Origin of the sequence: Streptomyces sp. VTCC 41912 (genome assembly GCF_045799175.1) — a bacterium.
GTDB lineage: Bacteria > Actinomycetota > Actinomycetes > Streptomycetales > Streptomycetaceae > Streptomyces > Streptomyces albulus_C.
On sequence record NZ_JBJMAB010000054.1, the window covers coordinates 1 to 46,732 of the forward strand.

The 46,732-nt window shown below is 68.7% G+C and carries 35 protein-coding genes and 3 CRISPR repeat arrays; of the genes, 15 read left to right on the forward strand and 20 right to left on the reverse strand.

The annotated features are described in order from the left end of the window. Window positions 1-70: 70 nt before the first annotated feature. The 8 genes from ACJ6WD_RS38015 to ACJ6WD_RS38050 form a co-directional block, all read right to left on the reverse strand. Window positions 71-217 (reverse strand): hypothetical protein, encoded by a 147-nt coding sequence (locus tag ACJ6WD_RS38015; protein ID WP_407617534.1) that lies wholly within the window; start codon window positions 215-217, stop codon window positions 71-73. Window positions 218-259: 42 nt separating this feature from the next. After that, window positions 260-1,351, reverse strand: a complete 1,092-nt coding sequence (locus tag ACJ6WD_RS38020) for a hypothetical protein (RefSeq protein WP_407617535.1) — start codon at window positions 1,349-1,351, stop codon at window positions 260-262. 273 nt (window positions 1,352-1,624) lie between these two features. Beyond that, complete coding sequence (locus ACJ6WD_RS38025) at window positions 1,625-2,194, reverse strand: DUF6461 domain-containing protein (protein WP_376557360.1); 570 nt, start codon at window positions 2,192-2,194, stop codon at window positions 1,625-1,627. A gap of 135 nt (window positions 2,195-2,329) precedes the next feature. After that, window positions 2,330-3,667, reverse strand: coding sequence for a hypothetical protein (locus ACJ6WD_RS38030; RefSeq protein WP_407617536.1), 1,338 nt, complete (start codon window positions 3,665-3,667; stop codon window positions 2,330-2,332). A 307-nt stretch (window positions 3,668-3,974) separates the two neighbouring features. Then, a complete protein-coding gene (locus ACJ6WD_RS38035) occupies window positions 3,975-5,513 on the reverse strand; it encodes an FG-GAP-like repeat-containing protein (protein WP_407617537.1) in 1,539 nt (512 codons plus the stop codon). 118 nt (window positions 5,514-5,631) lie between these two features. Continuing rightward, the gene (locus ACJ6WD_RS38040; protein WP_407617538.1) at window positions 5,632-8,967 is read right to left on the reverse strand and encodes an ALF repeat-containing protein; all 3,336 of its coding nucleotides are present in this window, start codon (window positions 8,965-8,967) and stop codon (window positions 5,632-5,634) included. A gap of 205 nt (window positions 8,968-9,172) precedes the next feature. Continuing rightward, a complete protein-coding gene (locus tag ACJ6WD_RS38045; protein WP_376557353.1) occupies window positions 9,173-9,721 on the reverse strand; it encodes a hypothetical protein in 549 nt (182 codons plus the stop codon). Between the two features lie 247 nt (window positions 9,722-9,968). Further along, window positions 9,969-10,934, reverse strand: a complete 966-nt coding sequence (locus ACJ6WD_RS38050) for a DNA cytosine methyltransferase (protein ID WP_407617539.1) — start codon at window positions 10,932-10,934, stop codon at window positions 9,969-9,971. Window positions 10,935-13,164: 2,230 nt separating this feature from the next. Beyond that, a CRISPR array of direct repeats spans window positions 13,165-13,438; the repeat unit is 29 nt; unit sequence GTCCTCCCCACGCACGTGGGGGTGTTCCC. 580 nt (window positions 13,439-14,018) lie between these two features. Next, window positions 14,019-14,474: direct repeats of the CRISPR family, unit length 29 nt; unit sequence GTCCTCCCCACGCACGTGGGGGTGTTCCC. Window positions 14,475-14,630: 156 nt separating this feature from the next. Here ACJ6WD_RS38050 and cas3 (ACJ6WD_RS38055) point away from each other — a divergent pair. The 8 genes from cas3 (ACJ6WD_RS38055) to ACJ6WD_RS38090 all read left to right on the forward strand — a co-directional run bounded on the left by cas3 (ACJ6WD_RS38055) (window position 14,631) and on the right by ACJ6WD_RS38090 (window position 26,816). Continuing rightward, window positions 14,631-17,498, forward strand: a complete 2,868-nt coding sequence (cas3, locus tag ACJ6WD_RS38055; protein ID WP_407617540.1) for a CRISPR-associated helicase Cas3' — start codon at window positions 14,631-14,633, stop codon at window positions 17,496-17,498. Window positions 17,499-17,750: 252 nt separating this feature from the next. Next, window positions 17,751-19,367 carry a type I-E CRISPR-associated protein Cse1/CasA gene (casA, locus tag ACJ6WD_RS38060; RefSeq protein ID WP_407617541.1) on the forward strand — a complete coding sequence of 539 codons (1,617 nt, stop codon included), beginning with the start codon at window positions 17,751-17,753 and terminating at the stop codon, window positions 19,365-19,367. After that, window positions 19,364-20,116 carry a type I-E CRISPR-associated protein Cse2/CasB gene (casB, locus tag ACJ6WD_RS38065; protein WP_407617542.1) on the forward strand — a complete coding sequence of 251 codons (753 nt, stop codon included), beginning with the start codon at window positions 19,364-19,366 and terminating at the stop codon, window positions 20,114-20,116. The genes casA (ACJ6WD_RS38060) and casB (ACJ6WD_RS38065) overlap by 4 nt, the downstream gene beginning before the upstream one ends. Next, on the forward strand, window positions 20,113-21,243 hold the full coding sequence (gene cas7e, locus ACJ6WD_RS38070) for a type I-E CRISPR-associated protein Cas7/Cse4/CasC (protein WP_407617543.1): 1,131 nt from the start codon (window positions 20,113-20,115) through the stop codon (window positions 21,241-21,243). The genes casB (ACJ6WD_RS38065) and cas7e (ACJ6WD_RS38070) overlap by 4 nt, the downstream gene beginning before the upstream one ends. A 46-nt stretch (window positions 21,244-21,289) precedes the next feature. Further along, entirely contained in the window at window positions 21,290-22,048 is a 759-nt protein-coding gene (gene cas5e / locus ACJ6WD_RS38075) for a type I-E CRISPR-associated protein Cas5/CasD (protein ID WP_407617557.1), read from the forward strand. Further along, a complete protein-coding gene (cas6e, locus tag ACJ6WD_RS38080; protein WP_376557572.1) occupies window positions 22,045-22,743 on the forward strand; it encodes a type I-E CRISPR-associated protein Cas6/Cse3/CasE in 699 nt (232 codons plus the stop codon). The genes cas5e (ACJ6WD_RS38075) and cas6e (ACJ6WD_RS38080) overlap by 4 nt, the downstream gene beginning before the upstream one ends. Window positions 22,744-23,182: 439 nt before the next feature. Then, window positions 23,183-23,425, forward strand: coding sequence for a hypothetical protein (locus tag ACJ6WD_RS38085; protein ID WP_376557570.1), 243 nt, complete (start codon window positions 23,183-23,185; stop codon window positions 23,423-23,425). Between the two features lie 3,109 nt (window positions 23,426-26,534). After that, on the forward strand, window positions 26,535-26,816 hold the full coding sequence (locus tag ACJ6WD_RS38090; protein WP_407617544.1) for a hypothetical protein: 282 nt from the start codon (window positions 26,535-26,537) through the stop codon (window positions 26,814-26,816). A gap of 51 nt (window positions 26,817-26,867) precedes the next feature. Here the strand turns inward: ACJ6WD_RS38090 and ACJ6WD_RS38095 are convergent, their stop codons facing one another. After that, the gene (locus ACJ6WD_RS38095; protein ID WP_407617545.1) at window positions 26,868-28,007 is read right to left on the reverse strand and encodes an asparagine synthase-related protein; all 1,140 of its coding nucleotides are present in this window, start codon (window positions 28,005-28,007) and stop codon (window positions 26,868-26,870) included. Window positions 28,008-28,169: 162 nt separating this feature from the next. Further along, window positions 28,170-28,295, reverse strand: coding sequence for a lasso RiPP family leader peptide-containing protein (locus tag ACJ6WD_RS38100; protein WP_407617546.1), 126 nt, complete (start codon window positions 28,293-28,295; stop codon window positions 28,170-28,172). Window positions 28,296-28,602: 307 nt separating this feature from the next. On the opposite strand from ACJ6WD_RS38100, the gene ACJ6WD_RS38105 reads away from it, so the two are divergent. The 3 genes from ACJ6WD_RS38105 (at window position 28,603) to ACJ6WD_RS38115 (ending at window position 30,922) form a co-directional block, all read left to right on the forward strand. Continuing rightward, window positions 28,603-29,715 (forward strand): tetratricopeptide repeat protein, encoded by a 1,113-nt coding sequence (locus ACJ6WD_RS38105; protein ID WP_407617547.1) that lies wholly within the window; start codon window positions 28,603-28,605, stop codon window positions 29,713-29,715. Between the two features lie 305 nt (window positions 29,716-30,020). Continuing rightward, window positions 30,021-30,362 (forward strand): hypothetical protein, encoded by a 342-nt coding sequence (locus tag ACJ6WD_RS38110; protein WP_407617548.1) that lies wholly within the window; start codon window positions 30,021-30,023, stop codon window positions 30,360-30,362. 71 nt (window positions 30,363-30,433) lie between these two features. Continuing rightward, on the forward strand, window positions 30,434-30,922 hold the full coding sequence (locus tag ACJ6WD_RS38115; protein WP_407617549.1) for a hypothetical protein: 489 nt from the start codon (window positions 30,434-30,436) through the stop codon (window positions 30,920-30,922). A gap of 33 nt (window positions 30,923-30,955) precedes the next feature. On the opposite strand, the gene ACJ6WD_RS38120 is transcribed toward ACJ6WD_RS38115, so the two are convergent. From ACJ6WD_RS38120 to cas3 (ACJ6WD_RS38160), 9 genes are all read right to left on the reverse strand, one after another. Beyond that, window positions 30,956-31,087: a hypothetical protein gene (locus ACJ6WD_RS38120; protein ID WP_407617550.1), complete on the reverse strand. Its 132-nt coding sequence runs from the start codon at window positions 31,085-31,087 to the stop codon at window positions 30,956-30,958. A 245-nt stretch (window positions 31,088-31,332) separates the two neighbouring features. Further along, a CRISPR array of direct repeats spans window positions 31,333-32,460; the repeat unit is 29 nt; unit sequence GGGCTCATCCCCGCGGGCGCGGGGAGCGG. 266 nt (window positions 32,461-32,726) lie between these two features. Next, on the reverse strand, window positions 32,727-33,077 hold the full coding sequence (cas2e, locus tag ACJ6WD_RS38125) for a type I-E CRISPR-associated endoribonuclease Cas2e (RefSeq protein WP_376557564.1): 351 nt from the start codon (window positions 33,075-33,077) through the stop codon (window positions 32,727-32,729). Beyond that, window positions 33,074-34,084 carry a type I-E CRISPR-associated endonuclease Cas1e gene (gene cas1e / locus ACJ6WD_RS38130; protein WP_376557562.1) on the reverse strand — a complete coding sequence of 337 codons (1,011 nt, stop codon included), beginning with the start codon at window positions 34,082-34,084 and terminating at the stop codon, window positions 33,074-33,076. Before cas1e ends, cas2e begins: the two co-directional genes overlap by 4 nt. A 3-nt stretch (window positions 34,085-34,087) precedes the next feature. Then, the gene (cas6e, locus tag ACJ6WD_RS38135) at window positions 34,088-34,792 is read right to left on the reverse strand and encodes a type I-E CRISPR-associated protein Cas6/Cse3/CasE (RefSeq protein ID WP_376557560.1); all 705 of its coding nucleotides are present in this window, start codon (window positions 34,790-34,792) and stop codon (window positions 34,088-34,090) included. 2 nt (window positions 34,793-34,794) lie between these two features. Further along, window positions 34,795-35,523 carry a type I-E CRISPR-associated protein Cas5/CasD gene (gene cas5e / locus ACJ6WD_RS38140; RefSeq protein ID WP_376557558.1) on the reverse strand — a complete coding sequence of 243 codons (729 nt, stop codon included), beginning with the start codon at window positions 35,521-35,523 and terminating at the stop codon, window positions 34,795-34,797. After that, the gene (gene cas7e / locus ACJ6WD_RS38145) at window positions 35,520-36,740 is read right to left on the reverse strand and encodes a type I-E CRISPR-associated protein Cas7/Cse4/CasC (RefSeq protein ID WP_407617551.1); all 1,221 of its coding nucleotides are present in this window, start codon (window positions 36,738-36,740) and stop codon (window positions 35,520-35,522) included. The genes cas5e (ACJ6WD_RS38140) and cas7e (ACJ6WD_RS38145) overlap by 4 nt, the downstream gene beginning before the upstream one ends. After that, on the reverse strand, window positions 36,737-37,459 hold the full coding sequence (gene casB, locus ACJ6WD_RS38150) for a type I-E CRISPR-associated protein Cse2/CasB (RefSeq protein WP_376557554.1): 723 nt from the start codon (window positions 37,457-37,459) through the stop codon (window positions 36,737-36,739). Before casB (ACJ6WD_RS38150) ends, cas7e (ACJ6WD_RS38145) begins: the two co-directional genes overlap by 4 nt. After that, window positions 37,456-39,147 (reverse strand): type I-E CRISPR-associated protein Cse1/CasA, encoded by a 1,692-nt coding sequence (gene casA, locus ACJ6WD_RS38155; protein ID WP_407617552.1) that lies wholly within the window; start codon window positions 39,145-39,147, stop codon window positions 37,456-37,458. The genes casB (ACJ6WD_RS38150) and casA (ACJ6WD_RS38155) overlap by 4 nt, the downstream gene beginning before the upstream one ends. Further along, window positions 39,120-41,981, reverse strand: coding sequence for a CRISPR-associated helicase Cas3' (gene cas3, locus ACJ6WD_RS38160; protein WP_407617558.1), 2,862 nt, complete (start codon window positions 41,979-41,981; stop codon window positions 39,120-39,122). Before cas3 (ACJ6WD_RS38160) ends, casA (ACJ6WD_RS38155) begins: the two co-directional genes overlap by 28 nt. A 514-nt stretch (window positions 41,982-42,495) precedes the next feature. On the opposite strand from cas3 (ACJ6WD_RS38160), the gene ACJ6WD_RS38165 reads away from it, so the two are divergent. Together ACJ6WD_RS38165 and ACJ6WD_RS38170 are read left to right on the forward strand one after the other, a co-directional pair. After that, window positions 42,496-43,707 carry a DUF6183 family protein gene (locus tag ACJ6WD_RS38165; protein WP_407617553.1) on the forward strand — a complete coding sequence of 404 codons (1,212 nt, stop codon included), beginning with the start codon at window positions 42,496-42,498 and terminating at the stop codon, window positions 43,705-43,707. 499 nt (window positions 43,708-44,206) lie between these two features. After that, a complete protein-coding gene (locus ACJ6WD_RS38170) occupies window positions 44,207-44,950 on the forward strand; it encodes a hypothetical protein (RefSeq protein WP_407617554.1) in 744 nt (247 codons plus the stop codon). Between the two features lie 585 nt (window positions 44,951-45,535). Here ACJ6WD_RS38170 and ACJ6WD_RS38175 read toward each other — a convergent pair. Continuing rightward, window positions 45,536-46,054: a hypothetical protein gene (locus ACJ6WD_RS38175; RefSeq protein ID WP_407617555.1), complete on the reverse strand. Its 519-nt coding sequence runs from the start codon at window positions 46,052-46,054 to the stop codon at window positions 45,536-45,538. Between the two features lie 249 nt (window positions 46,055-46,303). Here ACJ6WD_RS38175 and ACJ6WD_RS38180 point away from each other — a divergent pair, with 249 nt between their 5' ends. Together ACJ6WD_RS38180 and ACJ6WD_RS38185 are read left to right on the forward strand one after the other, a co-directional pair. Continuing rightward, window positions 46,304-46,546: a helix-turn-helix domain-containing protein gene (locus ACJ6WD_RS38180; protein WP_407617559.1), complete on the forward strand. Its 243-nt coding sequence runs from the start codon at window positions 46,304-46,306 to the stop codon at window positions 46,544-46,546. Then, on the forward strand, window positions 46,470-46,732 hold a 263-nt coding region (locus ACJ6WD_RS38185), incomplete at its 3' end, for a winged helix-turn-helix domain-containing protein (protein ID WP_407617556.1). The genes ACJ6WD_RS38180 and ACJ6WD_RS38185, both read left to right, overlap by 77 nt.

Genomic DNA, 46,732 nt, shown 5'->3' on the forward strand with positions numbered 1-46,732 from the left:
CGTCAGCCCCATCTCCTCCATATCCGTGGGATAGCACCACCAGACGGGCCGTCAACCCCAATATCAAGCCTCAGTAGTAGCCGAGCGACTTCCAGGTCAGGCGCCACCAGGGATTGCCACTCCAATTGAAGTCGGCTGTCAAGAACGCGATCTTGCCTTCAATGGTGAGCGTTTCGGTATCCAAAGCGGCGTATGCGTGTGCCCGGTCCGAGGCCATCCAGTGCTGGTACGTAGCCGTGAGCTGGTCGCTTGCACTGGCTCACGATCGCGTGGCGGTCCGGCATTCCCCCTCGCTACCCTCCCGCATCTGCGCGTCCATCGACTTGTTCCGGTCGTAGGGGTCGACCCTCTGGCCACTTCCCGGGCCGGTCACGGCGCGCTCGGTCCTGAACTCGGGGATGAAGTAGCCGGTGGCGTTGTCGCAGCCGCCGTTGGTCGTGTCCGCCTTGTAAGAGACCAGGGAGAACGTTCCCGGTTCGGTGACCACCTTCTCCGGGTTGTCCCAGCTCATCACGATCTCCCGGCGTACAATGGTTCGCGCGACCTCGTCGCTTCCTGCCGCGGCGCGCACGACCGGGTAGACGTACGTGACATCGGCAGTCACCTTGAGTGCGCCGTGCTCCCCTTCCTGGTACGTGATCAGGCCCCGAGTCTTCACCACGTTGCCGACAAGCCGCACCTTCGCCGTCGTGAAGCGGCTGAACAACAACAGGGGATCACTTTGCCGACTGGGCGCACGGAACGCGGTGGCCAGGTAGCCCTGGACGTCGCGTTGATGCGGATTGATCAACGCGATCGCCTTCCCTGGGCGCTCCCCACGCAGCACACCGGCATCCAGGTTGGCCCCGGCAAGAAAGTCCTGCGTCCGGACAAGGGCCTGTTCGACCTGCTCCTGACTCATCCAGCCGGTCGCCTTCGCCTCAGGCAGGTGGATCCCCTCCGTGCCATTGCCCCATCGCTCGGCAGGTGCCCCTCTGAACGGCTCATCGACGGTGGGCAGCTGAGCCGGTCCGTCCGCCGCATTCGACCCAACCTGACGGTCCGACTCCGCAGCGAGAGGCGCCTTCCCACCACCTCCGCCGCCGAGCCAGCCCGCCACTCTGCCCGGGTCCGCTGCCACGACCAGCAGTCCGACCACGACCAGCACACCGACCACGTACCAGACTGTGCGCCGTTGCCGCAGGCGGGCCGGCTGGTAAGTCCGCCATCCCTGTGGCCGGCCGCGCTGCTGCCGCGCCACTATCCGGGCCCGCGCCGACGGCTCCTGCGGCGCCCCCGAAGTCCCCGCCTCAGCTTCCCGAAGGAAGCGTTCCCACTCCTCGTCCGGTATGGACGCCCCGCCCTTGTCCACGATCCCTTCCCTGCTTCTCTCCTGTCCCCTCTCAGGGACGGCCATCGCCGTGCACCACACGGCTCTGCCACACCATGACGCACCCAAGCTCCGCGTTCCGGCCCCTGGGGACCGCCACGGCCAAGGCACGTTCTCCAGTAGCGTTATTCGCTGAGGCGACGAAGGCCCGGTGGCGGGGCGGACGGGTATGGCCTTATTGAAGTGCCGGGTGGCACAAGCAATCTCATTCCCGGGCCGCCCGGCCGATGCAGCACAGTCGGTCAGGCGTACCTGCTATGCGTACGGATTCCTGAGCACCGTCGGTAGCGGACCGTTGATAAGGTCATCGTCCAGCGGAACACCGGTGAGGTGGCTGAGGACGGCCCAGATCTCGTCGAAGCCGTCATCGCCGTAAGGACGAGTGCTCGCCCTCCTCCGGAAGTCCTCGGCAAGGCTCAAAGGAGCATCCTTCCCGGGAATAGGTTCGGGTAGGCCGAGATCGAAGTGCTCCAGGATCTCTCCGTCCCTCAAGTGTTTGACGAAAACTCCCCCCTTGGGGTTCCGGAAGTAGTGGATAGCGTCAGTCCCGGCCGAGAGGCGCTTGAGCAGGCCCGTATCGAACCCTTCAGGCTCCCAGGCGATTTCCAAGCAGAACGACCAGGAGCCGGCAAGCCCGACGCGCAAGACAGAACCGATGTCAGGAGGACTGTCGAACTCTTCATCTGCCTGCTCCCTCGTCATGGTCCGGGCCTGCGAAGAATCTGCCTCGTAAAGCCTCAGAACATCATCCGGAGTACGTCCCCGCACGAGGTTGAAGCACACCAGATCTTCGTACGTCCAACCCAAGTCATCAGCTGAAATCATGGTGCAGCTCCTTGTCATATTGGATTTGATTTTCTGTGTCTTGTGCGGCTCACCGGGATTAAGGCGAGCCGCACAAGACACAATACGATTTTGCAGGAGATGGGCCATAGAAGCCCGTGAAAAACATGCGCAGGGTTACGACGTGATATTTAGCATAAATTCTTCGGAGTCGAGGATGCGCTGCTTCTCATAGCCCCATCGGACTACACTTCCGGCCGAGCTATTCTCGGGCCCTGGGACGTGGGCGCGTATGCAATGCCGGTTCGGGTTCGGCGTTGGATCGCCCAGCTCCAAGATTTTCCATCCTCCGTTTTCGAAAACGGGGATAATCTCGGCACACAGCCCTCCATCGGTGCCACCCTCATGAGTGGACGCGAAGGGGAATTCATCACAGCTGTCGTCCGGGAGCATCTCCTTAAGGTCGCCAAACTTCACCGAGGCTCGGTTTCCACAGGTGTATGCCCTGCGATCTTCCTCATTGTACTTTGCCCGCGTCAGGGGCTTCTTGATTCCCCAACCGTCGACGAGGTTGTGCTGGGCCCACAAGTAACTGGCCGCTGCGGCGCCCTGGCCCGAGTCTGGCGAGCCCTTCACGTAGGGCCGCGTGCTCATTTCGACTACGGGCGTAACGGTAGGAATCACGCAACCAGGGGAGGGCTTGCCGTTGGGCTTGCCCGTGACATCTCTGACGGCGTCGTCGCAGCGGATCTTGCGGGGGTTGTTCCATGCTGCGTTCGGATCCGTGATCTGGGCGCCAGGGGCGGTGACGTAGAGCTTGTACGACGTGGTGAACTCGACCTGGCTGTCGGGCGCGGGGTTCGATGAGTAAGAAACGGTACCGCTGACGGACTGCCCCATGGTCAAATTTCCGCCGTACCAGGGCGCAGTCTTCGTGGCCGTGCAGTTCTGGGTGCAGGCCGACCTGAACTTGGCGCTAAGAGCGGTAACAGCTCCGGTCGCACCGGTCATCTTCACTGTGACGTGCTCGTCCCACGTCGTCCCTTTCTCGGGAAGCTTTGCGCTGGTCGACACCTCCAGGGTGCCCGTCCCGATCTGCTTACCCTCTGCGTCTCTCAGCGTGTAGAGGACGTTCAACCCCGTCACGCAGTATTGGAAGCGCTCGTATGCATAGTTGCCGGGGTTCGTGATCTTGCAGCTGTCCGTGCCACCTTCATCCGCAAGGCTTGACATCGCCATCAGCCCGGTTTGAGGGAGCATCCCACGACTGGCCGACTTCACCGGCGCGGGGCTTGTGCTGACGCAAGCCTCGGCGGCACCGGCCTTGCGCTCCTTCGAGCCCAGGCGCGTGGGCTCGCAGCGTTCCCCGGATACCTTCGGGAAGGAACTGGCCTCGGTGGCGGGGGTCGGAGCGTCGGGCCGGTCGGTCTGGCCCACCTTGCCGATCTGCTGCGGCTTCTCGTCCGCGTCCTGTCGCACCGGGGCCATGCCCGTCGTGGTGAGCCCCATTGTCACCGCGGCCAGTACGGCGAGTACGGTCGATCGGGCACGTCTTGGGACTGCGCCTCTGGGGCGTATCTCGTGCATGTTCGTCAGATCTCTCTTATTTGTCTTGATGGAGGGGGCGACGGACATACCGGATATGCGGTGCCCCCGGGCGGCGGTGGACGGGCTGCGCTCGACCGCGCAGGCCCTAACGGAAAATGCCGAAGACTCACGGCCCACATGTCCGTGGAGGCGTGGAGAAGCGGACCTTGCTCACGTGGTGAGCACAGGGCAGCGAAGGCCGGCGCTCACCACGTCGTGCATGTAGTCCAGTTGGTCAGGAAGCGCTGGGCCACATGGTGGGCCCGGCGGCCAGGGTGCCCTTGCCGTTGCCGGCGTAAAGGTGCAGGCTGCGGTCGCTCCAGCGGGCGGCGATGTCGGCCTTGCCGTCGCCGTTGAAGTCGCCGCCGAGCAGGGCGCGCATGTTGCGCCAGGACTTGTCGTACCAGAGGTCAGGGGCGCGGGTGACGGTGCCCTGGGCATTGCCGGTGTAGAGGCGGAAGCCGCCGTCGGGGTCGGTGGCGACGATGTCGTCTCTGCCGTCGGTGTTGAAGTCGCCGCTGGACAGGATGCGCATGCCGTCCCAGGACTTGTCGTACCACAGGTCGCGCTTGGCTCCGCTGAGGGTGCCGTCGGCCTTGGTGGTGTAGGCGTGCAGCGAGCCGTCATTCCACACGGCGGCCAGGCCATCTCGTCCGGATTCATCGGCGCGGAAGCGCACGATCTGGGGCATCCCCTTCCAGGACTTGTCGTACCAGGCCTCCACGCGCGGCTTCAGTTTGCCGTTGGGGGTGCTGGCGTAGAGGAAGAGCTGGCCGTCGTCGCGGCGCGCGATGATGTCGCCCTGGCCATCGCCGTTGAAGTCGCCACCGATGATCTGCTGGTAGCCCTTCCAGGTGCCATCGTGGGTCCACAACTCACGGCCGTACTGCAGGGTGCCGTCTGGCTTGGCGTAGAAAGCGTGCAGGTTGCCGTCGTTCATGACGGCGGCAACATCGGTGCGGCCGTCGCCATTGAAGTCGGCCGAGGTGATCACGTCGCTGACATTCTGGAACTTCGTCGTCAGGCGCACTGTCTGGATCCAGTCAGCGATGTCGTCGGTGCGGGTGATGAGAGCGCCGGTACGCTTCTCGTCCTCATGACCGAAGCAACCGCCCTGCCAGGAGCGGCTGCTGACCCCGGTGAGCTCGTAGGCGCTGTCCTGCTCGCGCAGGACCGGTCCGCCGGTGTCACCGGCGCAAATGGCGGCGCCGTCCGAGGTGCCGGAGATGCTTGCCGAGGTGTCCTGCAGCGTCTGCAGGGAGAACTGGGCGCTGTGCAGGCGGTCGGGCACCCACTGGTCCTTGGTACGGCCGTAGCCGCTGGCCGTGAGGCTCTCACCCTGGCGCGGGGCCGTAGTGCCGAGGGTGGCGGGAGTGATTCCGGTGACGGGGCTGGCGAGCTTGGCCATGACCAGGTCCCGGTCACTGCGGGGGACCAGGGCGACGACGTCCGTAACGCTGCCGCCGCCTTGGGTCATGTCCGTGCGGCCGATAGTGGCGGTGGTCTTCAACTTCGGCGCGCCCGCGGGGACCTTCAGGCTCTGGGCGGGGTTGTCGGCGAAGCAGCTGGCAGCGGTGAGCAGCCACTGCTCATCGACGAGCACGGCCGAGCAGTTGCGAGTGCCGCCAATGTCGAGGTTCGCCGCGGGGTAAGAGCCGTCTGTTGCGGCTGCGCCTACCACTGCATTAGCGATCGGAGCAGTTATCAGACTGGCCGTGATGGTGGCAGTGGCACATAGTGCCGCAAGGCCGACGCGAGAGCGTCTGGCAGGCATGTCGATCTTCCTGTCTACGAGTGGTTTGGTATTTAGTGAACGGGCTTGCGTGGAGTCGTTCCGAGGGCGCCGAGCTGTGCAGGCTTGCTCCAGAGGCTGGGCACGGGGCCACAGTGCTTTATGACGAAAAAATCTTTGTGATGGGGGATATCACGTCTCCGGCTACTTCTTCGACCTTGTGGATAACCGGCTTCACGGCGGAAGCGACCTTCCCCGCGCCTCGCGTCATGACCTGCAGTGCTTGGCGGCCAATGGCAGTGACGAATTCCCCGCTCGTGAAGCCGTATTCGATGCCGGTGGCGATGGCGCTGATGCCGGCGGCGGCGAACGAGATACCGAAGCAGACTGCGGAGATGCTACCGAGGACCGGAGCTGCCGGCCAGAACACGCACGCGACCGCGAATCCGGCACCGAGGAGCCCGGTTGCCATACTGACTGTGTCGGCGGTGTCGGCCCACCACTTGGGGTCCTTCCACCAATCCTTCTTACCGGATTCGGTCCCCTTCGGGTTGACCTCGTCGTTGGTCTCGGAATCAGAGGGGTTGTGCTTGTCGTCCCGGTCCTTCTGCGACTGCTGCGCAGCCTCCTGGGCGGCCTTCTCCAGTTCAGCTGCCCGCATGTCGGCGGCTGTCTTGCGAGCCTCGCTGGCGGCGACGGCCGCGGCCTTCGCGTCTCGGCCGGCGTTGACTGCGGACTGGTGTGCGTTGGCAGCGGACGCACTGGCGTTGTAGGAGGAGGCGAGAGCGCTGCGGGCGGCGTTGATGGCGCGGTTCGCCGAGTAGTTCGCCGAACGGGAGGCGCTGCGGGCGGTGGCGGCAGCGTTCTTGGCCTTGTCGGCCGAGGCTTTCGCATCGGCCGCCGACTTGTCGGCCGCTTGAGCGTTTTTCCGGGCCTCGTCGGCATAGCCGCGGGCGGTGTTGGCGGAGTCGATCGCCTTTTGAGCCCACTGTTGGGCCTCGGCGGCCTTGCCACGGGCTTCCTTGGCGACCTTGGTGGCCAGCGCCGCGTCTTGCTGGGCTTCCTGGGCAATCTTGGCCGCAGTGGCGATGGACGCCTTCATGGCAGAGGCATGGCACAGGGAGTCAAAGTCGAGCTGCGCGGCGAGGTGCTGGATGGAGTCGACGAACTTCCGGCGCATCCATGCCGGCCCTTCCGCGGCGATGTCCGCGTAGGCCTTGGAGTAGGCGCCTCCGCGGGCGACGATTGTCAAGGTGGTAACGGCGTCGTCCTCCTCGACCGCTGCGGGAAGGTCGACGTCGAAGAACTTCTGCAGCGCTTCCGGCGTGTCGGTGTCGAGTGCCTTGTTGCATGCGGTGGTAACCGCCTTGCCGGGCTTGGTGGAAAGGACGCGGAAGATGTTGACGCGATTTTCCATCTCCCTGGCCTTGATCACACCGGAGGTGTTGAAGTCACCTGTGGGGCGGTCACTGGCCAGCGCGGTTGCCGCGGCACTTGCGACGGCAGGCTCGGAGACCTGTGCCATAAACAGGGTGGTTTCCCGATCGTCCTGGGAGGCGGCGATCTGCCGGTCGAGGTCGATCCAGGACAGGATGTCGTCGTTGGTCCCGGACAGGGCGAAGCGGGCGGCCTCGCGGGTCCAGGTCCCCTTGGCGTCCAACAGCCCTACGGCTGCTTTGCGGCCGAGCGTCGCAGCGACGCTGAGATCGTCGCGCGCGAGTGCCTGTTCCGCTTTGGCGATGAGGTCCTTGATGGCTTGGTCGGTCTGCTGTTCCTGGGTGCGCTTGTTCGCAGTGGCCGCACGGTCGACCGCATCGATCTTCGCGAGAACTGCAGCTTCCTCTAGTCCTTGCTTTCGGTCCTCCTCCAGGCGAGCCATTTCCGCCTCGCGGGCCTTCTGTTCCACCTTGATGGCATCCTCGACGGCCTGGGTGGCGGTGTTGGCTGCCTTGACGGCTTCCTCGGCGTAGGCGGTGGACTTGTTGGCGAAGTCGACTGCCTGTCCGGCGTACTTGACCGCCTCGTCTGCCGCGTCGGCGGCCTTTTCCGCATGCTCAGCGGCCGCATTGGCGGCCTTGTGGGCGCTGCGTGCGTTCGTCGCGGCGGCGCTGGCCAGGGCCTGGGCCCGAGAGGCGGCGTTGGTCGCTTGGTTCGCGGCGGACGAGGCGATCGCAGCTTGCCGCTTGGCCTCAGTTGCCTTCGACTGGGCCGCACCTGCCGAAGCGGCTGCCTCGGCGGAGGCATTGGCGGCGGCAGAGGCATTGCGTGCAGCGGACGCAGCCGACAGCCCGGCGCTGGCTGCCTGGTCCGAAGCGATGGCCGCCTGATCAGCGGCTGCAGCCGCGGAGCGTGCCTTGGCTGCCGCATCTCGGGCGACGATGGCGGCGTCCTTGGCCCGGCTGGTCTTCGAGGCGTCCTTGGACGCCTCGATCGCGGCGTTGTAGGCGCGCGATGCGGCGGATCCGGCCGCGGATGCGGCCTGCGAAGCGGCGGTGGCGGCCAGGGAGGCCCGGCGCGAGGCGGTGACGGCAGCGGTGGAAGCACGGATGGCGGTCCGGGCAGCGGAGGCGGCGCCGCTGGCGGCGGCGGCCTTCCGGGCAGCGTCGGCCGACAACTGGACGTTTTCTTTCGCCTTCTCGGCCTGCGACTTGGCTTCCTCGGCCGCCTTTTTGGCATTGTCGGCGGCTGTGGTGGCCCGTTCGGAGGCTTCCACAGCCAGATCGGTCTTCTCCCGGGTGCGCTTGGCCTCGTGCGTCACAATGGCGACGAGCTGGTCGATCGTGGCTGCTTCTTGGTCCCTTGCCCGTGCTATGTGCTGGCCGGTGTCGAGATACCACTGAACGTCGTCCGCAGTGCCGCTCAGCGCGCGGTTCGCATATTTTGTCACCTCGGGGCCGGCAGTGTTGAGACTGCGGGTGATCTCCACACGCATGTCTTCCAGCCGGGCCTCGTACTGGCCGGCGGTGAGGAACTTCTCCAGAGCCTGGTTGGTCTCGGCGTTCAGTGCAGCATTGCCTTCTCGTTTAACGGCAACACCGCCGGTGTTCATCACGGCGAGGGTCGACACCCGCATGTCCTCGGTGATGGATGAGCGGTACCCATCTTTTACAAAGGCGGTGATGGCATCGTCACCGCCTTTCAGGGCTTCGTCCGCGTCCCGGCGAGTCCCCTTGCCTCCGTGGGCGAGGTAGGTGAGAACGGCGACTCGGTTGTCCTCCAGCATTGCCTTGGGCAACTGTTCGGCGAGGAAGGCGGTGATGTCGTTGTCGGTGCCACTGAGGGCGTAGGCGGCGGCTTCCTTGACCGCCTTTCCTCCCGTGATCCATGCCTTGACCGCTTTGGCCCGGTCCGTGTCCGGCAGGGTCAGGGAATCTGCATCCCCGGTCTTGTCAGCGGCCCGGGCTGGCGTAGTAAACAGCAGGGGCGTCGACGAGGCGGCCGCAGCGGCCGCTACGGCGGCGACGAAACGGCGACGGTTCCAGAACGTTGTCTGCACGAAAAAACCTTGTCTAGTCATGGCCGTCAGAAAGAAGGCTGAGCATCACCGGGTTCTACTGTCCAGCGTCGGCAGAACCCGGTGGCAAAAAATGCTCGCAGTGGTCGCTGGAAAAGGCAGCCAGTGGCTACACGAATCCCTGGCCGAGTCGCCACCGTGCGCAGATCAAGAAAACGCGCATTGCGCCATCGGGGAGTGGAGCGCCCTATTTCTTGGTTGATATTTCTACCAGCGTGTGATTGTCGCCGCCGGTATCTGCAGTCTCACCTACCGGAGTCCACGTATTCTTCCTGATGTCGAACGACTTTTCTTCACCAGTGCGTACAACGGTCATGTCAACGCTGGTCTGGTAGTCATTGCCCTTGAAGCCGAAGACCTGCGGTATTTCGAGAGTCAAGTAGCCCGAGTTCCCCGTGACGCGAAAGCAGACCTTTTCATTCTTTCGAGACCAGACCTCAAGGAGTCCCTGCTCGCTTCCACAGGAAGCGAGCGTAATGTGTCCGTCCCCTCGCTTCAGCGTTATGCCCTTTTCGGCGAAAATCTTGTCGGCGTTCGGGTAGTTGAGGTCTTCCACTGCGTACGGCATGTCATCTCCCGCGGGCTGCTCATTCGGCGCAGCACGAGATTCCCCGGGAATGGCCTGCAGGAAGGAAAACGCAAGCACGGAAACGAAACCACTCAGCAACCCAATTCTTGCCAGTCGGCGCATTGTTCTCTTTCTGGAAGCTCGTCGAGTTGCTGCGGGCTTGCCCACGAGGTGGTGCGTCGCCCCTGCGGGCTGGCGCCCGCAGACTCACAGGTTGATCACCGGCCAATGAGTATCAATGAAAGGCAAAAGAAGATCCATCTAGCAATGGGCGACATGACGTGCAAAACGGTCATTTTTGATGTGAGAAACAGGCCACAATTAGTCACGGTTGCTCTTGTTTCTGTTAAAAAATTCGCAAAATCTCTCTATAGGGATTACTTCCGTGGCTCGATCTGCCCGGTCGACCCGGCTCTCAGCACGGCGAGTGCGCCCGCCTCGGCTCCTGGACGGATGCGGGCTCGGTTCGCCAAGTCCCGCCGGCCGGCACCGTGAACGGCATCGCGTACCGCTGGATGCCCCGCAGGGTCCGTTGCATCGTGGCGTCGGCCAGCAGCTCGTCCCGGTCCGCGATGCGGCGGGCCTGCAGCGACCAGTCGATGACGGCGGCGGCCGGCAGCACCTCCGGCTCGACGATCGCGCCGCGGCACCTGACGTTCGGGCACCGGTACCAGTACTGGCCGTTGCGTCCGTACGTGCCCATGTCGACGCCGGGGCGCTTGAACACCTGCAGCGCGGTCACGGTGGCGTCGCACACCGCGCAGTACGCGCGCGGCCGGAGCCACTTGTGCCAGTTGGGCCTGCGGCCCAGGGACTTGAGCCAGTAGGCGACGAACAGCCGGTTGCACGACTGCGGGGCCCGTCGGCTGCGGACCGTCTGGACGTGCATGGAGTTGATGGCGATCACCCGGACCTCGTACAGGTCCCCGCACCGGACTTCGGCCAGCCAGCGGGACCACTGGTCCCACTTGCGGCACTCCACGACGTTCTCGACGACTCCGCACAGCACGGGCTTGCCCCGCAGGATCATCGCGTTCAGGTAACGGGGAACCTCCTCCATGAGCGCGCGGGCCCGCTTGGTCTCGGGGTCCGGCTCGTCCTCCCAGAACAGAGCGCCCTGGGTGGAGTGGTCGAAGTCCCTGCGCTGGCCCCTGGCATTGCTCCACGGTGGGCAGGAAGGCGACGCCCAGAAGATGTCCGCGCGGGGGAATGTGGTGATGTCGGCTCGGGCTACGTCGCCCTCGAAGTGGTCGGCGTCGGGGAAGTTCGAGGCGTGGTCGGCGACCGCGTCCGGCTTGTGGTTCGCCGCGAAGATCAGGCGGGTGCCGGGTACCGCGGTGGAGCCGCCGATCCCGGCGAACTCGTCGTAGAGGGTCAGCACAGCCCCGCCCCCTTCGGGAGGTCGTGGGCGGCGGACTTCGTCAGCAGTCGCTCCGGGGCGCTGCTGGCACCGGCAGGTTCGGCTGGAGGGCAGGAGGAGGTCATACTGGTGGCTCCGTCTCTACGGATGGGATGGAGGCCAGGACAGTTGTCGTGCAGCCACACGAGAGCAGTTGTCCTGGCCCTTGAGGTGGTGAGTCCTGGCCGCCAGGCGGGAGAGCCCGCAGCGGGGCGGCGCGGCGTAGCGCGGCTACGCGACCATCGCTGCGCGCACGCCTTCATGCCGGGTGCTCCTTGTGCTCACGGCGTTGTGCGCGGAGTGTGTTGAGTTCTTGGTCGCGGACCGGGCAGTCGTGGGTGCATGTCCCATAGACCGGCGGTCCCAGGCCGGAGTGACTTCGTCGAGTGGGCGTCAGCCGTGAATCGCTTCGCGGGCCTGTGCTTCGAGGTCGGCGCGACCGTCAGGGTCGTCGCCTTGGGCGTGGTCGTCGGCCTCCTGGTCGACGTCGTCGAAGCTGCTTGGACGGTGCAGACGATGTCCTCGCTGTCATCCAGGTCACCGTTGAGGGCTTGGAACAGGCAGGTGGTGCTGTAGGCGGGCGCCCAGGCGCGGCCGGTGCACTCGTCGTCGTGTGGGCACGGCAGCATCACCTCGAAGCCGTAGTCGCCCTCGCCGTCGGCGTTCGGCCGGAGTGCGAGAGTGAGGTACTGCGTCCTCCCCACGCACGTGGGGGTGTTCCCTACCCCTGACCACCATCGACATACACCGGGCCGTCCTCCCCACGCACGTGGGGGTGTTCCCCGGCCTCAGCCACCCCACACGGCTCCCGGCCGCGACTGCCCGCGGCGCGAGGAGCGGTAGCCCGACCGTCGTGCGCAGCGCCGCCCGGTCGCGGCAGCCGCCGACGACGCTGCCCCGAGGAGGAGCAACGGGCGGCTACCGAACGGCCGCTGCATCGGGAGGTGACGGCCAGGGCGTGAGCCGCGAGTGGGAGCGGGAACGAGCCGCCCCTGGCAGGTGGTCGTCGCAATCCGCGCCGACGTCGCAGCCGCGGCCGCGCGGCCCGAGGCAACCTCGACGTCGCAGTCATCACGCCGGCACCGGTCGCGCCGCGCGCGCACGAGCGGCCCCAGGGCCGGGGCCGGAGTTCGCGGGACATTGACGACGACCTGGTGCTCGAAGACCTGACTCGCGAGCACGCCCTGGGTTGATGTGACCGCGCCTCCACCGACCACCGGCCGGCTGGCACTCCTCGACCAGCACCCAACCGCTTCCCGCACTCGGTATCGTCGACAACGCACCACCCGCTAATTGACAAAACAACACCACCACAACCACAACACCGCAGCTCAGGAAGAGTCTTCCCCACGTGCGTGGGGGTGTTCCCGCCGAACTCTGGCTCGACGACGCCGACAGCATGTCTTCCCCACGTGCGTGGGGGTGTTCCCTACATGCACCGCCTGGGCCGCTGGGCGAACCAGTCTTCCCCACGTGCGTGGGGGTGTTCCCGACCGTGACGCACTCACCGTAGGCCGCCGCGCGGTCTTCCCCACGTGCGTGGGGGTGTTCCCTGTCGAGCTGGGCGCCATCCAGGCCGTCTCGGGTGCCCGAGCCCCCGAGACGGAGGAGCGGGCGGCTACTGAACGGCAGTTGCATCGGGATGGGACGGTCAGGGCGTGGGCCCGCGAGCGGGAGTGGGAACGGGGCCTTGTCTGGCAGGTAGTCGTCGCAGCCCGCGCCGAAGCTGCGGCCGCGCGGCCCGAGGGCAATCTCGACGTCGTAGTCATTGCGCCGGCACCAGCCGTGCCGCGCGCGCCTGACCCGCCCCAGGGCCGGGGCCGGAGTTCGAGGACATCGACGACGACCTGGTGCTCCAGGGACCGCCTCGCGAGCACCCGGGCTGACGCGACCGCGCCGCCACCGACCACCGGCCGGCTGGCACTCCTCGACCGGCCCCCAGCCCCTTCCCACACTCGGTATCGTCGACAGCGCACAACCCGCTCATTGACAAAACAACACCACCCCAGCCACAACGCCACAGGTCAGAAAGAGTCCTCCCCACGCACGTGGGGGTGTTCCCAGGCGCTGGGCGCTGGTGTGGAGGCCGGAGTCGTCCTCCCCACGCACGTGGGGGTGTTCCCTGGGCCCAGTAACGGATTTCACCCCTTCCCGTGTCCTCCCCACGTGGGGGTGTTCCCTGGGTCGACCACCGCAGGGCGATCGCGTCCCTGTCCTCCCCACGCACGTGGGGGTGTTCCCATAGGACGCAGCCTTGTGTGCGGCGATGTCCGGTCCTCCCCACGCACGTGGGGGTGTTCCCCGGGCGTCCGCCTCGATGCTGGCGGCCGTGGACTCCTCCCCACCCACGTGGGGGTGTTCCCGCGGCGAGCCGGACCTCCGCCTCACGCTTGCCGTCCTCCCCACGCACGTGGGGGTGTTCCCGGACGTACCCCCATCAAGGCCAGCACGATGCGGTCCTCCCTACGCACGTGGGGGTGTTCCACCTGGCCTCAGCCACCCCACACGGCTGCCCGGCCGCGACTGCCCGCGGCGCGAGGAGCGGCAGCTCGACCGTCGTGCGCAGCGCCGCCCGGTCGCGGCAGCCGACACCAACACTGCGATGCCCGAGTCCCCGTGACGGAGGAGCGGGCGGTTACCGAACGGCCGCTGCATCGGGAGGTGACGGCCAGGGCGTGAGCCGCGAGTGGGAGCGGGAACGAGCCGCCCCTGGCAGGCGATCGTCGCAATCCGCGCCGACGTCGCAGCCGCGGCCGCACGGCCCGAGGCAACCTCGACGTCTCGGTCACTGCGCCGATACCGGTCGCGCTGCCCGCACCCCGCCCGGCCACCGTCCCCCTCCCCTGGAGCCGAGGTTCGACGACGCCGCCGACGACCTGGTGCTCGAAGACCTGACCAGCCAGCAGATCCTGGGCTGACGCGACCGCGCCGCCGCCGACCACCAAGCCAGCCGACCTCCCCTCGACCGGCACCAACCACTCCCCGCACTCGGTATCGTCGACAACGCACCACCCCCTTATTGACAAAACAACACCACCGCAGCCACAAAACCGCAGGTCAGAAAGAGTCCTCCCCACGCACGTGGGGGTGTTCCCGCGGAGGGCTGGAGGTCGTGGTATGCACCAGCGTCCTCCCCACGCACGTGGGGGTGTTCCCTCCGCGCGCTGGGTGTACCAGACGGTGATGAAGTCCTCCCCACGCACGTGGGGGTGTTCCCGTCGCTGCCGCCGCGGACGCCTTCTTGCCTGAGTCCTCCCCACGCACGTGGGGGTGTTCCCGCGCTACAGCTATCTGTTCTTTAGAGGCGCACGTCCTCCCCACGCACGTGGGGGTGTTCCCTGCGGTGATGCGGGAGGCATGCCCAACCCCTCGTCCTCCCCACGCACGTGGGGGTGTTCCCCGTCGGGGTGGCCCACGCTCCGAAGCGGGGCAGTCCTCCCCACGCACGTGGGGGTGTTCCCTGTGGGACGACCTGTACCGCCGTTTCCTCGACGTCCTCCCCACGCGGGTGGGGGTGTTCCCGCGACCCCGACCCCGCCAGGGGCAGTCCATCGGGGGGGCTCCGCCGGGGGTCCTCCCACGCGCGTGGGAGAGCTGCGGTTTTGGGGTTCCGGTAGGCCGGTGGCGCTGTCGGTGGTGCGGACTACGGTGTGTTCGGCCTGAGCGTTACGCGCGGCGGTGGGGATCATCTGGCATGCCGTGGGTGCGCGTGGTCTGGGTGCGGGTGTATTCGATTGGGGTGCCGTGTCGGACGGGTTGTTTGAGTGCCGGATTTGGGGCAAATCTAAGGGTCTGCTGCTTGGTTCGCACTATCCGCTGGTGTGTCATCTAGTGGATACGGCGGTGATGGCGGATGTCCTGTGGGATGTGTACCTGTCGCGGTCGCAGCGTCGGGTGATCGCGGAGGCGTTGGGGGTCGGGCAGGATGCGGCTCGGCGGGTGGTGTCGTTCTGGGCTGGGTTGCACGATGTGGGGAAGGCCGTTCCGGGTTGGCAGGCGGGTCGTGGTGATCTGGCGGCCGCGCTGACGGCGGCCGGTTTCGCCGAGGTATCGGAGGCGGATGCGGCTGCTCTGGGGCGGCATGAGACGTCGTCGCAGTTGCTGGTGCCGGCGCTGCTGGGTGGTGTGGGCTGGGGGGTTGAGGGTCAGCGGGACCGTGTGCCGGCTGTGGTGGCGGGTTTGGTGGTTGGTGGGCATCACGGCCGGTACGGGGAGCCGACTCGTGCGGATGTGGTGGCGGACCCGGTGGCTGCGTTCCCTGGTCTGGGGGGTGGTCGGTGGGCTGGTGAGCGTGAGGCGATGGCCTGGGTGTTGGCGGCCGTCACTGGGGCCCCGGAGCTCACGACGGTGAGGGAGCGGATCCCGGCTGGCGTGATCACGGTGGTGACGGGGCTTGTGGTGCTGGCCGACTGGCTGGTGTCCCAGGAGGACCACCTGCTGGGGCGCGTCGACGCCGCGGGCCAGGTCGCGGACACCGCCGCGGTGCACGCGTGGGCGGCGGAATCCCGAACGCACGCCCAGGATCTGGTGGCGGATGCGGGCCTGCGCGCGCCCGAGCTGTCGGGGGCGGCGCCGTCGTTCACTGACATGTTCGCGTACGTGCCGATCGCCGTGCCGAACCAGTTGCAGGCCAGCATCGCCGAGCACCTGCCTGGCATGCTCGGCGGCGGGCCGGGGCTGCTGCTGGTGACGGCCCCGACCGGGGACGGCAAGACGGAGGCCGCGTTGTTCGGTGCGTCGCTGCTGGGTCGTGCGTGTGGGACGCACGGCGTGTATGTGGCGCTGCCGACGATGGCGACGACGAACCAAATGCACGGACGCCTCGGGGACTGGGCTCGGCGGAATCTGCCGGGGTCGGTGACTCGGTTGCACGGAATGGAGTGGATGAACGAGCCGGAGTCGCGGGTCGTGCACGGCGATGAGGGCGTGTCCGTGGAGGCGACGCGCTGGTTGCGTCAGTCCAACCGTCACGGTCTGCTCGCGCATCTGAACGCCGGTACCGTCGACCAGGCGCTGCTGTCGGTCCTGCCATTGGGCTTTGGGCAGTTGCGGCATCTGGGCCTGTCTGGGAAGACGCTGGTCATCGATGAGGCGCACTCGTACGACGCGTTCACGCATGCGTTGCTGTTGCGGCTGCTGGAATGGTGTGGGGCGTGGCAGGTGCCGGTGGTGGTGCTGTCGGCGACGTTGACGGGTGAGAGTGCGGCTGGGCTGGTCAACGCCTACCGGTCCGGCGCCGGCCATACGCGGCCTGCTCGTATCGAGCCGGCGTATCCGGGGTGGTCGTTCACTGACCATGCCTCCGGCGCCATCCACGTTCCTCGCGTCGCGGTCGGTACCGACCGGGGTCGGGACCTACGAGTGGACATGGTCACCACCCGCGGAGCCCGGCACCGTCAGCGCACGATCCTTACCGAGCTGAAGCCGCTGGTGCGTGACGGTGGTTGCGCGGCTGTCATCTGCACGACCGTTGCCCATGCTCAAGCCACCTTCGAGCACCTGGCCGCTGAGCTCGGTGACACGGTCGACCTGCACCTGTTGCACGCCCGGCTCCCCGCCCACCAGCGCGACACCTACACCACCCGTGCGGAGACCGCGTTCGGCCGCGTCAACAGGCCCGCCACGAGCCGGCCCAAGCGGGGCATCATCGTCGCCACGCAGGTCATCGAGCAGTCCCTCGACCTGGACTTCGATCTGATCATCAGCGACTTGGCGCCGCTGGCCCTGCTCCTGCAGCGGGCCGGCCGCGCCTTCCGCCACAGCCCCGACGTCTGGGCAGCCGCTGGGCTGACCCGCCCGGCCTGGGCCGGAGCCAACCCCCGCATGGTCGTCCTCACCCCCGCTGACACCAGCGGGGAGCCGAACTTCGCACCGCCGACCTGGGGCAGCGTCTACCCACCCTCCCTCCTCCAGCGCACCTGGGAACTCCTCGACCGACACCCTCACGCCATCAACATCCCCGGCGATGTCCAGTCCCTCGTCAACGCCGTCTACGACCCGGCGTTCACCAGCGACAACCCCGACGCCCTCCTCGCCGCCGACCGCGACCGCACCACCGACGACACCCTGCGCCGGGCCCTCGCCGACCTCGCGATGATCCCGTCGCCGCGCCGTGTCCACACCGGCAACCTCCACCGGCTGACGGCCTCCGACGCCGACCCGGACCTGATCACCACCCGGCTCGGCGCGAACTCGGTCAACCTGATCCCGACGTTCCACGACACCGACGACGAGATCTGGCTCGACCCCCAGCACACGGTGCCGATGCCACTGCCCCAGCAGGGCGCCCGCGGTCGGCTCACCCGGGCGCAGATCCGCACCCTGATGTCGTACGCCGTCCCCATGCGCGCCGGAGGCTGGCTCACCCAGCTCACCCCCGCCCAACAACCGCACCCCACATGGGCAACCGAACCACGCCTGACCAACCTCGTACGGCTACCGCACTACCAAACTGCAGCCGGTCATGAAGCAGCCTCCATCGGTGGTCGACAGCTACGCCTCGACCCCGCCCTCGGTATCGTCGACAACACACGCGCCACCAGATGATTGACAAAGAGAAAGTAAAGCGACCCTAACGCCGCAGGCCAGGAAGCATCCTCCCCACGCCCGTGGGGGTGTTCCCGGGCTCCGCGACACGGACCTCGGACTCGATCCGTCCTCCCGACGCTCGTGGGGGTTTCCGGAGGCCGACGAGCAGCTCGCTTGAGGTGCTCCTCTGCCGGGGCAGGTGGCTTGAGTGCGCTGTCCGTTCTTGGGTGGAGGGGGCGTTGTCAGTGGTGCCCGGTACGGTGCGCAGTGATGACGACTACACATGCTGAGCCGCCAACCTCGTTCGCTGGTCTGGATGTTGGGGCTGATCCGTGGATTCCGGTGACGATGGTCGATGGCGCGCGTGCTGATTTTGGACTTCGCGATCTGTTGATCAATGCGCATCGGATTGAGTCGCTGGTGGTGGGTGCGCCGCCTGTGGAGTGTGTCCTGCTGCGGATCCTGTATGCCTTGGGGCTGCGGGTGTCCGGGTTCGAGGAGATAGATGGGGTCGCGCGTTACGACTTGCTGGAGCAGGGTGGGTTCGATGTCTCTGAGGTAGAGGCTTACTTTGCCCGGTATGCGGGGCGGTTTGGGTTGTTTGATCCGGTGCGGCCGTGGATGCAGGAGCCGCGGCTTCCCTCGCAGATGGACATCGTCGTGGAGGAGGAGCGGCGTGCCGGGCAGGTCGAGCGGAAGTCCAGTGGGGTCGGGAAGCTCGCGGTCACGCGGGCGTCGGCGTCGTCGTCGGCTTGGTTTGGTGCGTTCCATGATGGGGCGCCGGTGCCGGGTGTGGAGGCGGCCGGGCATTTGCTGACGTGGTTGTGGTACGGGCAAGGAGGGCCGCAGGGCTCGATGCGGCGGACGCCGGGCCACACGGGACGGCATGCTTCGGTGGGTCCGCTGCGGGGGTTTGTGTCGTACCACCCGACCGGCCGGACGCTGTTCGAGACGATCGTGTTGGGGGTCCCCGACACCGAGTTGGTTGACCGCGAACGGGATGTGGCGCCGTGGGAGGCCGACGAGCTGCCGGATCCGGACGGGGAACTGCCGATGCCAGCGGGGCCCGTTTCCTTGTTGACGGCCCGGGCGCAGCACGCGCTGCTGCTGGTGCCGAGTGTGGACCGGTCGGCGGCGGAGGACGTGTATATCGCGTGGGCGTGGCCGTCGACGCTGCCGCCGGCGATGGATCCGTACCTGAACTGGCTGGAGGGGAAGAAGGGCCAGCAGTATCCGCAGCGGGCGGATGTGGGCCGGTCGTTGTTTCGGGATGTGGATGGGCTGCTGCTGCATCGTAAGCCTGGCAGTAAGGAGCGTAGGCCGCTGGTGATGGATGCGATCCATGATGTGCCGGCGGAGGTGTTGGATCACGTGGGGGTCGCGGCCTACGGGTTTGAGCAGGGGCGGGAGAAGTCTGGTGGTGAGAAGGGCTGGTATCGGGCCGTGACGCCGGCGGTGCTGCGGCTGATCCGTGTGGAGGAGGCGGCGAACGCGGGGCGGCTGGCGGTGGCGCGGGAGCGTGCGGAGCTGTGTGCGTCCCGGCTGGTGTGGGCGGTGGATGAGGTGTGGAAGGAGACCGCCGTTCCGCCTGGTGATCCGGACAAGAAGGAGTATGCGAGTCGGTCGCCGTTGGGGGAGCAGGCGCTGGCCGCGTATTGGCCGCTGGCCGAGGCGGAGTTCTGGCTGCTGGTGGAGCAGCGGGCGTGGGACCGGGCTGTCGCGGTGTTCGGGCAGTTGGCGGTGTCGCTCTACGACGGGCTGATGCGGGAGATCACCGATGCGCAGCAGCCGCGCACGGTGCGGGCGGTGGTCCGCCACCGCGGGAAGGTCGCCTCGACGCTGCCGAAGCACAGCGAGGCGAAGACGAGGGATGGGGAGGTGGCGTGAGCACGCCTGCGGAGACGAAGACGTTGAGTGGTCGGCGGCTGGCTGATGCGGACCGGTTTGTGGCCAGGGTCGCGGCTGCGTGCCGGCGTGATACCGGCACGGGGCAGGCCCTGCGGTCGGCACTGGGCCGTACTCCGGCCGAAGCGATCCGAGCACACCGGTTTGTGGCGGCGCAGTTGCCGGACGAGCCGGCCGCGGATCTGGAGTGGGCGCACTACACCGTGGCTGCGCTGATCGCGTTGTACGAGCCGACGGCTCGGCCCGCAAAGGACCGTCCGCGTTCCGCCAACGCCGAAGGCCATCACGATGGTGACGGTGCTGAGGGTGAGGGTGAGAAAGACGGGCAAAGCGAGGACGAGGAACACGGAGCCCGGACGCGGGCTGGGCGTCTGCGGTCAGGCAACCTCGGCGCGGCCCTAGGGCGGTTGGACGCGCTCGAGCTCAACACGGCGGACCCGGATCCGGAGGGGCGGCGCGCCGCGCGCCTGCACGCGTTGATGCGGGAGGACCTGCCCGGTATCCATGAGGCGCTGCCTGGGGTGATGCGGCTGGCGGCCGCGGACGACGGTCGCCTGGACTGGGGTGTCCTGCTGCATGACCTAGCGGACTGGGGCCGCGACGCCCTGCGGGATGCGGCGGCGCTGCGCTGGTCGACCGCGTACTACAAGGCCCTGACCAAGACCACCACCGGCGCCGCGGACGCGGGTGCCGGCGACGAAGACGACAACAGCATGGGGGAAACCCGGTGACCTTTTTGTGCCTGCACGCGGTGCAGACCATCCCGTACGCCAACCTCAATCGCGATGACCTCGGCGCGCCCAAGACGCTGACGTTTGGTGGGACGACCCGGATCCGGTTGTCGTCGCAGGCGCTGGGGCGTCCGCTGCGGGAGTTCGTCGAGGACACCACCGGCATTCACGCGGTGCGTACCCGGCGCCTGGGCCAGCAGGTCGAGGAGCAGCTGCGCGGACGGGGGTGGAGTGAGGAGTTGGCGGCGGGTGCGGCTGAGCAGGTGCTGGCGTCGACCGGTTTCAAGCTGGACAAGGCCGGCACGAAGAGCCTGCTGTTCGTGCCGTCGATGACGGCGGCGGGGATCGCGGACCTGTGCGCCGAGCACCGTGCCGGCCTCGAGGCGGTGCTCGCCAAGGGCAAGCCGGACAAGAAGCTCCTCGCGGAGCTCGGGGCCGGGGTGAAGGAGCTGATCAGCCGCCGCAACGGGTCGATCGCCTTGTTCGGGCGGATGCTGTCGGAGCTCCCCGGCGCCGGTGTCGACGCGGCCCGTCAACTGGCGCACGGGTTCACCACGCACACCAGCCGGCGGCAGGCCGACTTCTTCGTCGCGGTCGACGACGTCACCCACGACAGTGAGGAGACGGGCAGCGGCCATATGAACCACGGCGAATACGCCGCCGGGGTGTTCTACCGCTACGCGGTCTTGGACCTGCGGGAACTGCTGTCCGACGGCGGCCTGGACGGCGACACCGAAACCGCACGAGCCCTGGTGGATGCGTTCGCGGCCGGGTTCATCCGCATGCTGCCCCAGGCCAAGAAGAACACGACCGCGCCCCACACCGTCCCGGATCTGGTGCACATGACGGTGCGCACCGACCAACCGATCAACCTGGCCGCGGCGTTCGAGCAGCCGGTCGTCGCCGAGCAGGGCGGCGGATGGGCCCGCCCCTCCCGCATCGGGCTCGCCAAGTACGCGAAGGCCGTCAACCGGCTCATGGGCACGGACGACATCGCATTCTCCGGGTACGCGTCGATCGCCGACGAGGAGACCCTGGCCGGCCTCGGCGAGCAGGTCGACTCGTACAAGGCGCTCACTCAAAGCGCCATCGACGCGCTGTTCAAGGCCGACGCTGCCGCTCGGTGAGAGCCTTTTCCCCACGTGGGTGGGCACATCTCGAGAGGAGTTGTTCGTGCCCGGCATCTTGATCCACTTGTGTGCGCCCTTGCAGTCGTTCGGTGAGCACAGCGCCTTCACGGAGCGGGACACGCACCCGCGGCCGACGAGGTCGGCGTTGATTGGTCTGCTCGCGGCGGCCCTGGGCCGTCGCCGCGGTGCAGAGCTGTCCGATCTGCGGAGCCTGCGCTTCACGATCCGCGCGGACCGGCCCGGAGTGCGGCTGGTCGACTTCCACACCGTGGGCGGGGGCATGCCTCGAGAACGGACGGTGCCGTCCGCCAACGGCACACGGAAAAAGGAAGAAACCGCGACGGTCGTCACCAAGAGGCACTACCTGTCGGACGCCGCGTTCACCGTGGCGATCGATGGCGAGCCCGGCCTGCTCGACACGGTGACGGCGGCGCTGCGGGCCCCGCGCTGGCCCCTGTATCTGGGCCGGCGAGCCTGCCCTCCGGCCGGAGCAGTGCTGGTCGCCACCGGCCTCGAGGACGCCGCGGCCGCACTGGCCACCTTCCCTCTGCACCGGCCCCGTACCTACGGGACCAAGACCGTAGTGGTCGACGTCGCCCACGACCAGCCACCCGACGTCGGGCATCCTGCGCGTCACCAGCTCATGGACAACCCGGTCTCGTTCGGCGAGTACGAGCGTCAGTGGGAGGCCCGCACCGAGTACGTCACCACTCTCACCATGCCCGCCGAACTCTGCGCCGGCCTCGGCACCGACTGGATCGACGCCGTGATCACTGCCCGCGGACGGGAGACTGCCGCATGACCACGCTCACCACCACGACCGGCACCGCGTGGCTGACGCAGCTCCGGCTGAACACCCGCAACCGCACGGTGCTACGCGACCTCAAAGACGGCAATCAGCTGCACCGCACACTGATGCGACTGGTACCGGACGAAGCGGGGGAACAGGCCCGTGCCACCGGAGGCCTGCTGTACCGCGTCGACGAGACGGACACCGGCATCACGGTCTTGGCACAAACCCGGCAGCAGCCGCTCATCGACCGACTCGACCCCGACTACGCCCACACCGCCGTCAAGGACATGACCGCCTTCCTCGGCCGGCTTCACGAGGGACTACAGGTCCAGTACCGGATCGCCGCCAACACGGTCGTCCAGTACGGCAGCCTGGCCGACCGTGAGCGCGCCCGGCTCCGACTGAAACTCGACAACCTACCGCCCGCTCGGCGCGCGCTGAACGGGGCAGAGGCAGACGACTGGTGGTATACCCGCGCCGCCCGCAACGGCCTGAACGTCCTCACTCTCATCCCCACGGTGAGCCCTTCGGTCGACGTCACCCGCCAGCACAAGGGACGCGGTGTCACCCACCGCCACGCGATCACCGTCTTCCAAGGCGATGCCACGATCACCGATCCTGAGGCAGTGCGCGCTGCGATCCTCAACGGCATCGGGCGAGGCCGGTCATTCGGCGCCGGCTTCCTGAGCATCGCATCCACATAGAATGTAAAGAAGTGACAAAGTCGATGTAGAAGTGCAGGTCAGAAACTCTTCCCCACACACGTGGGGGTGTTCCCGCCGCGTGGCGGCGGGCGATCCGGTCAGTGCTGTCCTCCCCACGTGCGTGGGGATGTTCCACCCGGCCTCAGCCACCCCGCACGGCTGCCCGGCCGCGGCTGCCCGCGGTGCGAGGAGAGGCAGCTCGACCGTCGTTTGCAGCGTCTCGCGGTCGCGGCGGCCTCCGGCGACGCTTCGATGCCGAGCCCTGAGGCGGAGCAGCGAGCAGCGAGCGAACAGCAGTCGCATCGGGATGGGACAGCCAGGGCGTGGGCACGCGAGTTCGAGAGGGAGCGGGAACGGATCTGCCCCTGGCAGGCGGTCGTCGCAGCCCGCGCCGCAGCCGCAGCCGCGCGGCCCAAGGGCAACCTCGACGTCGCAGTCATTGCGCCGGCACCGGTCGCGCTGCCGCACCCCGCCCGGCCACCGTCGCCCCTCCCCCCCCGAGCCGGAGTTCGAGAGCATCGACGTCGACCAGAAGCTGGTCCTCGAGGACCTGGCCCGCGAACAGGTCCTGGTCTGGCCCAACTGCGCCGCCGCCGACCACCGGCCGGCTGGCCTCCCCTCGACCGGCACCCAACCGCTCCCCGCACTCGGTATCGTCGACAGCGCACCACGCGCTTATTGACAAAACAACAGCACCGCAGCCACAACACCGCAGGTCAGGAAGAGTCCTCCCCACGCACGTGGGGGTGTTCCCCACCCGGCGGCGCGGGTGGCAAGACTGGGCTTGTCCTCCCCACGCACGTGGGGGTGTTCCCGGCCGGCTGCGGGACAGGTTGCGGCGCGCGAGGTCCTCCCCACGCACGTGGGGGTGTTCCCCTCTTCGAGTCGATGGCGGTCGACCTTGAAGCGTCCTCCCCACGCACGTGGGGGTGTTCCCTCGGTCGCGACGCGCAGCAGCTCGATGCGGTGGTCCTCCCCACGCACGTGGGGGTGTTCCCGCCAATGCGTCCCGTACGCTGGTCAAAGCGTTGTCCTCCCCACGCACGTGGGGGTGTTCCCTGGCCGCGCTGGCGGCGCCCTCGGGCTCATCCCCGCGGGCGCGGGGAGCAGTTGGCGCTGTCGCGTTCCAAGCTGGCGGTGCTGGGCTCATCCCCGCGGGTGCGGGGAGCGGGTCCTCGAAGTCGTGCTCGTGGCGAGCAAGTTGGGCTCATCCGCGCAGGCGCGGGGAGCGGACCCGCTCGACGAGGGCGACCTCCTGGCCCTCGGGCTCATCCCCGCGGGCGCTGGGAGCGGGTGCACACCCGGTCGCCGGATGACGGATCGCCACGGTCTCCTCCGACCGCCACACCTCCGCAAGACGCGCTGACAGGTTGTTAGGTCGGGCTCGTGGGCGGCGCGGTTGGCCTGCGCCAGCGGGCGCTGGAGGGCGACTGCCTCCTCGATCGGACGGCTCGCCGAAGTCGCCGGCTTGGGCGACGAAGACCCGGCGGGAGCGGACCCGGGTCACCGCGGCCCCGATAAGTCGGTGGGCCGGGTGGTCGTCCGCTCGCTGTGGTTCCTGGCGGCCGGCTCGGTGCCGGTTCCCGAGCCGGCTGCCGCCGAACGTGCCCGCGGGCGGCAGCCATGAGCGGCGGCGGAGCAGACGCCGTTGCGGACTCATCCCCGCAGACGCGGGGAGCGGCGATGGTCCAGGGGCCGCGGTGGCGCTGGGGCGGGCTCATCCCCGCGGGTGCGGGGAGCGGATGACACGAGCCGGGGAACAGGCCGGCAAGGCAGGCTCATCCCCGCGGGCGCGTGGAGCGGGCCGAGCCGGGAAGCAGCGCGCGGGCGAAGGCGGGCTCATCCCCGCAGGCGCGGGGAGCGGATCTCCGGCATCGACACGGACGGCTACGAGTCGGGCTCATCCCCGCAGGCGCGGGGAGCGGCGGATCGCCGAACTGCTCGAAGAGATCGCCGCGGGCTCATCCCCGCGGGCGCGGGGAGCGGGTGCACACCCGGTCGCTGGACGACGGATCGCCACGGCCTCCCTCAGTTCCCTTGCGGGGAGCGGGAGGGCTCATCCCCGCAGGCGCGGGGAGCGGTGGCGAAAAGGGCGATTCGTGGCGTGCCGTTCGGGCTCATCCCCGCAGGCGCGGAGAGCGGACTGACTAGGCGCGCCACGGGGCGTTCGCCGAGGGCTCATCCCCGCAGGCGCAGGGAGCGGTGAGTGGGGAGCCCTTCTGTCCGCAGGTGGCCGCATCCCCGCGGGCGCGGGGAGCGGCGATGGTCCAGGGGCCGCGGTGGCGCTGGGGCGGGCTCATCCCCGCGGGTGCGGGGAGCGGCACCGTGCGTACCACCGTCGGTTCCGCCGTGCGGGCTCATCCCCGCGGGTGCGGGGAGCGGGGCGCGCACGCCATGACCGCCGCCACGGTCCTGGGCTCATCCCCGCGGGTGCGGGGAGCGGCGTCCGATGGAACGGCCCACCCCGGCCGCCCGGGGCTCATCCCCGCGGGTGCGGGGAGCGGCTGTACGACGGCGCGGCCGGTGCCGATCTGGAGGGCTCATCCCCGCGGGTGCGGGGAGCGGCGCTCCCCCGGGGGGCCGGGCACCGGCACGTAGGGCTCATCCCCGCGGGTGCGGGGAGCGGGCCGCCCCCTCCGCAGGCCCGCGCCTGGTCGCGGGCTCATCCCCGCGGGTGCGGGGAGCGGGATATCGCCGAACTCGGAATCCCCCGCGTCCAGGGCTCATCCCCGCGGGTGCGGGGAGCGGGGCCTCGATGCGGCGGCGCCGGTGTGCGCCCCGGGCTCATCCCCGCGGGTGCGGGGAGCGGGTATGGGCATCTCCGGAACGTCGAGGGTCGCTGGGCTCATCCCCGCGGGTGCGGGGAGCGGGGAACAGCCGGCGCGGGCCGGCTGCTGGTGGCGGGCTCATCCCCGCGGGTGCGGGGAGCGGGTCGGCGATCTCCTCGTGTCGCGGCTGCTTTCGGGCTCATCCCCGCGGGTGCGGGGAGCGGGTCGAGGGCGGAAAGGCAATCCAGGCCGCCGAGGGCTCATCCCCGCGGGTGCGGGGAGCGGGCGTCCGGGCCCTTGCGAGTCGGCCGTGCGGTGGGCTCATCCCCGCGGGTGCGGGGAGCGGGATGCGCAGGGGGCCGGCACCGGGCCGCCGCCGGGCTCATCCCCGCGGGTGCGGGGAGCGGACTCCGTGAGCTGTACTTTTATCAAGGGACGACGCTTGTTTCAGCAAGGACGAGAGAAAAGGACACACGGGACAAACAGGAACCCGTTCGGTCAGAGACACCTCCACGCCACAGGCTATGCCCTCACACCCAGGCCCTCGGGTGAAACCGCCAAGGCCCCAAAGACACCCCATGCGAGACCCAGCTGCCGTTCAACGTGCGACTGCCTGATCACCCCAAGGCGCGGCAACTGGTGTGCGGGAGGCTCCAGGCCCGCACGTCACCGTGCTGGTCTCGACGAGCCCGGCTGGGCGTTGTCCTGACAGCGACGGCCGGGGTAGCGCGCCAGCTGGGGTGCCGCCAGCCTCTTCTCGGAGACCGTGGTCATGATGTTGCGGGACGGGATTCGGGCCGGAGGCGAACTGACGCCGCGCATCCCTGCCGACGAACCACGTGTGCGGGGACGACTCGGCGCCGGTAGGCGGAACACAGGGTGCACCGCAGCCCGACTTCCCTGCAATCTGTCGGGACCGTCGAGCAGTCTTGCGGTCGTGGGGCCGTGTGGACGTGGGGGCGGGATATCTTCCCTCTGTACTTGGGGTGATCTGCCCCTGGCGTTGCTCATGGGAGGAGGCCGATGTCAGACCAGCCGCCGCAGGATCTGCCGCCGGAAGAGGGCCGCAGCATCACCGCTCATGTCACCGCCACTGGACAAACAGCCGATTACATCCGCGAGCTGGCGGCTCTTACGGGGCGAACGCCCGAGGCGGTCGCGGTTCAGTGGGCTGCTGGGCAGGTAGCGGTCCCGGGCACTTCGCTTGCGGATGATCCGGATGTTCCGGATTGGCCTGCGTTGTTCGATGGGCCGGCCGACCTGTCCGAGCGTGTTCACGAGTACCTGCAGGGGATGGGCCAGTGACCGTGGCGCCCGCCTTCGCCGTCGCGGACACGTCGGTGCTGCTGGCCGTGTTCAATCCGAAAGATCGCAATCACCATGTCGCACGAGAAGTGCTGGGGCGATCGTGGAGGTGTGCCGCAGCCGGGCGTGGACGCTCGCGTGCTGCCAGGCCCTGCGGTGCTGCCGCTCGCGCAGCAGGTCCGCGAGGTACGAGGAAGGGGCGGACAGCACGGCGTCCCCGGCCGCCCCGGTGAAGTGCACCCCCGGTGCCGGGGTCTTCTCCGCGACCGTGTCGAGGACGGTCCGCTTGATGGAGGCCGTGACTGCGTAAACGTTCGGGCCGTCCGTCACCGGAAGGTGACCAAGATTGTCGAGGCCCGCGTAGTAGACGGTGCCGGGGTCGCCGGGGACCGTATGGTGCGCGAGATGGGGCACCGCGGCCGCGGTGCGCTGTGCGAACGCGAGGTCGTCGTCACGCAGGCGTTCGTCGGCGAACGTCACCGCGGCCACCCGGCCGCGCTGGGCAGCCAGGCACGCGAGCGTGGTGGAGTCCAGCCCCGCCAGGTCCGCGCTCACCGGCCGGCCGTCGCCCCTCGCGGCGACCGCCTCGGCGAGCGCGGCCCGCACCACCGGCGCCGCCTGGCGCAGCTCGACCGGCGCATACGCGGCCGGCTCATACCGCTCGACCGTGGCGCCGTCCGGGCCGATCAGCAGTAGGTGCCCGCCCGGCACCCGCCGCACCGTACGGAACAGACTGCGGCTGGCCAACGCGTCAGGCTGACCGAAGGCCAGATGCGCGGCGAGCGCGGTCACGTCCACCGGGGCTCCGTCCAGTGCCGCCAGCGCGGACGCCGCCGTCGACCACCAGGTCCCGGCCACGTCGGTGCGGTAGTGGACCGGGTGCTGCCCGGCCAGGTCCCCGATCACAGCCAGAGTCTGGCCGCTGCGGGCAATGACGAGGTACGAGCCGGGCCAGCGGGTCAACGCCCGCCACTTGCCTGCCCGCACCACCGCCAGCGCGTCCTGAAGCTGGTGGTCATCCGCGCCGCACTCGCCGACTACCGCCAGGACGGCGGCGCCCTCTCCGACGGCCCGGACCCGGGCCGTCGGCCACCCTGCCGTCCATGTCGCTTCCAGGCCGGGCACCGCCCGGCCTCCGGCGGGCTGCCGGTCGTGTCCGGTGCCGCCGTACCATCCCGCGCTCCACCTCACAGGTGCCTCTCCCTCGTCCGTGAGCGTACGTGTGCGACAAAGGCGAAGGCGCCGGGCCGCCCGCTCCGTGCCCCAGCACGAGAACGAAGGTGGCCCGGCGCCTCCTGAGCCGGGGCTGGCCGTGGCGCTGAATTCCCTGCCCGGCCCCGGCAGTCCGCGGATTTACGCGTTCTTGTACTGGGTGTCGTCAGCAGTGTCGAAGTTGTTGGTGCCCAGCGTCACCTCGACGACGGCGCCGGCATCCAGCACGACGGGCGCCTGGTAGACCGGGGTGGTGTTCTCGTTCATGAGATCCGTCCCTTCGCTCGTTGCCCGGCTCGCCTGCCGGGCTATGACGTTCAGTCAACGCGCAGACGCACACGGTGGACAGCTGCCACAATGTCTGCCAGCTGTAGGCCAGTTGTGAACCAGCACAACGGACGATCGGCCGGACATGACTATCGGGGAGCGCATCCGCGCGGCACGCGAAGCGAAGCGCCCCAGGTGCAGCCAGCAGAGGCTCGCTGACGAGCTCTCCGTGGCGCGCTGGGGCAAACCAGGGTTTCTCGACCGTCAACAGGTGTACCGGTGGGAGACCGGACGGCGGGTGCCGGAGGTGTGGCTTTCATTCATCGAACAGGTACTGCACCTCGATCTGTCCGGGGACAATGAGGCCCAGTTCGCCGATACCGTGACCTCAGTCATGCTCGTGGGAGGCGCAGACGTGGACCGACGGCAGTTCTTCGCGGCATCCGCTGCCGTTGGCCTGGCCGCCCTTGACCTCCCCGACGCGGAGGCCGTCACCCGCCGCGCCAACCGGCACGGGCCCGTGGCCGTGGGCATGGGCGAGGTGGCCGCGGTCCGCACGATGACCACGACCCTGGGAGACGCCGCGTCCGAGCTCGGCGGCGGCCACGCCCGGCACCTGGCGGTGCGCTACCTGACCGTCGACGTCAAACGCTGGCTGGACGGCCGCTACACCGAGAAGACCGGTCGCGAGCTGTTCGCCGCCACCAGCGAGCTGGGGCACCTGATCGGCTGGATGGCCCGCGACGAGGGCAACCAGGGGCTGAGCCAGCAGTACAACGTGCACAGCTTCCGCCTCGCCGCCGAGGCCGGCGAGAACGAGCTGGCCGCGACCGCCCTGCGGGGCATGGCGGACCAGGCCATCGACCTCGGTCACGTGGCCACGGCCGTACGGCTCGCCGAAGCGTGCGAGCAACGCGGCCGGAAGCTGAGCAACCCCAAGGCACTGGCGTACTACCGCAACACCCTCGCCCGCGCGACGGCCGCGGACGGCGACCGCACGACCGCCGCGCGGATGCTGACCTCCTCGCAGGCCGCGATCGAGCACGCCCCGGCAAGGCCCGGCCAGTCGTGGGCGAGCCACTACAGCCACGGCCGATGGGCCCATGAGTCCGGGATGATCCACGCCAAGCTGGGCGACTACGCCGCCGCGGAAGAGTTGTTGCACCTGGCCATGGAGATCCACGGTCTCGACCGGAAGCGGACCCGGGCGATCGTGCTCGCCGACCTCGGCCAGGTCCAGCTCAAGCGAGGCGACACCGAGACGGCCCTGGCCACCTGGAACGACTTCCTCACCTGCGCGGACGGCGTGCAGTCCGTCCGCATCAACGACGGCCTGACCAACATCGCCGCCCGCCTTCCAGGTATCCCCGACAGCCCAGCCGCCCAGCAACTGGGCGAGCGGATCGCCGCCCGTGCGTGAGGCGCCCGCGACCGCGGCCAGCGCCCCGGCGACGAGGAGGAGAGCCTGGGCAGTACGCCTCTGCCGGCCCGCTTGATCGTTGACCGGGGTGAGGTGCCGGGTTGGGGAGGGCTTGGCCGAAGCTGAGGAGGGGACGCTGTGGCGCGTTCGTTAGGTGTATCGCTGGCCGAGGCGTATCCGCAGGTCGCCGCAACGTGGTTGCAGGAGCGCATCGCCAACCGCACTCCACTGCCCAAGTGGAAGAACGGCGACGTCGCCGCCTGCCGCGAGTGCGTCGGATACCGCGTCAGCTACACCTACCCCGTGTGCAGGCACACCGCGATGGTCACTCCTGGGACTGCCAGAACCAGTGGTGGCGGGAGAACGAGCCGCGGCTCAAGGCGGAGTTGTCGACCGCGGCGAAGGCCGCCGCCGGCAGGGCGGGCAAACTCCTCGATGACGTCCCGCTGCCGGACGGCACCCCGGCGGCGCTGGCGACGGAGTGGCGGTGGTGGGCGTCCAAGCACCTCCAGGGCGCCATCGCCGCCGAGGAGGTCATGGGCAAGGAGGGCGCACGCGAGGAGATGCTGGCCCGGGTGACCGCCATGGGCGCGCGGCTGCTGCCGTCGAAGGAGGACGCCGGACGGGCCGCGGCCGCCGACGGGTGATGCGGCTTCTCGGCCAGGTGCACTGGGCGGAGGGCTGGCCCCACGTACGGACCGGACGCGGCCTGCATCCGGTGCCGGAGGAGGACCTCCAGGGCATGGCCATCATGCTCGAGGACATCCTTGCCGGCTGGTCGCAGGGCGCCGCCGCGGCCGTCGCGCAGAACCGAGCGAACGGCCATCGCCCGCCCACCAACGCCGAGATCACCCGAAGCCTGACCCAGGCGGTGACCTCCTTCCGCAACGAGAACGTGATCGGTCCGATCGCGAAGTACGCCCGCGTCTACCGCGAACTGCGCCTGCCGGTGGTCCCGGACGGCAAGGGCCGGTTCGGTCGGCTGGACGTGGTGATCTGGCTGCCTGGCGTGCCCGACCTCGTGGTGAAGATCGATTCCCGCCCCAACGCCGCGTCTGCACAGAAGCTGGCCTTCGCCCGCGACGCCGGCGCCTATCCGTTGTGGGTGCGCTTCGGCACCGGCGGCATCGAGAAGATCGACGGCGTGGTGGTCCTCGACATCCGGGAAGCCGTCCAAGGCATCCTCGACGCGGGCGCACCTGAGTGATGCTCGTATAGCTGCGGCGAAGTGTCGTGTAGCTCAGCGTGACGATCGTTGGACGTCGTCCCCCGACGCGCCGACCCGCGGCACGAAGCTGCGCTGGAGCGCGCCGAAGCTGATCGCGTCGGCCAACGAGACGGTGCCGGAGACGAACGTCCGCGCCCTCGACATCACCGATCAGCAGCGACACGCTGCTGCTGCCCACAACAGCTGCCGCATCTGGCGCATCGGGCCTTGTGCTGGCTGCTCAACTCCAATCCACCGCTACGGCCCGAACTCAGCGCACGCCTGTGCCACCTGCCGGCAGACAGCAGCCAGATGACGACAACCTCTGATCTGGGCCGAGGGGCTCCACCCACATCCCGGCCAATGCGCGGGGAGCAGGAGGGCATCCCGAAGCACGAAGCAGCAGGTGTGGGCCCATCCCCGCAGGCGCGGGGAGCGGTTCGCCAAGCTCGCGGCCGCTGCTGTGCCGTTGGGCTTATCCCCGCGGGCGCGGGGAGCGGACCCGCTCGACGAGGGCGACCTCCTGGCCCTCGGGCTCATCCCCGCGGGCGCGGGGAGCGGAAGAGATCTGGGAGGCTCAGGATGATCGATGTGGGCTCATCCCCGCGGGCGCGGGGAGCGGCGTGCCGTCGACCTCTAGGAGGAGCCGGGCCCGGGCTCATCCCCGCGGGCGCGGGGAGCGGCGGAGCGGCGGTGCCGGGGGCAACGAGGAGTTGGGCTCATCCCCGCGGGCGCGGGGAGCGGGAACTCCTCCATCCGGTTCCAGGTGGCGAGGAGGGCTCATCCCCGCGGGCGCGGGGAGCGGGCTGGCATCTCCCCGCGGGTCTTCTACGACTGGGGCTCATCCCCGCGGGCGCGGGGAGCGGCGATCGGCCGCGCACGGGATCATGCCGGTGCTGGGCTCATCCCCGCGGGCGCGGGGAGCGGATGGCGATCACCGCCGCCGCCGAGGGCGTGGCGGGCTCATCCCCGCGGGCGCGGGGAGCGGCATGCTGGTCCCGTGGACTCGACGCATGCCACGGGCTCATCCCCGCGGGCGCGGGGAGCGGCTTGGCGGTCTTGAGGGCGTCGGTGATGGCGGCGGGCTCATCCCCGCGGGCGCGGGGAGCGGCAGTCACGATGCGAAACTAGCAACTCATTGCAGGGCTCATCCCCGCGGGCGCGGGGAGCGGCGGGCGCCGCCGACGGCACCGAGCCAGGCCGCGGGCTCATCCCCGCGGGCGCGGGGAGCGGCACCGTGCGTGCCTCCGCAGGTTCCACCGCGAGGGCTCATCCCCGCGGGCGCGGGGAGCGGGATGTGCTGGTGTGGTTCTCCGACCCGAAGGCGGGCTCATCCCCGCGGGCGCGGGGAGCGGATCATCGGCGCCGGGGCCGTTTCGTCTGGCCAGGGCTCATCCCCGCGGGCGCGGGGAGCGGAGGTCGGCTTCCATGCGGGAGGGGCCGGTGCCGGGCTCATCCCCGCGGGCGCGGGGAGCGGCCAACGACACCAAGCTCCCGGCCCGCTCCGACGGGCTCATCCCCGCGGGCGCGGGGAGCGGTCTTCGTGAGCTGTACTTTTATCAAGGGACGACGCTTGTTTCAGCAAGGATGAGAGAAAAGGGCATACGGGACAAACAGGAACCCGTTCGGTCAGACATACCTCCACGCCACAGGCTATGCCCTCACGCCCAGACCCCTCGGGTGAAACCGTCAAGGCCCCAAAGACACCCCTGACGAGGCCCGGCTCCCCGTTCTACAGTGCCGAGCAGTCGGTACGGGCACCCCGTGCAGACATGCTCGGATGGCCGACCCGTTGACGGCAAAGCTACGGCGCCCGGTTTCCGAAACGTCGGCGTTTGGACGCCTTGCTCCAGCCTGAGGAAGGTGATGGGCGAGATGGCTGGCTGGAAGGGCGGAAGATGAGGGTGAGGCCCTCATGGTCGACGGGATGCCATTTGTGGTCGTGGGTACGGAAGGCGTATCCCTGTTCGGAGTTGGTGGAGTAGGCGAGCAAGGCGCGGCCGTTGCCGGCGTACTGGCGAACCTCGTCCCACAGGGCTTCGCGAATGCGGGCGGACGGATTGCCCAGGAAAACACCCGGAGAGATTTCCAGGAGCCAGCGGGTGAGGAAGCCACGCAGACCGACAGGGCAGTGCGTGAGGACGATGACCGTCACCAGATGACGCCGTCCCGCGCCAGGGCATCCTGTGTGCCGACCTCCTGAGCCAGGGTGGCGTCCTGGCTGTCTCCGTGATCGCCATAGTTGCGGCCGGCGGCCACTTCGGTACCCCGGTCGGACAGAAGCGTGACGTGGTCACCTTCGTCCGGGAGAGCGACTCCTGGGGGCACGAGCAGTCCCTGGATGTCACGCACGCACCGGTCCAGCAACCCGGCACTGTTGATGCGGTCACGCAGCGCGCGTCGAGTTCGGGAACCGATGTCTTCCGTGCCCTCTGCGGCGACGTCGAAGGCGACGGGAATGCCGATGTCCGTCTTGTAGAGGTCGGCTACGTCCAGGACGAAGGACAGTTCGTGGCCCGAGTGGACGAAGCCGAGGCCTGGGCTGCAGCCCAACGCCGCAATCACGGTTTGGGCGATGCCGTACATGCACTGCGCGGCAGCGGTGATGGCCTGGTTCGGGGCGTCCCCGGAGTTGAAGTCGCCGGGGGTGAACCGGCGGCCGCGCCAGGTGACACCGGTGCGGGCTGCCTGCTCCGCGTAACACCGCTTGACCCGATCGCCCTCGCGGCCGAGGAGTTGGCGGCGGGTGCATCCGGCGGGATCCTCGTCGGGGAAGCGGAGCCGGTACATGGCCCTGGCGACGTCGAGCCGGGTCCGCTGGTTCGCCCAGGCCATGGCCTGGGCTTCCACGAGAGCGGAGGAGCGGCTCAGCGCCCGGCCACCGGCGTAGAAACGTACGCCGTTCTCGCCCACCCACACCACCACGGCGCCGCTCTCGCCGAGAACGGCCATGGCCTGGTGGGTGATCCGGGTGCCTGGTCCGAGGAGCAGTGTGCCGATCGTCGCCGACGGGATGTGACGTACTCCCTCCGCGTCCTCGGCGGTGATGGCGTTGGCGTCGCGGTGCACCACGCAGCGTTCGAGGTAGACGAAGGACAGACGGTCACCGACGCGGGTGAGTTGCCGTGGGCTGGAGGCGGGGCGCCTGCTGATCGTGGTCATCGGCTACTCCGCGGGGGCCAGGGTCATGAGCCCGCAGCCGTACGCCTTGGCCTTGCCGAGGCCGAAGGTGAGGGTGCGGCGGAACGCATCGGGATCGAGGACGCGCAGGCGCCCGTCGAAGGTGACGCGGGTCAGTGTCACCTTGTGCGCGCGGGCGTCCGACTCGTTCCTCTTGCGGAAGGCGAGGTCGCTGCGGTTGTGGACGACGACCTCGTGCCAGGCGCCCTCAAGGCCGTCCGGCCGGCGCTCTGGCTTTTCCACGACCTCGAAGCCGGCCTCACCCTGCCGCTTGAGCAGCCAGTCCAGTTGGTGGCGTGGGGTGGCGTGTGCGGTGCGCTTGGTGGGCTCGGTGTCGTTCCGCCGGATGCTGTGGACGGGGTTGGCGGTGAGCCGGAAGGCCCAGGTGTCGTCTGCGGCGAGGCGGGCGAGGAAGGGACCGTAGGGCTTGGTCTGCCAGCTGCCCGTTGTCGGCCAGCCGGCCTGTTCCACGAGGTGGGTGAGGTCAGGCCGGTCGGGGCTGACGATGTAGAGCAGCACTTCGCTGCGGGACTGTTGGTCCAGGCGCCACAGCACCCGGGGGCCGGCACCGTGGTGGTCGGGTTTCTGCGCGAAGGACGCCATGACTGCCGCGTGCATGCTCTGCGGCGAGGTGATCAGCCGACGGGCGCCCATGCGGGCGGTGTTGAGGCGGAATCGGGTCAGGAACATGGTCAGTCTTCCAGTAGCGCCATCGGGTCGTGTTTCGGCGGTGGGGAGGTCCGGCGGGCCGTGCCCAGTGGATTGGCGACGGTGACGGCGCTTGAGTGGACTTCGCGCAGTTTGTACCTGCGGTGACGTGGGTCGAAGCTGAGTGGCTGGTCCCGTAGTGCGTCGCCGGGGCCGTCGCCGTCGGCGAGGTCGGCGATCACTTCGAGTTCGATGTGTCGTTCGTGGGCACGGCGGCGCTGGAACCAGGCGGCGGCCTGCCAGGGCTCGGTCCGCAACGCCCGCCACAGGTCGCCGGGATGGACGCCGAGGTCGATCGGGCGGGACGGCGGGCAGGAGCGGCGCCCGAGGAACGGCAGGAACGTCGGGGTTCGCACCGCCGTGTACAGGGCGTCGATCAGGGATTCATCGCCTTCGACGGCTGCGACGAAGACGGCGTCGGAGAGGTAGAAGCGTTCGGAGACCGGCATGGACTTGTCGGTGTCGCCGTGGTGCGCGGTCTGGTAGTCGCGTAGCCGGGTGCCGGGCTGGTCGAGTCTGACGGCGAACGTGAGCGCGGCGAGGTCGGAGAGGTCGGCGCCGCGAGCACGGCCTTGAGCCGCGGCGAGCAGGCCGAGCACTCCGCTCTTGGTCGGTGCGCGTTCCGTCGTGCGTCGTGCGAAGCGTGACGATGCGCCCCAGGACTGCAGTGGGCCCGCGAGGCGCAGCGTCAGGACGCTGGTGTGTTCGCTCATGCGGAAGGGTCCTGGCCCTGGGGTGCTTGTGCCGCCAGGCGTTCGGATACCGCGTTGCTCACTTCGTCGAGGAGGCTGCTGATGGTGACTGCGGTGCCGAGTGCCGCCAGCGGCTCGGTTGCCGCGCCTGCCCTGAGTACCCAGCTCTTGTCGCCGGTGACCTCGTAGGCCTTCTCGATGTCGGAGACGTGCGCGAGCAACTGGGTGCATGCGCCACGCAGGTGACCGCCGGAGCCCTGAGGGGCAAGAACGGGCTCTTCGAAGGCGGAGACGAAGCTGATGGGCCTGGTCGAGCGGAGGCTGACGAGGACGGCTTCGGGAAGTGTGTGGTTTCCGAAGGTGTTGATCTTGCCGGTGGGCATGGAGGCCACGAAGCCGTGCAGGAAGGCCCGCACCGCCCGGCGTACCGGTTCGTCCAGCGGCTGGTCCGGGCGCCGGCCGACACCGAGGTTGTCGCGCAACCGGTCGACGTCGAGAGCGGCGTAGCGGTAGAGCGTCGCCGAGTTGAAGTCGACGGTGCCGATCATGCCGGCTCCGGCCTCCTCCGCTTTCTCGTTCTGGTCGTCGACTGCGGTGAAGTAGTCGGATTCGTTTTCGACTTGGTGGACGCTGATGGCGTGCGCGACCTGGGCTGCGGCGTCGACGTTGATGTCGGCGGAGTCGGCGACCATGCGTCCGAACAGTGCGATGTCCACCGAGTGCCGGGTGTCGGCGATCTCGCGGGCCTGGTTCTTGTTCTCCTTGACCTTCAGGTAGGCCTTGATGTCGTCGGCTCCCTGGACTGCGAGGCGAGCCAGGCCGTCGATCTGGCGGGCGCTGAGGAACATCAGGTACGAAGACTCCGGGGGCGGCTCCGGCTCACCCTTCTTCTTCGCGCTCTCGGCCTTCCGGCGCGGCACCTCGATCTTCGAACCTGTCGCGGCGTAGAGCGTCTCGGCGGCCAGCGCCATCGCCGCGGCGCCATTCAGCGACGGTTCCACGGCGGTGATCCTCTCGGCCACCAGCTCGGCCACCCGGCGGGTTCGCACGCCTAGTTCGTCCGGATCGAGAAGGTCCTGGAACGCTCGCCGGGTCGCCCTTTTCCATGCCTGGCTGGAGACGCGGGCACGGCGGACGCCGCCGTAGACCGCGGTCTTCGGAGTGCCGGTGTCGTCGCGGTTGAGGTTGCTGGGCGGCACGGTCTGCAGCACATGCACGTCGATGATGGTGCGGTTCACGGGGTGTCGTCCTCCGGGGTGGTCGTGTCGGGGTCCTGTGGGGCGTCGCTGCTGCCCGCCGCGTTCGGTCCGGCTGTCGCTTCGCCGTTGTCGGAGGCGGGTCGGGGGACGGCGAGGTAGGAGCGGCCCCAGGAGCGGCGCACTGCTTGGGGGCCGCCGGGGCGCTGCCACGTGTGGAGTTGGTCGGCCAGCAAGGCGTAGTCGAGCGGAATGGCTTCGCGGCGTAGCAGGAGAACGAGGTCGCGCAGTCGCCCGGCGAGCACCACGGGTGTGGCGGCCGTGCCCACTCGGACGAAGCGCTTGCGTGTCGGTTCGTCGATCTCGGGCCCGGGGGCCAGGCGGCGCACGGCGGTGCCGAGTTCGGGGCCGGGCCTGCGGTGCATGGGAGCGGCGTGATGGGACTGCTGATGGAGTGACCACAAGGTGACGGCAGCGTGTGCTGCCTCTTCGGCCTGCCGCATGGCGTCTTCGGTCAGCTCGCGGCGCTCGTACTGTTCGTATAGAGGTTCGGTGCCGATGAGGCCCCATAGGTCGGCGGTCTCGCCGGCGGGTCGGCCGATGCCGCGTCGCAGCCGGGCCAGTGTGCCGACGGCATCGCTGCGGTCGTCCAGGTAGCCGCGCTGCAGCCCCATGATGCGCTGATGGACGGCGGCGCCGACCGGGCCGAGGGCTGCCTGTCGCCTGCCGGAGGTAACAGGGGCGGGATGGTTGGTGGTCATTCCGGCGACTCCACGGGTGCAGGTTGGGTGGCCGGCGGGTCCGGCGGGCCGTCGTCATCGGTGGCCAGGAGTCCGTCGAGGCGTCTGCGGAAGCGGAGCTCTGCTGCGGCGTCGTTCAACCATCGGGATCCGCCCGGTGTCTCCACGATGCGTCCTTCCCAAGCGGACAGGCCGGCGTCGTCGAGCAGGCCGGTCCCCAGGGCGCCGACGATCCGGTGTACCTCCCGCTTCCAGCAGTCGCGGTGTTCTTCCGGGTCGGTGGCGGCGCCCAGGTCCCGCAGCCACCGGCGGTAATGGGTGTCGAGGGTGCCGAATCCCTGGTCGCGGGCGGCGTCCTTGTGCGGTTCGGGGTTGGCCCCGGATGCCAGAGCGAGATCGGTGGCGAGGTCAGCGAGCATGCCAACGGCCTTCTCCGCGTCGTTCAAGGCATCCACGGCCTTCTGCCCGTAACGCCGGTCCTCATGATGGAGCAGCACCACAGGCATCAGGACGCCGTCGTCGACCACTTCATCGACCACCGACTGCTGGGTGCCGTATCGCGCGCCGATGACGCGGGTGCGGATCAGGTGGCCGCGCGGAAAGAACCCCTCGGTGGCCAGCCGGGCGATCCACTCCACGATCCCCGGCCGCAGGCGCTGGGCGCCGTCTCGGCTCTGCTCTGTCGCTGTCTCCCGGCCGGTGAGAAGGCCCTCCACCCCTCGCCAGGCCATCCGTGAGGGATCGTGTTCTTGCGGCAGGTAGACGAGTGCTTTCTGCCGTTTCTTCTCCTGTGCCGGGCTGCGACGCCAACCTGTCATCGGCTCATACGACAGTTTGTTGTGTGGTTCGAGGCGGTCCCCGTACGCCAGCACGACGCCGTGGACTCCGTCGACGTCGTGGTGCAGCCGGATACGGCGTGACTGCCAGGTGTAGAGGTCTCGTAGCCCGTAGGGACGGTGCGCGAGGTCGTGGGCCTCGTCCGGTCCGCACGGGTCGGCCCGCCATGCCGGACGGTCGGCTTGGTCCGTGTGCAGCCCTGTGGAGTCCGCGGCCATCAAGTTGAGCAGCAGCGTCTCGTGGAGGTCGTCTCCCTCGGCGAGGACGCCGCCGAGGTTGCCCGCCCACGCGACGCCCTGGGGGTAGCCCTTGCCTGCCTTCACCCGGGGGTCGCCCACCGCACCGGACTTGATGCCCGAGGGGTCGAACGCCTGGGCGTGCACCAGCCATCGGGCTGCCTCGGCCCAGCCGAGCCGGTCGACCCCCGGCATGCGCATGCTGAAGAACGGTTCCCCGTTGGGGACATCGGCGACGATGCGGTTGAGGGAGAAAACCTCGTCCTTGGCTGTCCGCAATCCGGCGACTTGGAAGAACGGACGCTCGGGGTGCAGCAGGTCGAAGCGGTCGCGCTGCTGGTGCAGGTAGTCGGCGACACGATCGGCGTACGGCGTCTGGGACAGCCACAGTTCCTCCCACTCGTCGCTGTCGGCGGGCGCCGCGCTTTTCCCGGGCCCGCCGAGGGCGTCGTGGAGGATCGCCAGCAGCAGTCGGATGAGGGCGAAGTCCTGAGTCGGCAGATCTCCGACGAGCCTACGGATGGTGCGCGCCTGGTCGAACACCTCCGACAAGGACAGCTCGCGCTCGGTGCCATCGGCAAGCTGAACGGGCAACCAGGGCCGATGGGTCAGGTTGAAGGACAGCGCTGCGGGCATCGACGTCGCTTCCCTTCCTTGCTCAGTTCCTCGCGGGCCACCAACAGGCCCTCCTCGGGGTCGTAGGCCACGTTCCATCCCGCCAGCCGGGCCTGGCAGTCCTCGTCGAGCGCGAGGATCAGCTCTCCAGCGAGCCAGTGGCTCTCCTTCTCCTGCCAGGCGGGGACGTATAGCTCTTCCAGTTCGGTGAGGGCCTGGGCCTCCTGGTCAGGGAAGGAGAAGTGATAGGGCAGCCGCAAGCCGCTCGCAGCGGCGGCGCGCGCGGCGCGCGCGGACGGTACGGCGTCGGTGGGCAGTTCGAGTCCGCCGCGGCCCTTGTCCAACCAGGGCAGGGTGCACAGGGCGCCGTCGCCCCGGCGCATGACGACCAGGACCTCCAGGCTCTCCCGGCTGTCGCGGACCTGCGCTCGGCCGGCCCTGCTGTCATCCGCATCACCGACGCCCGCGCCGATCCAGCCGATGAGGGGCCGCCCCGCCTTTCGTACCTCGTCCAAGCGGAAGACCTCCGCCTTTTGCTGTTGCTTGGCACGGGCTTCGCGGTGCTGGGCCCGGGCAGGATCGGTGGTCTCCTGCCAGTGCGGCGGGCAGGGTTCGTCGGTGCCGTATGCCCGCTGGACGAGAGGGCTGATGTCCTCCGGCAGCCGCACCGGCCGTCCGCGCTGCCCGGGCATTCCAAGGTGTGGGGCGAGTACGGCTAGCGACCGAAGCAGTGGATACGCACCGTAGACCGTGCGTGAGCCTTTGACGGGCGTGGGCGCCGGTTCCGTCCGCCAGTCGACGCCGGTCACCAGGCAGCGCGGCTGCCGCAGGCGCGGAGGCCGTTGGCTCTGCAGCTCACCGCGAGGGTGGCGGTGCAGCCTTCCTATTCGCTGAAGCAGCAGGTCAACAGGGCACAGGTCGGTCACCAGCAGGTCGAAGTCCACGTCGAGTGACTGTTCTGCCACTTGGCTCGCGACGACGATGTGTGCCTTTTGTGGACGGAGCGGTGAGGTGCCGTTGTGGTCCGGTGGTCCGAACCGGGCCAGCAGCGAGGCGTCCTTGCGGGCCCGGTCTGCATCGATGAAGCGCGCGTGCGCGACAGTGACGTGCTCGGGACCGAACCTCTCTCTGAGTGCGGCAGCCGTGTCCGTCACCCGGTCGACCGTGTTGCGGACGACCAGAGCGCACCCGCCATCGGCCAGTTCCGCTGCCAGACGATCCGCCAGTGCGCTCTCGTCATCCGCCAGGCGCTCCAGCACCACGTCGTTCCGGCGCCCGGAGGCGGCGGGCGATGCTGTGGCCGGCTCCGCTCCGGGGGCGACAGCGGTCAGAAGCGGGTAGCCAGTGGCGTCGCCGAGCACCTCGGCACTCCCCCCGGCGTACGCCTCCGCCAACTCCCGCCGCCGACCAGCCGGAAGCGTCGCCGACAGCACCACAACGGGAACGCGATATGCCCCCAGCCACGACAGCACCCGGTCAAGATAGGTGTTCATGTAGGCGTCATAGGCATGGACTTCGTCGATGACCACTACCTTGCCCACCATCGCCAGGTGCCGAAGGGCCAGGTGCCTGCTCTTGAGACCGGTCATCAGCAACTGGTCGATCGTCCCGACCGCGAACGAGGCGAGCAGGCCCTTCTTCCGTCCCCGTAGCCACTGGTGCGCAACGAGGTCGGCGGACGCGGACTTCTCACCACCCTCGGGACGTTCGTCCTCGGCGTACGCGTCCACAGCAGCGACAGTGCGGTGGCTTTCGCGCATCAGGGCGGCGTAGTCCTCCTGGAGCGCTGCCTTCGCGTGTGCCAGCAGCACCGAACGCTCTTCCGGAGAGTCCCCTGCCGTCGCCGACGCGAAGGCCGGGAGGCGGTCGAGCCAGTCCACAAGCCGCGGGAACATGGCGTTGCTGGTCGCCATCGTCGGCAGAGCCAGGTAGCACCCGCCCGCACCTGAACGAGCCGCGAACACCTCCGCCGCCGCGAGGGCCGCCTCGGTCTTCCCCTCCCCCATGGGCGCCTCGATGATCAGCATCCCGGGCTGCTCCATGCCCCGGGCCATGGAGAGCGCCTGCTCCTGCACCGGCCGTACCACAGCACCGGGCGGCAGGGCGAAGCGCGCGGCGAACAGGTCCGCCGCCTGCTCGCATGGCTCGGCCGGCGACCATGGTGCGGGTAATCGAAGCCCTCGCCACGCCGCGGCCACCCGCTCGCTTTCGCTCCGGGGGCGCTCCTCGGGAAAGTACGGGAAGAGATCCGGATTGCTGGCGATCCAGTCGCACACGATGACAATCGCGCTCAGCAACACCTGCACCGGCTGGGGGAGTTTCACCCCTCGCCAGTGGGCAAGCCGGTCGTCCACCTCGAAGACGTCGGCAGAGGCATCCAGCAGTTCGTTCTGCACCCGCTGCCAGATCGCCTTTGCCGGCCCCGGCGTCCGCAACAGTTCGGGATGGGCGTCGAGGTTGTGGATCTGCATGTGGTCCGGTGGTACGCCGTGGTGTCCCCCTGCTATCACCGCGAACTGCGCGGAAGCCCTGCGGGTCCACCCCCGCCATTCTTCGAGCCACTCCTGCAGCAGCACCTGCCCGGCCAACCCATGCGGTGCCATCCGGCGATCGTCGCCGAATTGCCTACGCGTACGCATGCCGAGGCCGGCGGCGCTCATCACGTCAGCCAGATCATCCACCTGGCACGCGAACGCGGGCGTCGCCTTCCCGATGTCATGCGTCCCCGCCAGCCACACGCACAACCGCCGCCCATCGGCTTCCCTCTCGGGAAGCGGCTCCGCGATCAACTCCTTCACGTTGCGCGGCAGCCAGTGATCCCACAGCAGCCCGGCGACGGCAGCACTGTCCGCCATGTGCCGCCACAACGGCAGCCACTTCTCCGTCACCCGGTCATGCTTGGCCCACACGGTACGAACCGCGCCGACCAAACGGTCGCCGAGGTTTACGGGCGGGTTCCCTTCGTTATGCACGGCGGTTATTCAACAGGGACCTGAAGGTCGCTACACCCCAGACGACAAGTTCGATCAACGCTCATCATTCGTGATCAAAAAACGCCATACCGCCAAGGCGGTTTCACGATGGGCGGAGCGACACCCCGACGAGATGGCGACGGCAAGGACAAGCGATCAACCCTGGCACGAAGCGACCGAGGAGATTCCCGCCTGGTCCCGCCTCAGGCCGATACCCAGGAAGCCGTCCGAGCCCTCCCCACGTGCGTGGGGGTGATCCGCCATGAGCGACCAGACATGGGCGGACCTGGCCGTCTTCGTTACACAGGCGGGCGTGTTCCGTCGATGACGCCACTGCCGCCGCCCGGCAGGGCCTCTACAGGCCCTGCGGTGGCCATGCGACCGAAGGGAGCGCGGGGTGCGGCAGGAGTGGGAGCCCGAGGACCTGATCGAGGTCTGGACGGTGCTGGAGGAGGGCCAGGAGCGGATGCGTAGGCTCAGGGCCGTGGCTGATCAGATACAGAAGATCGTGACGGGACTGCCGGGCCTGAAGGACGTCACCGGCGTGTGGGCGTTGGCTGATGACCGGGTCGCGTGTGGGGATGCTGCCTTCGCCGCGGACCTTGGCATCGCTCTGGCCGGGACGTACGGCTCAGGGGAGCAGATGTGGCAGTACCGAAGTGTCTTCGAGCATCTGCTTCGGCTGTTGGCCACCACCGTCGGCCCGGAGAATGTCGCCCAGGCGCTGCGGATGGTCTCCTCGGCTGAGGTTGCCACCCGGAAGCTGGATCGTTACACGGCCTCGTTGCTGGCCTCCAGTCACGAGGCCAAGGACCTGGCGATGGCGTTCACCGGCAGGGCTTCGGAGGAACTTCGGGCCTGCCTGGTCCATGAACTGGTTCTCAGAGATGTGGTCGTCGAGGAGACGCCAGGCATCGCAGGTTGGGCGACGTCGCCGCATTGGGGTCATCACCCACTGGGCTGGCTGCCGCTGGCACTGGCCGAGATGGAGCGAAGCGCGGACCTGCCGAGCTACAGCATCCGTGGCAGCAGTCACTCGATGCCGTACGGCCCCTCGGAGAGCCGCGAACTGGCGGTGATCGCCGACGGGGATGTCCCATCGGCGGAGGAGACGACAACACGGGCCACTGCTGCAGCGATGGGCAAGGCCGTGGCGAACTGGGCCGAAGAGTCCAACGGGCGCATAGAGGCTCGGATGTTCGATCTAGCCGAACCCCTAGAGGCCCAGTCGGTCCCGAACGCGCTCCTGAAACTGGGGCTCGAGTGTCTGCGCGGGGTAGGGAACGGGACCGCTCTGTCGATCGCTGCCCATCCGCCCGCCCAGGCATGGCAAGTGCTCTTCGCTGCGGCGTCGACAGGTGGGGCATACAACTCCGGTTCCCATGGCGCCTACGGCCGTCTGGCTGCCTGGCAGTCGCTGGCCGCGCTGGCTGGAAGCCCCGACGGCGCCACCGCCGACGAAGTCGAAGCACGTGTGCGGGGTTGCGCCTGGCACGGTTTCGATGCCGACACGAAGTGGTTCGAGCAGGTGGCATGGGATATCGGTCTGGCCGCTCTTGCACCAGGTCGTCGCCGCTTGGCAGTGTTGGCCGCGACTGACACCGACTGACATCCCGTCTGTAGTTGAGCCGGCAGTCAACCTCACTCGGCGGCTGCCGGCCGAGGTTTGTCCTTCTGTTGGCCGGGAACGGCCACGGCCGGGGCGAGGCCGAGCCGGTTGCTCATGTCCAGCTCGAACCGGCCGTACGGCTACAAGCATCTGGCCTGCGCAAAGGCACATCCTTCGACGGTGAGGTCGGGAGCCGCCGCGTCCGGCCTGCGGGCGCAGGAAGCGATCGGCATGGCAGAAGCGGCCGCGTTCGCGCGCCGGGTCCGGCCCGCGGGTGCAGGGAGCGATCACTCAGTGTCTGCTCCGCGCGCATCGGTCCGTCTGGCCCGCGAGCGTGAGGACGATGGTCCAGCCTCCTGAAGCAGGCCCTGACCGAGGGCACGCTGATCGACACCCAAGGACGCACCAGATTGGTCTACGAGGTCGTCTTCAACGGCAAGAGCCAGCGAGTGGCCATTGACGTGAGCAGCAACGGATTCGTGATCGGAGCAAACCCCGCATGACCTTCGAAGAACTGCGCTACGTGCTCGTTCAGGCCCGCGGTGAGCAGTCCGCGCTGTACGAGACGCCGGAGCCCGGACCCCGCGAGGACTTCGGCGTCACCATCCGCAACATTCCGCTGAACGATGACCGGCTGCTCCTTCCCGCGGATCTCGCCGACGCGCTGCGCTCCTGGTCGCTGTCCCGCCCACCGGAGGACCGCGCCTCCCGCCCGGACCTGTGCAAGCATGCCAGCCAGGGCCTGGCGCTCACCCAGCGGCTGGCAAAACACCTCGGGCCGTCGTGGGCGGTGCGCTACTGGGACGAGCACCACAGAACGACGAAGTGGACATGCTGGGAATGTGACCGCTTGCACTGGGCTCGCGACAGCCACGACACTCCCCCGCCTCCGGTCCACCTCACGGTGGAGGGCGAGTACGGCTACGGTCCGCTGCGCTCGGAGGAATTCGGGGACTTCCTTCCCGACGATCCCTCCGCGGGGCTGACCCTGTCCGACGATCTTGTCGCCGCTCTGTACGCGTGGGCGAAGACCATCGACGCCACACTGAACCTGGACTTGCGGGACCGGGAGGACGGCAAGTACGACGCCGAGTGGGAGCGGCTGTTCCACGACGGCGCGGAGCTGGCACGACGCGTCGCCCACGAGGTCGGGCCTGCTCGGACGGTGACCTACAGAGGTCTCGCCAACGGTGGTCTGGCGGCGATCACGCGCATCACCTGGCAAGGGGACCAGCAGTTGTAACACTCGCACCCCATGCACCACTGGGCCCGCACTCACCCGAGTGCGGGCCCAGTGAGCTTGATAGGCGGTAGCTGTCCATCTGCTGATGATCCGGTCCGCACCGCATGCAGGGCAGAATCCCAACTGCGGCTGGCGGAGCACGGTTTCAACGATCCTCTTCATCATCGCCTGCCTCATGATCCTGCTGACGGCCGGCATGGTCGTCGTGGCACGCATGGACGCTTCCCAGTCAGCTGCGAATGTCGGAAGACCCATCTGTGAGGGCTGACCCTATGGCCTGTGTCGATGGATACGTCCCACTGCTTGGTCTGTTGACCGCGCTCGGCCGCGTAGAGCCGTGCGGGCGAAATCGGTGGACTCTCACCGACTTCGACGGGCTCACCCTTATGTCCAGGCCACGGGAAAACGCCGCGCAACCGTGGAGACAACCACCCAAGCAAAGGGAGATCCAGCGCCGCTAGGCCGAATCGCAGGGTCCACCATGGCCCGACTCCCCCGCAATCCGTTCCGACGGTTCGAACGGCCCTGCCGTCGTGGGGCCGTATGGCCGAGAGAGGGCGCTTCCACTCCCTGGCCGCTGGTCGATCACGGCGTCGACTCTTGGTGCACCGCCAGTGGGTCCTTGGTGAGGCGGGTCGGCTCGGCGAGCGCGGCCTCGTAGGCGGAGCGAGTGAAGGTGTACGGGCCCATGGGAAGCTCCCCCCATTCCTTGCGGAAGGGCTGGCGGAACGAGGACCAGGTGACGGTCTCCGGGCTGACGGTGATCACCGTCAGCAGTGGCCAGCACTCCCAGACGCCGCAGGGGCAGCCCAGGACCGGCGTGGCGCCAGCGGAGGAGCCGGCGGCGAACTCTGGAGCGGGGGCACCGAGGAAGTGGCGTCCGGGGTCGCCGATCTCCCGGTGCAGCAGGCCGTCGTACTGGTTGAGCAGGAAGCGTTCCCGATCACTTGGGCTCGTATCTGGGTGCTCTTGGCGCCAAAGATCGCGGGTGGCGTCGGCAGCATGGACGCGCAGGTCGGTGTTATCGATCCGGATGCCCCACACGGGGTCCGGCAGCCGTTCGCTCACGGGGTAGTTCAGGAACTCGATGCGCTGCACGGTCATCATTCTGATGATCCGCGAACGCTGGTCCGAATGCCTTTCGGCCCCTCCCCTCATGCCCAGCGGTACTTCGCCCCTCGCTGGGGCGCAGGCGCGGTCGGGGGGGGCCGTGGACTCCACAAGGCTCGGGCACGGCCGTTCGTCGGATTCCGTAAAACGCCTCCGCCGCCGACCCGTCCACGTGACCCTACTGAGGCTTGATATTGGGGTTGACGGCCCGTCTGGTGGTGCTATCCCACGGATATGGAGGAGATGGGGCTGACGTGTGAGGGGCGTCTGCAGCGGGAGAAGCTGCGGTTGCAGGCTGCCGAGTGGTTCGAAGAGGGCATCGCCCAGGCAGAGGTAGCCCGGCGGTTGGGGGCTTCCCGGCAGGCAGTGCATGCCTGGCAGAAGAGTGGAAGAACGGCGGGACGCAGGCATGACGTTCCTCAGGGCCGTCGGGCAGGCGCCCGCTGGTCTCCGAGGACGAATTCACACAGGTCGCAGAGGCGTTGAAGCAGGGACCTGCCGCACACGGCTTCACCGGAGGGGTGTGGACCTGGCCCGGATCCGCCGGGTGATCAAGGAGGCGACTGGTGCCGAGTACACCAGCCCGTCCGGGGTGTGGCGGCTGCTGAAGCGACACCGCTGGTCGCGGCAGATCCCCACGCGCCGGGCCTACGAACGCGACGAGAAGGCGGT

Coding starts and splice junctions, on each gene's coding strand:
- ACJ6WD_RS38015 (WP_407617534.1), bottom strand. CDS start 217: ATGGCCTCGGACCGGGCACACGCATACGCCGCTTTGGATACCGAAACG.
- ACJ6WD_RS38025 (WP_376557360.1), bottom strand. CDS start 2,194: ATGATTTCAGCTGATGACTTGGGTTGGACGTACGAAGATCTGGTGTGC.
- ACJ6WD_RS38035 (WP_407617537.1), bottom strand. CDS start 5,513: ATGCCTGCCAGACGCTCTCGCGTCGGCCTTGCGGCACTATGTGCCACT.
- casA (WP_407617541.1), top strand. CDS start 17,751: ATGACGACTACACATGCTGAGCCGCCAACCTCGTTCGCTGGTCTGGAT.
- cas6e (WP_376557572.1), top strand. CDS start 22,045: ATGACCACGCTCACCACCACGACCGGCACCGCGTGGCTGACGCAGCTC.
- ACJ6WD_RS38090 (WP_407617544.1), top strand. CDS start 26,535: ATGTCAGACCAGCCGCCGCAGGATCTGCCGCCGGAAGAGGGCCGCAGC.
- ACJ6WD_RS38100 (WP_407617546.1), bottom strand. CDS start 28,295: ATGAACGAGAACACCACCCCGGTCTACCAGGCGCCCGTCGTGCTGGAT.
- ACJ6WD_RS38120 (WP_407617550.1), bottom strand. CDS start 31,087: ATGTCGAGGGCGCGGACGTTCGTCTCCGGCACCGTCTCGTTGGCCGAC.
- cas1e (WP_376557562.1), bottom strand. CDS start 34,084: ATGACCACGATCAGCAGGCGCCCCGCCTCCAGCCCACGGCAACTCACC.
- cas6e (WP_376557560.1), bottom strand. CDS start 34,792: ATGTTCCTGACCCGATTCCGCCTCAACACCGCCCGCATGGGCGCCCGT.
- cas5e (WP_376557558.1), bottom strand. CDS start 35,523: ATGAGCGAACACACCAGCGTCCTGACGCTGCGCCTCGCGGGCCCACTG.
- casB (WP_376557554.1), bottom strand. CDS start 37,459: ATGACCACCAACCATCCCGCCCCTGTTACCTCCGGCAGGCGACAGGCA.
- casA (WP_407617552.1), bottom strand. CDS start 39,147: ATGCCCGCAGCGCTGTCCTTCAACCTGACCCATCGGCCCTGGTTGCCC.
- cas3 (WP_407617558.1), bottom strand. CDS start 41,981: ATGGCGGACAGTGCTGCCGTCGCCGGGCTGCTGTGGGATCACTGGCTG.
- ACJ6WD_RS38170 (WP_407617554.1), top strand. CDS start 44,207: ATGACCTTCGAAGAACTGCGCTACGTGCTCGTTCAGGCCCGCGGTGAG.
- ACJ6WD_RS38175 (WP_407617555.1), bottom strand. CDS start 46,054: ATGACCGTGCAGCGCATCGAGTTCCTGAACTACCCCGTGAGCGAACGG.
- ACJ6WD_RS38180 (WP_407617559.1), top strand. CDS start 46,304: ATGGGGCTGACGTGTGAGGGGCGTCTGCAGCGGGAGAAGCTGCGGTTG.